Raw genomic sequence first — 55750 nt, 5'->3', positions numbered from 1 at the left:
CGGATGGTTCGACCCCGTCGTAAATGGCAAAAGCCAGGCCGGGCGGCAGTTCGCCGTACAGGCTGGCCATCACGTCGCTCATATGGAAGGATGCGTAGACCCAGCCGGCCAGGTGGGCGCGACGCTCGGCGACGCTGTCATGCGGCTGGCCCCGGGTATAGATAGGCAGGTACATGACGAAGCCGGGGCGCGCATCCGCCTCGCTATCCACGACCAGCCGGATCTTCCCGGAAATCGCCGGACTGCCTGAGTCACGCGCCGTCTCCATGGCACGCCGCCGCACGGGATCGGACCAGGCGTCGAAACCAAGAGGGCCGCGATTGCGGCCGACGTAAGGTTCGCGTTGAACGATGGGAACGTAGTTTTCACGCTGCCCGTCCGGTTGCACCGAGTAGTCGGCGAAGCCGAGCCGGCGCATGGCGACGACATGGCTTTCTTTATTCGCCGCCGGCACCCATTTACCTACGCCGATGGACTGGATCCCGGAATAATTGGCGTCAAGATTGAGCGCGCCGACGTAGTCGCGAAAACTATCGCGGTCCATCTCGCCGGCGACGGTGCACAAACTCTGCACACCGCGCAGCATCTGCTCGTAGGTCTCCATACGCAGCTCAACCCGGCTGACGGTCTCGCGCAGGGAAATATCGAACTGGGACAGCAACTCTTTTTGCGAGGCTTGCTGTTCATGATCCCAGACCGCCCAGGTAACGCCGAGTGCAGCGGCCAAGATAAGCAAGGGCAGCAGGATCGGACGCGGCCAGCTCACGGCGGCGCCTGGAAATCGACCATGGGGCCGGCGAAGGCGGGGCTGAAGTATTTCTCGAAGATACGGCGGACGCTGCCGTCTGCACGCATCTCGTTCACCAATGCGCGCCACTTATCCTGCTCGGCTGCCGTCAGCGCCTGGTTCGACATGATGAGTCCGTGCGGTATCGCGGGATCGTTGAATTCGATGACGGTGGTGATGTCGCGGATCTTCTTTTCCTCCAGGGCCGGATAATCGAAGGGCTCGATGATCATGCCCTGAATCCGGCCGAGGAGCAGCGTCTGATACAGCGGAGCCAGGCCATTGGCCTGGCTGACGCGGCTGGCGGCGGTCAGTTGGTCGACCAGGCGGTTGGCGGATTCGCTGTAACGGAAACTCCGGATGACGCCAAGCTGAAAGCGGTCGCTGTGTTCGAAGTCGGACAGTTTGCGCATGCCGGCATCCTTGCGCACCAGCAAATAGTATTTGTTGGTGAAGTACCAGGCAAAGCCCGCGAACCGGTTGCGCTCGGCATTGGCGATGCCGGACAGGCTGAAATCAAGCGCGCCGGACTCGATCAATTGCCAGATGCGGTCGCGCGACATCAGGCTGACGTTGACCTTGCAGCCGCTGCGGCGTATCAGTTCGTCGGCGAAATCCTTGTCGATGCCGGTATCGGTGTCGACCGAATAAAGCAGGCCGTGATCGTGCAATGCGAGCGTAAAGGGACGCGAGCAGTCGGGACCGGCTGCAACTGCGCTGCCAAGGCCGCACACTGAAAGCACCAAGCAAGCCAGGCATTGTCGGATCATAGTTTCGCCATGCGGTAAAAAATACAGGCCATTTCGTCAGCAGCCGTTTCGCAGTTATTTAATCAGTTCTCCCTCGAGATATCCGGCATCAGGATCTCTTCCGACGAAAAAAAAGCCCCCTGAATTTCTTCAAGGGGCTTTCGTTACATCATTTCTTCTTTTTGTTCACTGCATCTTTGAATGCTTTACCAGCTGTGAACTTGACGGTCTTGGCTGCAGCAATCTTGATTGCTTCGCCGGTGCGTGGATTGCGACCGACGCGCGCAGCGCGTTTGCCGGAAGAGAACGAACCAAATCCAATCAACTGAACAGTATTACCTTTAGTCACGGCCTTGATCACGTTGTCTACGACGGATTCCAAAGCGCGCTGTGCGGCGGCTTTCGAGATTTCGCAATCGGTGGCAATGGCGTCGATCAATTCGGTTTTGTTCATTTCGTTAAATCCTCAAAAAAAGTGGTGAGTTGCAAATTCTAGCACCGTATTTGCTTGGAATCGGCGATGTAGACTACCGCAAACGCGTGTTTGAGACAAATTGCTTTTAAAGTTCGTTTGCAGTCGGTCGTATCTTTAGCACAAAAACCAGGTTTTGCGATAGGAAAAGAGGAAATTCATGTTGAAAATATTGGGGAAGGCAGCGTCGATCAATGTCCGTAAAGTGCTTTGGACATGCGATGAACTGGGCCTGCCGTTCGAACGGGAAGACTGGGGCAGCGGCTTCCGCGCTACCGATACGGCCGATTACCTGGCCTTGAATCCGAACGCCATGGTGCCGGTAATCCGCGACGGCGATTTCGTGCTGTGGGAATCCAACGCCATCATCCGCTACCTGGCGGCGGCCTACGGCGACGGCGCATTGCTGCCGGCGGCGCCGCGCGAACGGGCCAAGGCCGAGCAGTGGATGGACTGGCAGGCGACCGAACTGAACAATGCCTGGCGCTATGCATTCGTGGCGCTGGTGAGGAAGAATCCGGCGTACTCCGACCCGGCCGCGCTGGCGGCATCAGTGGCAAGCTGGGCTAAACACATCGGCATCCTGGAGCAGCAACTGGCGGCAACCGGTGCCTATATTTTAGGCGATGCCTTCTCGCTGGCCGATGTGCCGCTCGGCCTGTCGGTCAATCGCTGGCTGATGACGCCTTTGCAGCATCCGGAATATCCGGCGGTGGCGGCCTATTTTGAACGCCTGAGCCAGCGGCCGGCTTTTCTGCGGCATGGCCGCAATGGCTTGGCTTGAGCGTTTTCCGGTGAAAAAACCAGGCGGCGTTGCTGTCTGCCGCCTCAAGCACCTGCTTGGGACCACCCTGCCGCGCCAGTTTGAGGTCGTAGCTAAGTTCGCTGTTGCGTGCCTCCGACATGCCGGCCGATGATACGCCAAGGCAGAAGAAGCAAGCGTCGTAAGCTTGCAATGCAGTGGTGTTTCTCATTATTGAGAAGTAAACTGCCTGGTGTAAAATTCAGTTATTCGTCTTCCTGAAGTACACCATGGCCACAGTCCAACGCCTTACCGATCGCAAACGCGAGGCCATCATCCAGGCCGCGATTGCGGAATTCCGCGCCCACGGTTTTGAAACCACTAGCATGGACAGGATCGCCGCGCGGGCGGAAGTTTCAAAGCGCACGGTGTACAACCATTTTCCCGGCAAGGAAGAATTGTTCGCCGAAATCCTGGCGCGCCTGTGGCAAGCCAGCGCGGAACAAGGCGCCCTGAGCTTTCGTCATGATAAGCCGCTGCGCGCGCAGTTGCGCGCGCTGATGCAAACCAAGATGGGCATGCTGAGCGACAGCAATTTCCTCGACCTGGCGCGGGTTGCGATTGCTGCCGCCATCCACTCGCCGGAGCGGACCCAGGACATCGTCGCCAAAATGGAGGAGCGGGAAGAAAGCGTCAGCGCATGGATCAGCGCAGCCCAGGCGGCTGGCAAGCTGAAACCGGCCGATCCCGCATTCGCGGCGCACCAGCTGCAAAGCCTGCTGAAAGCTTTTGCGTTCTGGCCGCAGGTTACGCTGGGCCAGCCGCCGTTACCGCCAGCGCAGCAACAGCAGGTGCTGGATTCGGCGGTGGATATGTTCCTGGCTTATTACGAAGTTGGCGGGGCCAAGCGATAAGACTTCGGGTTAGGAGACATCTCAGCGCGAAGAAATCGCAGGGATCGCGCGGGCATGGCCCGATAAAAAAATGGCCTGACATCTCTGCCAGGCCATTGTCCGGCAATCGCAATCAGAAATGCCGTTTGACGACTTCGCCGAATGCCTCTTCGGCTGAACTGCCTTTGAGCATCAGCTCGGTGATTTCGGCCGTATGCTCACCGATGCCATCCGGCAACGTCTGGCGATTATTACGGAAATAGTCATACCTGGCAGCGTCGATCAAATCCTTGGCTTTCATCGCTACCGCGCCGCCGCGGGTAGCGCCGCTACGGCTGACGACGCGGCCGCCGGCAGAGCTGACGCGCGTGACGCCAACCGAGCGGAAACCGCCGGCGGCGATGGCTGCCTTGATTTGTTCCAGGGTGAATACCGGGGTGGCGTTGGGGCCGACAAATTCATCTTCCTTGGGATGCAGCAGATGGCTATTGCTGTCGAATGCCATTTTCTTTTCGGCGCTGTTGGTAAGCTGGTAATACGGGCGCGGCCCCGGGCTGGTCAGTCCGAATTGCACGCGGTCGCCGTACACTTCCATCTTGCCCATGACATCTTTCAAATAAGCCGTTGTCAGGGAGTCCATCTTGCCGCTCCAGCGTTTGGTTCTTGTCGTCTTCAAAATGCGTTACTTCCAATAATGATGGCTGCATATTGCATAGTGCAATAACAGCCGTTTATGAATCAATTGCAGTACGCATTATCCCCCGACACGATTTACCTGGACCGGATCACGGTAAAATATAATGTTGTTCGCCGGTTATCCTTTCAAACAGCCGATGCCTGTCAGCGTCGCCTTGACGGCGTCGTCAAGCGCTGTGTGCGGCTCGCTGCCAAGCAATTTGAGCAGGCGGCGGTTATCCAGCCGCACCGGCTGCCGCCATAGATAGCTGACCTCGCGCAGCTCGCGCATGACCGGGACAAAGGGCGACGCCAGCGGCAACAGCCACCAGGGAAAGCTTTTTGCCTTGAGGCCCGGCTGCCCTGTGACGCGGCCGATGGCGGCGACCATTTGCGTGCCGTCCGCATCCCAGTGGCCGTTCATGTGGAAGGTATCGAAGTCGGCCAGCGCGTCTTCGCGCTCGATCAATTGCATCATGGTCTCGGCGACATCGGGCAGGTAAGCCCATTGGTGGCCGATGCCGCGTTGGCCGGGATAGCTGACCGCAGTGACCGGCCGGCCCCTCTTGAGCAGCCCTTGCGAGAACCAGGAATTGGCCAGGTGCGGCCCGAAGAAATCGCCGGCCCGCACCACCAGCGTACGCACTCCATCTTGGCTGGCAAGCTGCAGCCGCCGCTCCAGCTGCACCCGGATCGCACCCTTGCGGGTTTCCGGGTGCTGCGGCGAGGTCTCGCTCAAGGTCGGCAAGGCATCCGGGCCGTAGTTGTAGACGGTACCGGGCAAAACGATGCGGGCGCCAGAGACTCGCGCCGCGGCGATGCTGTTTTCTATCATCGGCATGACCAGTTGCGCCCAGTTGCGATACGCCGGCGGATTGACCGCATGCACGATGAGATCCACGCCGGCGGCGGCGGCGATCACGTCCTGCTCATGCATCGCATCGCCCTGCCGCCAGTCGATGCCAGGGTGACTGCCGAGCTTGCTGCCGCCATCGCTGGCCGCCATCCGATCCGCGCGCCGATGCAGGGCGCGCACCTGCCAGCCGCGCTGCATCAATGTTTTTGCCATGGCATTGCCGATGCCGCCTGTTACTCCTGATACCAGCGCTATTTTCTGTTTCATGGGGATTCCCTCCTTCGATTGACTAACGTGACGGAATCCAGCGTAACAGCGTCGCCCTTAGTTTAAAATTGGCGATCTCAACATAGCCACTATACATATTTGTATGACTACGCAAGAACCCGGATGGGATCTCTATCGCGCTTTCCTGGCTGTCATGGAGGAAGGTTCGCTGTCGGGCGGAGCCCGGCGCCTGGGGCTGACCCAGCCCACCGTCGGCCGTCAGATAGAGGCGCTGGAACAGGCATTAGGCGTCAAATTATTCACCCGCTCGCAAACCGGGCTGGCGGCCACCGACACCGCGCTGACCCTGCGCCCGTTTGCGGAAAACCTGCGCGCCACCGCCAACGCCCTGCGGCGCGCATCGGCCGACGCCAGCGTCAGCAGCCATGGCACAGTGCGCATTACGGTCTCGGATGTGGTCGGCGTGGAAGTCTTGCCGCCGATCCTGACCGCGCTGCGCGAGGCGCATCCCGCCATCAAGATTGAATTGGTGTTGTCGAACCGGACCCAGGATCTGTTGCAGCGCGACGCCGATATTGCGATCCGCATGGTGCAGCCCAGCCAGGCCGCCCTGATCGCGCGCCGGGTCGGCGCCATTCCGCTCGGCTTGTTCGCGCACCGGCGCTATCTGGAGCAGTGCGGCATGCCGGCCGGCATAGCCGAGCTCAAAAACCATGCGCTGATCGGCTTCGACCAGGAAACCAGTTACATCCGCAACATGCAAAAGCGCGGCCTGCCGCTGACGCGCGATATGTTCTCGCTATGCACCGACAACCAGCTGGCGCAACTGGCGGCGATACGCGCCGGCTACGGCATCGGCATGTGCCAGACGGCGCTGGCCAAACCCGATCCTGAGTTGCGGCCGGTGCTGCCGCAAGCGGTCACGGGTGAACTCGAAACCTGGATCGTGATGCATGAGGATTTGCGTTCCAGCGAGCGCTGCCGGATTGTGTTTGACGCCTTGGTTGCCGGCGTGTCGCGCTATATTGCAGAAGACAACTGACACTCCAGCCAGGCTCGCGAAGCCTGGCCGATTGCATGCGCGGCGTCCCGATGGATTCAGGAAATTGCGGCGTCGGCTTGCTGCTTGCCGTCTTCCCGGGTCACGGCGGAACGCAACATCGCCGATGCGGCGTCGAGACGGCAAGGTTTGCCGAACAGGCGGGCGGACACCAGTCCGCTTTGCAGGGCGCCCAGGATGGTCATGGCGTAGACCGACGGTGCGGCCGGCAGTTTCACGCCCTTTTCAGCAACTGCGCGCTCCAGCCGCTGGGTGATCCAGGTTTCGTGCATGGAGTAAAAACTCTGTATGGCGGCGAGTACATTTTGCGGCAGGCTGGTGGCTTCGGAAGCCAGCATGCCGCACAGGCAAACGCGGCCGGTGCCGAGATTCTTGCGCCACAAAGCCAGGTATTGCTCGATCTGCTCCTTGAGCGGCCCGTTGACGTCCATGCTGCGCATGATGTCGCCGATGTTCGTTGCATAGGCTTGCACTGCGGCCAGCGCCAGATCTTCCTTGGTCGGGAAATAATAGTGGATGCTGGAAGTCTTGACGCCGACCAGTTCGGCCAGGTCGCGATAACTGAAACCGTTGTAGCCGCGCGTTCCCAGCAGGACCAGCGTGTGCTCCAGTAATTGTTCGCGTACGGGGGAAACGGCCTTCATGATTTTTTTACCTATAGATAGGGACGCCAAAACAGGGCGAACGTGCTTCAGGCGGCTGCAAATACCGCCATGGCCGCCATGCTACGTCTTTAGCCAGCAATCGGCAATGTTCTGACGCTGGCGGCGCGGCAGGCAAAATCATCAAGACGCTTTGTTCATATGTTATCTACTGAAAGGTAGACAATCAAGCGATTTCATCACCGTGTCGGCAATTTGGTAATGATTTATTATTATAAGCAAATACTGTTTGACTACCTACCAGTAGATAACTATAGTGAGACTACAGTAGTTGCAGACACGTTGTTATAGGCTGTTTTGACCCAGTAACTGGATAGCTCAACGTGCCCGGACTGCAGATGACGGATGCATGGATTCGAAGGCGTCGATTGATAAAGGCGCTTTTTAATTTCCAATGTTATCTATCTAGTGATAGATAACATTACCCCCCCCCATCTACAGCCATGACGGTGCAGCAAAGATGCCGACCCGTCAGTACATGCGCTTGTGTGACCGCTGTATTTGGCACTTTGTCATTAACTTCAAAAGAAAGAAACCATCATGAAAACCCAACTGATCGCCGCCTTGGCACTCGCCGCAATTGTTTCGGCTCCTGTATTCGCTGCTGACAACGTCACCCCGCTCACCCGCGCTCAAGTCCAGTCGGAACTGGCAAGGGCTCGCGCTGCCGGTGAACTCGACTTCGCTGGCTCGAATTATCCGACGTCCCTGCCTGCCCGCGCAGCAAGCAATGTTCCCGGCAAGACCCGCGCTGAAGTGCAGGCAGAAGTGGCAAGAGCCCGCGCTGCCGGGGAACTCGATGTCGCTTATTCAGAATATCCGGTAGTGGCCGTCTCCAGCGCCCCGGGCAAGACCCGTGCTGAAGTCAAGGCGGAACTCGCCGCCGCACGCGCTTCCGGCCAGCTCGATTTTGCCGGTTCGCAATATCTGCTTGAAACAAATACCGGTAACTGATCGCCTGCGATCCGCTTTTGATCTGTCGACAAAACCCGCGCCTCATGATGAGTGCGCGGGTTTTTTATTGGGGGAGCTACGCCAGTTTACGAAAGAAATCGGATAGCTTGGGCAGATCCGAAAAGGCGACATTGAAACGAAACCACGGATGCTCGGGCTGCGACACATAAAAGAACTCTCCCGGCGCCAGCCAGATACCTTCTTTCAGGGCTTGATCGCCGATTTCCTTGGCGCTGAATGTCGTGCGCTGCATCCTGGCCCAATAAAACATGCCGCCGCGCAGCGGCCCGAACGGCAGCAAGCCGGCATCTTCCAGCCGGGCGCTGACCTGCGCCTGCGCGGTGAGCAAGGTGCTGGCCAGGCGCTCGACGTGGCGCCGGTGATGGCCTTCGGTCAGCGCGTTGTAGACCAGGCGTTCGGTAATTTCGGAATTGGTCAGCGTCAATACCATCTTGGTACGCGCAAACTCCTTGGCGAGATCGCTCTGGCAAGCGATGAAGCCCAGCCGCAGCGACGGCGCGATGGTTTTGGAGAAGCCGCTGACATAAATCACCCGCCGCAAGCCGTCCAGCGCGGCCAGCATCGGATCGGTGGCTTGCGCCAGCTCGCGGTACAGATCGTCTTCCACCACCCAGAAGCCGTGCCGCTCGGCCGCTTGCAATACCCGCATCGCACAGGCAGGGGTATAGGTGGTTCCGGTCGGATTTTGCAGGACCGGATTGGTGAAGAAAATCTTCGGCCGGTGCAGCAGCGCCAGCTCCTCCAACTGCTCGAGATCGACCCCGCTCACGGTGCGCCGCACGCCGACCACATGGATGTTGGCCAGCCGCAGCATGGCGATCAGGTTGCAATAACCGGGCTCTTCGATGAACACGGTATCGCCGGGCTTGACCAGAGTGCGCATGATCAAGTCCAGCGCCTGGGTTACGCCATGGGTGGTGATCACCTGGTCCGGACCGATATCGAGCGCCCAGTTGGCGAACGATTTGGCGATGGTTTGCCGCAGCGGGCCGTAGCCGAACGGATGGCCGTAGCCGACCTGCTGGGCGCCGGGCGAACGGATGATGCGCCGCTCGGCTGCATGCAAACCCTCGCCGTCCAGCATGCTGCTCGGCAGCCAGCCGCAGCCGGCCTTGATCGGCACCCGTTCGTCGGCAAACACTTCAGAAAACAGCCAGGCCGAATCGATCACCGGATTGAGGCGGATGGCCGGCATGTCGCTGCTTTCCGGCAGCTCGCGCTTGGCAATGAAGAAACCGGAACCGCGCCGCGCAATCAGCATGCCGTTGGCCACCAGGCGCTCATACGCTTCGACGATGGTCGAATTGCTCACGCCTTGTTCCAGCCCGAACTGACGGATCGACGGCAGGCGTTCGCCCGGCCGCAGCTTGCCGTTTTCGATCATGCGGCTCAAGCCGGCGACGATCTGCTCGACCAGGCCCAGCGCCGATTGCGGCTGCAACAGCGGGGGAAAGCGCGAAACCTGTGGTTCAGTCATGGCGTCTTCAAGTGTATTCAGTACAGTTTATCATTCACAACAATACACTTTCCACGATTTGTACGAAGTGTATCTAACAATCTGGATTGTAACTGCAATAATCGACGCCATGGTCAAACCCCGTTAACCCGCCCCGCGCCAACCACCACCATCGAAGCCACCATGAGCACACATCAATCGGATCAGGACCTGTCGGCATTCTGGATGCCATTCACCGCCAACCGGCAGTTCAAGGAAGCGCCGCGCATGTTCGTTTCGGCCAAGGGTATGTATTACCAGACCGACGACGGCCGCTCGATACTGGATGCCACCGCCGGCTTGTGGTGCGTCAACGCCGGCCATTGCCGCGATGAGATTACCGCCGCCGTGACGCGCCAGATCGGCACCATGGATTACGCGCCGTCGTTCCAGATGGGCCATCCGCTGGCGTTCGAGGCGGCACGCAAGGTGGCCGGACTGATGCCGGCCGGACTGGACCGTATCTTCTTCACCAACTCCGGCTCGGAAGCGGTCGACAGCGCACTCAAGATTGCACTGGCATACCACCGCGCACGCGGCGAAGGCCAGCGCACCCGTTTCATCGGCCGCGAACGCGGTTACCACGGCGTCGGGTTCGGCGGCATCTCGGTCGGCGGCATCTTGAATAACCGCAAGGCGTTCTCGGGCAACCTGATGCCTGGCGTCGACCATTTGCAGCACACGCTGAATATCGCCGAAGCCGGCTTCAGCCACGGCCAGCCGGCCTGGGGCGCGCATCTGGCGGATGAACTGGAACGCCTGGTCGCGCTGCACGACGCTTCGACCATCGCCGCCGTCATCGTCGAACCGCTGGCAGGATCGACCGGCGTGCTGATCCCGCCGCTGGGTTATCTGGAACGCTTGCGCGAACTGTGCAGCAAGCATGGCATCCTGCTGATTTTCGATGAAGTGATTACCGGTTTCGGCCGCCTCGGGGCGCCGACCGCCAGCGCCTATTTCGGCGTAACGCCGGACCTGATCACGCTCGCCAAGGGCATCAACAACGCCGCGATCCCGATGGGCGCGGTGGCCGTCAAACGCGAGCTCCACGATATGGTGCTGCAATCCGCCGCCGCCGGGGCGATCGAGCTGATGCACGGTTATACCTATTCGGCCCATCCGGTGGCCGCCGCCGCCGCCATCGCCGCCATCGATTTGTACCAGAGCGAGCAGCTGTTCGAGCGCGCGCGCGGGTTGTCGCCGCTGTTCGAGCAAGCCGCGCACGGCGTGGCCGGTGCGCCGCACGTCAAGGATATCCGCAATCTCGGCCTGGTAGCCGGCATCGAGCTGGAGCCGCGGCCGCAGGCGCCGGGCGCGCGCGCTTACGAAGTGTTCCGCAAATGCTATGAAAAGGGCGTGATGGTGCGCTACACCGGCGACATCCTGGCCTTCTCGCCGCCGCTGATCGTGCAGCCGGAAGAAATCGAACGCATGTTCAGCACGGTGCGTGAAGCACTCAACGAAACAAAATAACCGCAACCAGATAAGCGAGACAGATCATGAGCATTCCCCAAATCAATCATTTCATTGCCGGCGCATCGGCGCCCGGCCGCTCCGAGCGTTATTCCGACGTCTTCAATCCAGCCACCGGCGCAGTGGTCGCCCAGGTTGCGCTGGCATCCGTGCAGGAAGTCGATAAAGCCGTCGCCGCTGCGCGCGCGGCATTTCCGGACTGGTCCGAGACTTCGCCGTTGCGTCGCGCCCGTGTCATGTTCAAGTTCAAGGAACTGCTGGAGCAGAACCATGACAAGCTGGCAGCCTTGATTACGCACGAGCATGGCAAGGTGTTTTCCGACGCCAAAGGGGAAGTGGTGCGCGGCATCGAAGTGGTGGAATTTGCCTGCGGCATCCCGCACCTGCTGAAAACCAGCCACACCGACAATATCGGCGGCGGCATCGATAACTGGAACCTGCGCCAGCCGCTGGGCGTGGTGGCCGGCATCACGCCGTTCAATTTCCCGGTGATGGTGCCGATGTGGATGTTCCCGGTGGCGCTGGCATGCGGCAATTGCTTCATCCTGAAACCGTCCGAACGCGATCCGTCGGCCAGCCTGCTGATCGCCGACCTGCTCAAGCAGGCCGGTTTGCCGGACGGCGTATTCAACGTGGTCCAGGGCGACAAGCTGGCCGTGGATGCCTTGCTTGCGCATCCGGACGTGCAAGCCGTTTCCTTTGTCGGCTCGACCCCGATTGCGGAATACATCTACACCGAAGGCGCACGCCGCGGCAAACGCGTGCAAGCGCTGGGCGGCGCCAAGAACCATCTGGTGGTGATGCCGGATGCCGACCTGGACCAGGCGGTCGACGCCTTGATCGGCGCCGCCTACGGTTCCGCCGGCGAGCGCTGCATGGCGATTTCGGTGGCGGTGGCGGTGGGCGACATCGCCGACCGCCTGGTGCAGCGCCTGGCAGAACGCGCCGCTGCGCTGAAGATCGGCAACGGCGATCAGGCCGATTCCGAGATGGGGCCGCTGGTCACCGGCGTGCACAAGGCCAAGGTCGAGGCTTACATCGCCAAGGGTGTCGAAGAGGGCGCCAAGCTGCTGGTCGACGGCCGCGGCTTGAGCGTTACCGGCCATGAAAACGGTTTCTTCGTCGGCGGCACCTTGTTCGATCACGTCACACCGGAAATGACCATCTACAAGGAAGAAATCTTCGGCCCGGTGCTGGCGGTGGTGCGCGTGCCGGACCTGGCCAGCGCGGTGGAGCTGATCAATGCCCATGAATTCGGCAACGGCGTTTCCTGTTTTACCAGCGACGGCGGGGTCGCCCGCGCTTTCGCACGGCAGATCCAGGTCGGCATGGTCGGCATCAACGTGCCGATTCCGGTGCCGATGGCGTGGCATTCCTTCGGCGGCTGGAAGCGTTCGCTATTCGGCGATCACCATGCTTACGGCGAGGAAGGCATCCGTTTCTACACGCGCTACAAGAGCATCATGCAGCGCTGGCCGGACAGCATCGCCAAGGGCGCCGAGTTCACCATGCCTACTGCAAAGTAAGTAGCCAAGCAAGTCGGACTATCGTCGCCACCCGCCGCGTTACATGGCGGACGGCGACGATTCTAGTTTTCGCAAGGTTTAAGGGTAGAGCCGGAAGCGCTGTCTTCCACCAGAAATCCACACGCCTTGAGTTCCAGCCGCAAACGGTCGGCCTCCTGCCACTGCCGCATTTCGCGTGCGGCCTGGCGTTGCCTGGCCAGCGCCGCTACCGCTGCGGGTATTTCATAGCTGGCCGGCCGCCAGTCGGCCAAGCCCAGTCCCAACACCTGGTCCATCTCACGCAAGGTCGCTCTGCATATTGCAGCGTCGGTCTCGCTACGCACCAGCTCCCATACGACAGCCAATGCGCGCGGGAGATTTAAATCATTGTTGATTTCATCGCGAAAGCGCGTTAACCACGTGTGGTCGATCCGGCCCCCATCCGGCCAGCGATGGTAAGCCTCTCTCAAGCGCTGCAAGCCGGTTGCCGCGGCTTGCAAGCCATCCCAGCTGAATTCCAGCTGGCTGCGATAATGCGCCATCAGGCACAGATAGCGATACGCCAGGGGATCGTATCCTTGCTCGCTCAATGTCTGCAGGCGCAGGAAGCCGCCGCCGGACTTCGACATTTTTTCGCTGCCGGTCTGCAGGAAATAGCCATGCATCCAGAAATTCGCAAGGCGGGTGCCGTGGCATGCCTCGGTCTGCGCGATCTCATTGCTGTGATGGACGGCGATATGGTCTTCGCCGCCGCAATGGATATCGAACCAGGTGCCGAGATGGGCCGCCGACATCGCCGAGCACTCGATGTGCCAGCCGGGGAAACCGCGGCCCCAGGGGCTGTCCCATTCCATCTGGCGGCGGGAATCGGCGGGGCTGAATTTCCACAGGGCGAAATCGGTATTGCTGCGCTTCTCTCCCAAGGCCACGCGCGAACCGGCCTGCAGAGCGCCGCGGGCTAGCCTGGCCAGGTAGCCATAGTCGCTTTGGCGGCTGGTGTCGAAGTAGACGCCATCCTGGGTGCGATAGGTATACCCCTTCTGTTCCAGTTGGCGGATGAAGGCGATCTGCTCGGGCAGGTATTCGGTGGCGCGGCACCAGATGGCTGGCTCCAGCAGATTCAGGGCGCGGAAATCGGCCATGAACGCAGCGCTATAGAACGCCGCGATTTCCCAGGCGCTCTTGCCGCTGCGCCTGCTGCCTTTTTCCATCTTGTCCTCGCCGTCGTCGGCATCCGATACCAGGTGGCCGACGTCAGTGATATTCACCACATGCTGTACCTGATAGTGATTGAAGCTCAGCGTACGCCGCAGCAAATCTTCGAAAATATAGGTGCGCAGGTTGCCGATATGGGCGTAGTCGTAAACCGTCGGACCGCAGCAATACAAACCCACGCGCCCCGCCGTAATACTTTCAAAGCGCCGGACGCGCCGCTCCCAGCTATCGTACAGATGGAGTTCCATGCCGTTTTTTTTAAAAATTAGTTAGATAAGCCAGCGAAAACAGGTTGGCCATGAGTTGACCAATACAGGCCAGCGAACCGGAAGAAATCAGGCGCGCTGCATTGACAGCGTGCAGCAACAACACAGACAGTGCGTGCAGACGTGGCGGGGCGGGAGGATGAAGGATTGCGTAAGCATCGCTTATACTAACTTGCGGCGCTTGGCCCGGTCAACCCTCAACGCGAGGCCAGGCTGGAGCGCCAAAGTTAACTCTATCCGGAGCAATCCATGATGAAACAACGGAAACTGGGATCAGGCGGACTGACGGTATCGGCCATCGGCCTCGGCTGCATGGGCATGAGTACCGCATACGGCGCAGCGGATGAAGCGGAATCCATCGCCACCCTGGAGCGGGCGCTGGCATTGGGCATCAACTTTTTCGACACGGCGGAACAATACGGTCCCTACGAGAATGAAACCCTGCTGGGGCGCGTCTTCAAGGGCCGCCGGCATGAAGTGGTGCTGGCCACCAAATTCGGCTTCAAGATAGAGAATGGCGTCACCACCGGCATCACCAGCGAACCGGGCCACATACGACGGGCGGTGGAAGGATCGCTGCGCCGCCTCGCTACCGATTACATCGATTTGCTGTATCAGCACCGGGTCGATCCGGCCGTGCCGATTGAAGAAGTGGTGGGCGTCATGGCCGATCTGGTGCGTGAAGGCAAGGTCCGCTTTCTGGGCCTGTCCGAGGCCGGCGTGGCGAATATCCGCAAAGCCCACGCAGTGCATCCGATCAGCGTCCTGCAAAGCGAATATTCGCTATGGGAACGTAACCTGGAAGCCGATATTCTGCCGACCTTGCGCGAACTCGGTATCGGGCTGGTGCCATTCAGCCCGCTCGGGCGCGGCTTCCTGAGCGGCACTGCGCAACGGGCGGAAAGCTATCCGGCCTCCGATTTCCGCCATCTTGATCCGCGCATGCAGGGCGCCAATTTCGATGCCAATATGCGGGCGGCGAAAGTGGTCGGCGCGATCGCTGCCGCGAAAGGCGTCAGCAGCAGCCAGATCGCGCTCGCCTGGGTATTGCAGCAAGGCGACGACATCGTGCCGATTCCAGGCACCAAGCGCCGCGCCTACCTTGAGCAAAATGCCGGCGCCGTTGCAGTGACCTTAGACCAAGGCGAAACCACGCTGCTGGAAAATGCCCTGCGACAGGTGGCCGGCGAACGCTATAGCAAGGAACGCATGGCCTGGGTTGACCGTTGAGCAGTTACTGACAAGCCGCCATATTGCAGACATTGCGATCGGCGGCGGCGGACTTCAGATTGGTTTGGGCGGCGTTGCTGTTATTGCCCTTGAATTGATTATTACTGAAACTGGAGCGGCCGAAAGCAGCCAGCCCCATCATCTGATTGCCGCGCATCACATTGCTGCGCACCTTCAGATCGACGCCGAAGATGCCATCGCCGCCGTTCGCCTCAGCTACGCTGTTGCTGATGGAACCGCCAAAGAATACCGCGCCGCCGTGGCCGTTGCGGGCAAGCACTATGTGGTCGAGACTGACCGAATTGGTTTCCAGGTAGACGCCGTAATTCCCCATGCCCTGGATGATCCCGTTCTTGATTGCGATGCCGCTGCGATTAACCGCATGTACGCCATTGCCGACGCCGCTCGGCCAGCAAGGCGCCGGCAATTGCAAGCATCGGGTCGGTCCCTGGATGACGTGGCCGTTCAGATCCAGGGTAACGTTGTCGGCATTGATTTCGATCGCCGTGGTGTTGGCGTCAGCTACTTTCAAGTTGCCGGACAGGCGGTAATATCCCGCCTGTTCGATGACGACCAGGAAACCCGGCTTGTCGGTGCGGCCGGGATCGATCGCGGTCACCGGGCCGGCGGCCGCGCTGACGCCGGGAGCCAGTTGCAAGGCGAGCAGCGCCAGCCCTGCGAGCTGCGGCAAGATTCGATTGCGCACGACTGTATTACTCATGATACGGACCCGCCTTTCTGCACTGGCCTGGTTTCATTATTCCTGGCTCGCTGTCTCTGACTCGCTGGAGAAAATCGACAATTTCAATGGCCGTACCGCGCCCATCCAGATGGCATGGTCGCGATGATCCTGCAGATCGTCGCCGCTCAATGGATGGATAAACACCACCAGCCCCGCACGATGCAAGGCCAGCCACGGAATCAGGCCGCCAAACACGGCCGGTTCGAACGCCAGCTGGCAACTCCAGTCCGGATGCGGCCCTACCGGCCGTTGATGAACCCGGCCCATGCTTAACGTAAACCGCCGCGCCGCCTCCTCGCACAAGGCTTGCGCCTGCGCCAGGGTGCTTGCATCGAAATAGATGTGGGCGTGATAGCCGGTGATGCGCGGCTCGGGCGATGCGGTCATGCGGGAAGCTCCGGAGAGGTGATGCAAGAGTTTAAGAGTTGCGAACGGATATAGCCAGCAGTGAATTTTTTGTAATTAATGTTTCAGATCAAGAATACTCTTTTTCCAGAGCCGGCGACATCACATGGGAAAGTGACAAGCTGAACTTGTCTTTCCGATCATCATCGCCAGGCTATCATCCGAGGAAAATAATGCAGTCTCTGTACGGTGACGTACCTACTTTTTGCGTTAAGGTAGGTAATCTCTCCCCATCAAGCTAGATTCAAGAATTGCGCAGCAAATTATCCAATGAAACCACCAATCGCCCATGCAGCAGTCGCAACAGCTGAAGCAAGCGCCAACGATGCGCCTGAACATGTAGCTGCGGATGTGCCTGAGAATGTGACCGAGGATGGGCCGGATACAAACGCGGCAGCCGCCCCCCTGATGACCGGGCCGCTGGCGCCGCTTTCCCCTACCGGTTCGACCAATGTCCGCAGTCTTTGCCTGCGCACACTTACCGTATTGGCACTGGTATTTGCCCTGCAATGGGCGCGCAGTTTCCTGGTCCCGTTGCTGTTCGGCATTTTCATTGCCTACACCTTGAATCCTTTGGTGGCCTGGCTGGAGCGTATCCGTATCCCGCGTTTGGTCGGCACGTGCGTCGTGATGGCGACCTTGCTGCTTGGCCTGGGCCAGGTTGCCTATTCTTTACGCGGTGAATTCCAATCGATAGTCGAACGCCTGCCGGCCGCCGCCCATCAATTATCGCGCGCCATGGTCAGCATCCAAGCCAGGACACAGGGCGGAGAGGCCAGCACTATCCAGAAAATGCAGGCCGCAGCCAACGAAATCCAAACCGCCGCCGGCCAGGCCGCAGGCGTAAAGCCGGATAGTAAGCGCCAGGCCAGTCCGGCGCCGCCGGCGTTTCAATTGGGCGAATGGCTGTGGACCGGTTCGATGGGTGCGATGCTATTCATCGGACAGGTGGTGATGGTGATTTTCCTGGTCTTTTTTCTCTTGCTGTCCGGCGACACCTTCAAACGCAAGCTGGTCAAGCTGACCGGGCCGTCTTTGTCCAACAAAAAGATCGCCGTCAATATCCTGCTCGATATCAATACGTCGATCCAGAATTACATGTTCATGCTGCTGGTGACGAATGCCTTGCTGGCGACCATGATGTGGGTGGTATTTCGCTCGGTCGGGCTGGAAAACGCCGGCGCCTGGGCGGTGGCGGGCGGCTTCTTGCATATCATCCCGTACTTCGGCCCGCTGCTGATCGCCGTCGCCACCGGCTTGACCGCGTTCATGCAGTTTCAATCGTTTTCGATGATGTTGCTGGTGTCGGCGTCGACCCTGGTTATCGCCACCCTGATCGGCACCTTCGTGACCACCTGGATGACGGGCAGAATCGCCAAAATGAATGCGGCGGCGGTATTTATCGGACTGCTTTTCTGGGGATGGCTGTGGGGAATATGGGGCCTGCTGCTCGGCATCCCGATTATCGTCATCGTCAAAGTCATCGCCAAACGTGTCGACGGCATGCAGGCGGTGGCTGAACTGCTGGGCGACTAAGTGAAAATCTGCCGGCTGTCCGCCGCCGCAAAAAAATACGGCATCCTCGGAAAGATGCCGCATCGGTGTTGCATCTGCAGTGTTGCAGCTGCTGATTTACCGGTCTCGATTTAGAGCGAAATCTTCGAGATCTTCGCGCCTTGCAGCGACACGCCGGCAATCAATCCGCCATTGGTATTGATGAAGCCAATGATAGGCTGCTGCGCCGTATTGGTGTCTATGCTGCCGTTGGCGCCGATATTGGCCAGCGCCACGGTGGCGTCGGCGCCCACCGTCCAGCCATTGCTGTTGCGGAATTTATCCAGCGCATCCTGCGTCATGAATAACAAGATGATTGCTTTCGATTGCGCTCCGGCCTGGAAACCGATCGAACCGGCAGTGGTGCTGTAATAACCCTCGGTACGGCCGCCGACGCGCAGTGCGCCCTTGCCGTATTCAGCGCCGAGCACAAAACTGGCTTCCAGCACTGCCGGGAATACCAGCACGCCCTTGGCCCGGGCTACCAGCTCGCGCGAGGCGGGTGCGGTCTGATACAGTTTGGATAAAGTGGCATCTACGCCCGCATTGACATCGTTGCGGCTGGTTTGAGAACTTGCTTCGTGACCCGGCATGGTTGTGGAGCAACCGGCAAATGTGAGGCTGGCCATGGCGACCGCGATGGCTGCCAGTCCCTTGGAAGGGAAAGAGGATTTTTTTTGCATTTTTTTCTCCATCAATAATAATAGTAATATTAACTAAGCAACGTTATAACCGCGTTGCAAGCACGCTATAACCGTTGTATTGCATGGCAAAGATGTGTATCAACCAGCATTTTGACTGAGCTTCCTTCCATAACCTCCCAGCTCCTGATGCGACTCCCTGACCAGGCGATATTTATGGTGCGGCGCATCTTTCTCCGCGTGCATGATGAAACTGTAGGCGGCATGTAAGATTGCATCTGTACGTTAGCACACATTCGAACAACTATTCACTGCTTACCTGACCACCGTGCCCCTGGCCCATGACTCTTGACCGCAGCAAGCTTTGACTACAGCGAGGAACCCGTAATGAGCGGCGCCGACAACAACCCCACCAGCAAGCCCACCCCACAGCCCACGCTATACCTGGACGACCTGAAAGTCGGCGACCGCTTCAGCAGCGCCGAACATGTGCTGGACGAACAGCAAATCCTGGCATTTGCCCGGCAATTCGATCCCCAGCCTTTCCATTTGAGCGACGCCGCCGCCAAGAACACCATGTTTGGCGGACTGGCGGCCAGCGGCTGGCATACCGCCGCTATCACCATGCGCCTGCTGGTCACCAGCGGCATGCCGCTGCAAGACGGCCTCATCGGCGCGGGCGGCGAAATCAGCTGGCCGCAGCCGACCCGCGCCAGCGACATCTTGCATGTGGAAAGCGAGATCATCGAAATTACACCTTCCCGCTCGCGCCCGGAGCGCGGCATCGTGAAACTGCGCAGCGAGACGCGCAACCAGCGCGGAGAAGTGCTGCAGCTGTTCGTATCCAAACTGGTGGTATGGCGCAAGCCGGCATGAATGCTGCCTCCCGCCTACAATAAAATTTTTGAACGAGCATCAAGATGATACATATTCGTGAAATCGACCACCTCGTATTGCGCGTGACCGACCTTGAGCGGATGCTGCATTTTTACTGCGATGCACTCGGATGCAGCATAGACCGGAGAGTAGACAGCATTGGCCTGGTGCAACTTCGGGCCGGCAGCGCAATGCTCGACCTGGTGCCGGTCGCCGGCAAGCTCGGCAGCGCGGGCGGCGCGGCGCCGGGCAAGGAAGGCCGCAACCTGGATCATTTCTGCTTGCGCGTCGAACCTTTCGACGAAGCAGCAATTCGCGCCCACCTCGCCGCCAACGGCGTGGCAGCCGGCGAGCTTGCTTCAAGAAACGGCGCGGAAGGGGAAGGCCCCTCGATCTACGTCACCGATCCGGAAGGCAATGTGGTCGAACTCAAGGGGCCGCCATATGCCTGAGCGCCAGGCTTGATGCGCCTCACCTTTGCTTGCCAGCTTAATTGCCGGCTAAAACAACGAAAAAACACCGGCTTTCCGAAATAGCGGGATGCTGGTTATAATCAACGGCAAAGGTGAAGAAAATGAATTCCCATATTCTGACTCTCGATATCGCGGGCAATCCGTTCGACTGGATTTCGCCACAAGATGCTGTGCTCTATTATGCGAGCGGGAAGGTGGCTTGGGAACTCGGCGACGACGACAACGACATCGTTTTTCGCGGCGGCTACTCCCGCACCGGCGTGCAGTCGCGCATCGCCGTCAAACCTATCATCGCCATCGCCGGCAGCGCCATCATGGCGCGCATGCTGCACCTGGAACTGCCGCTGGGCCATCACAACGATCTGCTGTTCAAACGCGACCGCTACACTTGCGCCTACTGCGGCGGCCACTTCCCGCACAACGAACTATCGCGCGATCACATCCATGCGCGTTCCCACGGCGGCAAGGATACCTGGATGAACTGCGTCACCGCCTGCAAGGAGTGCAACCAGGAAAAGGGCAACAAGCCGCTGGAAAGTTTTCGCCCGCTTCTGTATGTGCCCTATGTGCCTTGCCGTGCGGAGCACTATCTGCTCAGCGGCAGAAATGTCCTGGCCGACCAGCATGACTACCTGGCCGCCCGGCTGCCCAGGCACAGCCGGCTGCGCGAGTTGAACTAAGGCCTGCCAATACCCGACTTCCGGCAAAGGATTTAAATCGCCTGAAATCGGCCTTAAACAGCGAATAATCGATGAAATATGCCGTTTTTCAGCTAATACCATCCTTTTTACATTCACTTTGGCAGCCACAGCGGCGCTGATTCCGGCGCCGGAAAATTGTTAACAGGCCCTAGGTCTTGTCAGCGTAATTCTCGGGAAAGAAATGCCGCTCGATAAGCTCGATCAAAATGTGCAATACCTTGATGTGCAGCTCTTGCACGCGATCGGCGAATGTACCGCCCGGAGTGCAGATATAGACGCTGCTCAACGACGCCAGCAACTCACTCTGCTTACCCGACAGCACAATCACATGCATCCCGAGATCGCGCGCGGTTTGCGCCGCGCGCACGATGTTCTTGCTGGTGCCGCTGGTGCTCAGCGCGACCAGGCAATCGCCGCCGCGTCCATGTCCTTCGAGATAGCGCGAAAACACCTGTTCATAACCATGGTCGTTGCCGACGCAGGTGAGATGCCCGGCATCGCTGATCGCCGTCGCACCCAGCGCCGCCCGATCCAGCCGGTAGCGGCCGGTCAGCTCTTCGGCGAAGTGCATGGCGTCGCACATGGAGCCGCCGTTGCCGCACGAGTACACGCGGCCCTTGCGTTCAAATACATCGATCAGCAAGTCGGCCGCCTGTTCGATGGATTGCAAAGCGGCGTCGTTGGCCAGCAAGCCATTCAGCGCTTGCTGCGCTTCGACCAGGCTGGCGTTGATGTGTTGCTTCAAGTGTGACTTCGGGGCTTGCTTCAATCGGCACTCCAGTCCGGTAATTAGCGATTCGTACTGCGCGTGACGCCGGTATCGATCACGCCATAAGGGGTAATGGTGGTCCCGCTTTCGCCGCCAGGCGATGTTACATGGCCGCAAGCCGCCAGCAGCAGGCTTGCGATCAAAGGGAAGAACAGGCGCATAGTTGTCTCATACATTGAATGGCAACTCTGACAGACAGGCTGCGGAGCGAAACGTTCCGGCCCAGATTATCCCGCTTAGCAACTTCAAACGCCAGCCCTGCATGATCAGGCAATCGAACGCACCACGCCGCCATCCACGCGCAGCGCGGCACCGGTGGTGGCCGAGGCTTGCACAGAAGCGAGGTAGACCACCATATTGGCGACTTCCTCTACCGTGGCAAGACGCTGGATCAGCGAGCTCGGACGGTGCTCGGTCAGGAAATCGCGCTCCAGCGCTTCGGCCGCAACCCCTTTGTCGCGCGCCAGCGAGGCGAAAAAGTCGCCGACACCCTCGGAGCGGGTCGGTCCCGGCAACACCGCATTGACTGTGACGCCGCTGCCGGCCATGGTTTCCGCCAGGCCGCGCGAAACCGCCAGCAGGGCGGTCTTGGTCATCCCGTAATGCACCATTTCCTTGGGAATCTGCAGTCCCGATTCGCTCGACAGAAACAACACCCGGCCCCAGCCGCGCTTAGCCATGGCGGGCGCATAGTGGCGCGACAAGCGGACTGCGCTCATCACATTGACGTCGAAGAAGCGCTGCCATTCTTCATCGCTGATATCGAAGAAGGGCTTGGCTTCGAAGATGCCGAGATTGTTCACCAGGATGTCGGTATCCGGCACTTGCCTGAACAACAAGGCCGCGCCTTCTTGCGTGCCGAGGTCGGCCGCGATGCCTTGCAAGCGGGCGGTGGGGAATTTGTCGTGGATCTGCGCCAGCGCCTGGTCGACGCGCTGCTGGGTGCGGCCGTTCACTACTACCGTTGCGCCCGCTTGCGCCAGGCCGAGCGCAATCGCCAGGCCGATGCCGGCGGTCGAGCCGCTCACTATTGCATGTTTGTCGCTTAGATCGATTTTCATGGAATTCTCTCTAATGGTTAAGCAAAAGCCAAAAAGCCGGAACGGCCCGCGCGTAACGCTGCCGGCACATTGGCATCATAGAGGAAATCGGGAATCGATATTTTTCGCTGCCATCCCCTCCCTCGAAGCGGCCCTAGTTGGCCTTCTCTGCCAGAGGGCGCACGTACTGCAGCAGGCTGACCAGCATTTTTCCCGGCTCTTCCCATGGAATCATGTGCGCCGAGTGCTCGAACCAGACACCCTGCTTGTAGGGCGCATGCAGCTTGCCCAGCCAGGCGGCGGCGGGCGCGGTCGGGGTGGTGTAGTCGTGGCGTCCCATGAACATCACGACAGGTATCGGGAAGCTATGGATATTCGTAAAATCGACACTGACGAATTCGGGCAGGATTTTACCCAAGGTGAACAGGCTGCCCTCGTCGATGGCGCGGCTGTCGGCCTCGTCATACTCTGGCGATAGCAGCGGCGCGTCGAAATAATAGTTGGATGCATGACGGAATGCACTCAGGCCGCCGTAAAACTGAGGCCATTTCCTGGCGATGATGATGCGCTCGCGGGTGATGGGCTGGTCGCCCGGGTACGGCGCTATCGATTCCATCTCTTTCAGTGCGGCCGTGTTGTTCTGCGCTTTCGCTTGCTCAAGCGCGTATTCAAAGCTGATGCTTTCGTTTTCCCTGGTGCTGATGACCTGTCCGATGCCGACGTAGGCGTAGAACAGATCCGGCCGCTTCAGCGCGGCGCTCATGGCGACGATGGTGCCCCAGCTATGCCCCATCAGGATGATTTTCTTTTTGTGATAGCGCTGCTTGATGTATTCGGCTACTTCTATCGCATCGTCGACGTAACGGGCGATATGTATGCTGTCGCCAATGTCCTTCGGATCGGTGCCGCCATAGGTCTTGCCGGCGCCGCGCTGGTCCCAGTTAACCACGGTGAAATATTCTTCCATAGGCCGCTGGAACTGCCAGATGGTGGGGGTCAAAGGGGAGGCCGGCCCGCCGTGAACGAACAGGACGATGGGGTTGGCTTGATCCTGGCCCCTGACGTTCAGCCATTGGTCTATGCCGCCGATGCTGGTTTTATAGGACTCTTGTATGCCGGATGGGGCGACGATGCGCTCCAGATCGCGTACGACTTCTTGTGCTTTCCTGTAGTTTGCCGTGTCGGCGGACTGTTGCGCATGGACCTGGGTGGACGTCAGAGCGAGGATAAGGCAGCCTAGCCATACAATTTTCATGCGGTTCCTCCTGATAAAAGGTGGATGCAAGAGTAGCGGCAGTATGGCGGCAAATCAACATTCGTCCCGACAGACGGTAGCGCCGGCGGCGCCGTTCAACTGTGCAACGTAAGGGCTAGGGCGATGAACCTTGGGCGCAATCGACAATCAAGCCCATCAGTTCGTCAAATTCGTCCGGTCGCTCTTCGCTCAACAATGGAAACAGGCGCTGATGGTCGGCCCCGGCCACTACCCGCAGCTGGCGCGAACCGGCTTTGCGCGCCGCCAGCAGCAGCCGCTCCGGTATTTCCGGGGGGATCACGGCGTCGTGTTCGGCGGCAATGATCAGCAGATTACCCTTGAATTCCGACAGGATCGCGCAGGCATCGCTGTCGGCCCAGCTGCGGCCGCGCCGGATGATCTCCGAGAACTGCGGCCCGAACGGCACATCGTAAGCGGCAGGTTCATACACGCCCGGCACAATCAGAATCAAGGCGCCTACCTCATGCGTTTGCGTCAGCTTGATGGCGTTGTAAGCCCCCATGCTGCTGCCGAATATCACCAGCGGCTGTGATAGCGGGTGCAGCAAATTCTGCGCCGCGATCACCGCCTCGGCCTGGCGCGTGCGGCTGCTCAGCGAAGAGTATTGCAGCAAGCCGCCGGTATCGCCGTGGCCGATGCAATCGAAAGAAGTGCTCGCCACGCCGCGCGCCTGCAATGCCGGCCGCAATCCCGAGCGGCTGGCGGTGGCGCGCGAACTGCCGCCGGCGCCATGCAGTATCAAAGCATGGCAAGACGACGCGCCGGCCTGAAAATCGGCTTTCAGCGTGAAATTTTCATAGGCGACGTCGAAGGCTTCTATTGCCGGCATGATTAACGCATATTGCCGGTGTGGCCCAGCGAATAACGGCCGGGTTGCGGCCAGACGGTGAGACCGTGCGGTTCCGCGCCGACCGCGATCGATTTGACGGCGCCGCTGGTGGTGTCGATGGCATATACCACATCGTCAAAGCGGCCGGACAGCCACAACATCTTGCCATCCGCGCTGACGTTGCCCATGTCGGGACTGCCGCCGCCCGGGATCGGCCAGTTGGCCACCACCTGGCGCGTGGCGAAGTCGATCACCGAGACGCTGCCTTTGCCATGGCGCGCGCCATGGATCTTGTTCGAACCGCGATTGGCGACGTACAGCTTGCTGCCGTCGCGGCTCGGGTACAGGCCGTGGGTGCCGGTGCCGGTCTTGATGAAGCCGACCTTGGTGAAATTGTCGCCATCGATCACGAACACGCCGTCAGCCATCATGTCGGCGACAAAGAACACCTTGCCGTCCGGTGCAATGCGGATGTCCTGCGGCATGCCCTTCTTGTCGAGTTGCAGGTAGCCGACCACTTTGCGGTTGACCAGGTCGATCTTCGCCAGGCGGCCGCCGAACTCGCAGGTGAAGAGGGCGTATTTACCGTCGATAGAAAAATCGGCGTGGTTGATGCCTTTGCATTCCGGCACCGCCAGGCTCGACTTCAGGGCCATCGTATGCGGATCGCGGAAATCCAGCTGGGCGTGGGCTTCCACCACCACGATGGCTTCCTTGCCGTCGGGCGTGAAATACATATTGTAGGGATCGTCCACCGGCAGCTCCTTGCCCGGCTTCGCGGTCTTCGGATCGACCGGGGTCAGGCTGCCGTCGGGCCGGCCTTCGGCATTGTTGGCTACCCACAGGGTTTGCAGATCCCATGCCGGGACCACGTGCTGCGGGCTGAAACCGACGCGGAATTTCTCGACCACCTTGAACGTCGCCGGGTCAATCACGTAGACGTCGTTCGAACGCAGATTCGGCACATAAATCCGCGGCAAAGCGCCGGCCACCGCCGGGCTGAAACGACCGGCGCCGGCTTCGCTGTACAGATTAGCCGGATTGAGTACCGGCGGCATGCCCGGCACCGTGGTAATTGCGGGGGCGGGCGCAGCGGCGGCGCTGCCGGCGATGCATAAGGCAGCCAATGCAACGCTGACGGAGGATGCGAGGCGCGACAGGCGGCGAAGTTGAAAAGCCATGAGAGATTCCTTGATTAAATATGAGGCAACTGAGGTGGTAACCGAGTAGGTCGTAACTGTAAACAAATAGCGGAAAAAATCTAGCGGGCGGCGGTAGCCGTCTTCAGGGCATTGACGGTCTGCGTCACGATCGCATCGATGCCCAGCTGGCCAAGCTCCGCCGTCGAACGGCGCGGATCGCCGCCATAGACGCCGTCGGCCTGCCCGAGTTTCGGACCGTTGCGCAGGCTGTCCTGGCGCACCATCTGCGGCGCCACGGCGAGCTGCAATGAAGTATCCGCCAGCCCGGCGTGGGTGCCGATCTCGTCATCGCGATAACCGCGTTTGCGCAGGATTTGCGCGTAGCCGTCCGAGCTGCTGGCGTAATATTCCGGCGGCAGGATGGCCCGCGCCGGCGAGCCGGACCAGGCCTTGTTGAGCTGCGCCACCACCTTCTTGATATCGTTCTGATAACCGCCGTGATCGCCTAGAAAGACGATGTTCTTGAAGCCGTGCACCTTGAAACTGTTGGCGGCGGATTCCAGCGTCTTTTCAAAGACATCGTCCGGCACCGTGATGGTGCCGGGAAAACGCATGTGCGATGTGGCCGGAGCGTAACCGCCTTCCGGCACGTAGGCGATCACCGGCGCCACCAGCGCATTACCCAAGCCTTCGGCAATCCGCTGCGACAAGATCTTCACGCGGACGTTGTGCTTGCCCAGCGCGACGTCGGGGCCGCTTTGCTCGGTGGCGCCGATGGGAATGATGATGGTGGTCTTGCCGGCCGCGATCTGGGCCCGCAGCTCGGTCCAGGTCAGGTCTTCAAGGACGACGGTTTTCGGCGTTTGCGCGAAGGTAAGCTGTGCGGCGGTGAGGAAAATGGCGGCAACCAAAGTGCGTCGTAATGACAAAAGCATGAAAAATCCTCATGGAGAATGCAGGTCAGGTGTGTGCGGATGATGCCGGCGCGGACGCTGGCAGCCGGCATATGACGCCGGATCGGCACACAGGTTCCTGGCTAATTCTACTCCGTTGAGTATGAGGATATTTTGAAAATGACTTATATGGCCCTGCTTGTCACTGGTAATTATTCCAGCGCATGCTGCGTTCGTCAGTCGCTTCCTTGATCAGGTGGCGCGCCCGCACCGGATCGCGTCCGCCATGCCGGTCGCTGCTCTCCAGGCTCATGGCCAGCGCCTGTATCGCTACCGGAAAATCGCCCGCGGCCGAGCGTTCCAGCCATTCCCGGGCCAAGCGCGGGTCCTGTTCCACCCCTTCACCTGCGGCATAAGCATTCGACAGCAGGAACATCGCCTGCGCATTGCCCTGCACGCTAGCCTCCAGCAGCCATTTAGCCGAGCGCTTGAGATCGCGTGGCACGCCTTCGCCATATTTCGCCATGCGGGCCAGCATGAAACCGGCTTTTGCATTGCCTGCTACGGCCGCTCGCTCATACCAGTTCCAGGCTTGGCCGTAGTCAAGCTGGAAACCCAGCCCGCCTTGATAGAAAGCCTGCCCCAGCTGAAACTGCGCTTCGACATCATTTGCGGCTGCCGCGTTCTGCAGCCATGCGCCGGCTTGTGCGGATTGCTCAGGCATCGACGCCAGCGCCAACGCCAGTTCGCGCTGCGCCACCGGCCGGCCGGCGACGGCCCAGGCGCGCAGCTGGGCAATCGCGCTTTGCTGGCGGCCGTGCAGGGCCAGCAAACCCACCGATTCGATGCGGGCATTGTCCGGCCCCGTATCCTGGGTCTGCCTGCATGCACCCAAGGCAGCCGCAGCCAGCAAGAGCGCCATCACCTGCAATTTTTTATTACTCATCACTTGCTCAGGTCGATAGCGTATTTGGCAAACCCGCTGGCATCCAGCGCGCCTTCCGCTTTCACCTGGCTCAAGCCCAGCGCTTGCGCCACCGGCAGCTTGCCCGGCGCCGAACGCAGGATGACCGGGCCTTGGGTGGTCACCTTGACGAAACTCCAGCTTTGCCCGCTGCCGTTTGCCGCGCTGGTGACCTTGCCCTGCTTTTTCAGATAAGCGCTGACCACCGCCTGGTTGGCGTCGGGCGACTTGATGATGGTCTTGCTGCCGTCTATGCCCGGCACATTGCCTCCGCCGCCGGCACGGTAGTCATTGGTGGCGACGATGAAATCGTCGGTATCAGCCACCGCCTTGCCGGCATAGGTCAGGTTGCTGACGCGGCTGCCGACCGGTTTGGTGACATCGATCTGATATTGCATCGCATTGTTTTCGGCATAGAACACGTCGTAGTTGAAGATCGTCGAGTAGGACGGCACCAGGTCTTGCTCGGCGGTGCTGGCCGGATCGATCGTGGCGAACTGCTTCGCTGCGGTTTCCAGCCATTTTTTCAGGTCGGAACCCTTGATCTTGACCGCTTGCAGGTTGTTGTTGCCATATAAGTACAGATCGCCCGGATTCCGTACTTGCAAGCCGAACGGCGCAGCCGACGAAGCACCGGGAGCGACATCGGTAAAGTCGGTCGGACCGTTGCGGCCGGCTTTGAACGGCGCGCTGCAGGAAATGACCGGGATCGCCTTGTAGCCGGCCAGCACCGGATCGGTCGAATTGGCGAGGAAGTTCTTCACATAGTCGATCTGCGCCTGGTTGACGATCTGGATCGCGCTGACATCGCCCACCAGCGAAAAGTACGCCGACATCTCGAAATCGGTGGTGGTGCCCAGCGGCTGCGTGGCGTAGGACAGCGTGGCCTGGTGTTCGGTGGCGACCAGCGGCGCAATCGACGGCTCGGCAGCGATGATGGTCTTGCCGTCGGTATATTTGAAGCCGCGCGCCTCAACATTGGTCTGGTCTTTCTGCACCACCCATTTACCGCCCTGGTATTTCAGCACCATCTTGATGATGCCGAGACGCCGCCCCCAGCTTTGCGCCATCACTGCCGGAATGCCGTTGACCAGGCCTTTGCTGGTATCCACCAGGGTGCTCGGCAAGGCCGACAACGAAGCATCGATGGCTGGCGCGCCGGCTTCACGCGCTTGCGGGAAGATCAGGTGGGCGTGGCCCAGCATCAGCGCGTCGATGCCGGTACCGGCAAGATACAAACTGCCGTTTTCCATCTTGGGGCTGTAAGGCGCAGCATCCAGCCCGCCGTGCGACAGGGCCACCACCAGGTCGGCGCCCTTGCTGCGCATCTCCGGCACATACTTGAGCGCCGTTTCCTGCACGCCGTTGACCATCACCTTGCCGGCCAGGTTCTTCTGGTCCCAATCCATGATCTGCGGCGGCACAAAGCTGATGATGCCGACATTCAGCGCGACATTCATGGTGCTGCCGTCAGGCTTGGTGGCGCCGAACTGCTTGGCGATCAGCGCATACGGATTGAAAATCGGCTTGCCCGACGCCACGCCGACCACGTTGGACAACACCAGCGGGAAATTCGGCGCGCCGCAGTTGCTGCCTTTCTGCACGCCCGGAACGCCGAAGTCGGTATTGGTGATCTGGCTCAGGAAATCGAGACCGTAGTTGAATTCATGATTGCCCATGCCGGCGCCGTCGTACTGCAAGGCATTCATCACCTTATGCACCGCCAGCGTGCCGCTGCAGGTAAGCGGCGCGGCAACCGCCTGGTAATCGCCGAGCAGCGTGCCCTGGATCACATCGCCATCGTCCAGCAAGAGATTATTGGGATTTTCCTGGCGCGCGCCCTTGATCAGGGTTGCGGTGCGTTCAAGGCCGAGGCTGGTGTCGGCCTTCAAGCCGTAGTAGTCGTAGCTGAGGACGTTCTGGTGGATGTCGGTGGTTTCCAGCAATGCCAGCTTCAGCACCGTCCCCTCCGGGATGACGACTTCAAGATTGCTGCCGCCATTGCTGCTGCAAGCGGTAACGGCGGCGGAAACGGCCAGCGCGGCCAGGACGGTCAACGCGGTCAAACGCATCTTTTTATGCATGGTAACTTTCGGAAATATTTACGGGGCTGGTCTTGATAAGAAGCTGGCGCCACTGACACGCACTTTTTGGGGGCGTTCCGGGCGGAGATTATATTTTGGAAATATTTCCCGTTCATTACATTGCGTTACATTCGGGTCGGACTTGTACATTTGCAGGGTTCCAGGATCTCGGCATGACGAATCAGAGCAGTTTGCTTAAACTAATAGCCCGATAAAGCGTCCATTCATTTCTGGTCAGTTTTTTTGATTGCCTGGAAAGCATGATGTGTACCAAGGCAAAATGCATGCAAAGGAGGAATTCGTCGGTTATCGATAGTTATTTCAAATCGAAACACAAAATTAAATCAATTATACAAATGAACCAACCTGGTTTATCGTTGCTACCTAGACTTCTCAACCCAGCTTCTCAACCCAGTACTTAGTAAGGAAAACACTATGTCTCTGATCAATACCCAAGTTAAGCCGTTCTCGGCAACTGCCCTGCACAACGGCAAATTCGTTCCAGTCACTCAGGACACCCTGAAGGGCAAATGGTCGGTATTCGTTTTCTACCCAGCCGACTTCACTTTCGTCTGCCCGACCGAACTGGAAGACCTGGCCGACAACTACGCTGAATTCCAAAAACTGGGCGTGGAAATCTACGGCATCTCGACCGACACCCATTTCGCTCACAAGGCATGGCACGACACATCGGACGCGATCAAGAAAGTGAACTACCCGCTGATCGGCGATCCGACTGCAACGCTGTCGCGCAACTTTGAAGTGCTGATCGAAGAAGAAGGCCTGGCGCTGCGCGGCACCTTCGTGATCAATCCGGAAGGCCTGATCAAGCTGTACGAAATCCACGACAACGGCATCGGCCGCGACGCTTCGGAATTGCTGCGCAAAGTCAAGGCAGCGCAATACGTGGCTTCGCACCCAGGCGAAGTTTGCCCAGCCAAGTGGAAAGAAGGCGAAGCAACCCTGACGCCATCGCTGGACCTGGTCGGCAAGATCTGATTTAGCTGCACGTGTTTTACGGTTCGAGTCTGAAACCCGGCTCGAACCGGCACTACCCCTATTCCAATCGTCACAAACAACGTGACACACGCAAGGAACCGCCATGCTTGATGCAAATCTCAAAACCCAATTGAAAAGCTATTTGGAAAAAATCGTGCAACCGATTGAGATCGTTGCGTCGCTGGATAACGGTGACAAGTCGCGTGAACTGCAATCGCTGTTGCAGGAAATCGCGACGCTGTCGGAACGCATCACGCTGATCGAGCGCAGCGACGACAACGAACGCAAGCCCTCGTTCTCCATCAATCGCCCAGGCGTCGATAGCGGCATCCGTTTTGCCGCCATTCCGATGGGCCACGAATTCACTTCGCTGGTGCTGGCCTTGCTGCAAGTCGGCGGCCATCCGGTGAAGCTGGACGAAGCCGTGATCGAACAGATCCGCAACCTGGATGGCGATTACGTATTCGAAACCTATATCTCCCTGTCTTGCCAGAACTGCCCTGAGGTAGTGCAGGCGCTGAACGTGATGGCGCTGATCAATCCGCGCATCCGTCAAGTCACCATCGACGGCGCCCTGTTCCAGGATGAAGTGGAACAACGCGAAATCATGGCGGTGCCGACCACCTACCTGAACGGTGCAGTGTTCGGCCAGGGCCGCACCAGCGTCGAAGAAATCCTCGCCAAGCTGGATACCGGCGCCGGCGCCCGCAAGGCGGTCGAACTGAGCGCCAAGGAAGCCTACGATGTGCTGATCGTCGGCGGCGGTCCTGCCGGCGCGGCAGCTGCGATCTATGCAGCGCGCAAGGGCATCCGCACCGGCGTGGTGTCGGAACGCTTCGGCGGCCAGGTGCTGGATACGCTGGCGATTGAAAACTTCGTTTCGGTAAAAGAAACCGAGGGACCGAAGTTCGCCACCGCGCTGGAACAGCACGTCAAGACCTATGAAGTCGACATCATGAACGTGCAACTGGCGTCGGCCCTGGTTCCAGGCAAGCTGATCGAAATCAAGCTGGCCAACGGCGGTTCGCTGAAAAGCAAGACCGTGGTGCTGGCCACCGGCGCCCGCTGGCGCGAAATCAACGTGCCGGGCGAACGCGAATACCGTAACCACGGCGTCGCCTACTGCCCGCACTGCGACGGCCCGCTGTTCAAAGGCAAGCGCGTGGCGGTGATCGGCGGCGGCAATTCCGGCGTGGAAGCGGCGATCGACCTGGCCGGTTTGGTGAGCCACGTCACCTTGATCGAATTCGGCGACGAGTTGCGCGCGGATGCAGTGCTGCAACGCAAGCTGCACAGCCTGGCCAACGTGACCGTGATCACCTCGGCGCAAACCACCGAAATCACCGGCGACAGCAAGAAGGTCAACGGCCTGGTGTACCAGGACCGCAAGACCGGCGCCGCGCATACCGTCGAACTCGAAGGCGTGTTCGTGCAAATCGGCCTGGTGCCGAATACCGAATGGCTGAAAGGCACGCTGGCCTTGTCGCGCCATGGCGAGATCGAAGTCGACGCCAAGGGCCAGACCTCGATCCCGGGCGTATTCGCCGCCGGCGACGTCACCACCGTGCCGTTCAAGCAGATCGTGATTGCGGTGGGCGAGGGCGCCAAGGCTTCCTTGAGCGCATTCGATTATCTGATCCGCAGTTCGGACTCGGATGAAGAAGATGTCGCCAGCGAAGCCGAGGCTGTTGCTGCCTAAGTAAGCAACTTAAGTAAGCAACTTGCCATGAAGTTCTGCGCCAGCCCGATCCGCGGCTGGCGCAACCGCGACCTGCCGCGATTCCCCCCTTATTTGTTTGAAACGCAACGCGACAGCGATGCCGCGTGCTTTCCCCTGCGCGCCGTCTATGTAAACTGGCCGAAAGCATCGCGGTGCTAATATTGTCGGTCTCAGCGCCTGTTCGCGCTTGTTCCGTCATTGCGCTCTCAAGAGGATTCCATGAATACCCCGACACTTAAGCAAATTCCCGCCACGCTGATTCCCGGCGACGGCATCGGCCCTGAAGTGGTCGAGGCCACGGTCCAGGTGTTGGCCGCTCTGGGATCTCCTTTCTCCTGGGATATACAACAAGCAGGCGTGGCCGGCGTCAACAGCAGCGGCGACCCGCTGCCGGAAGCCACCCTGGCCAGCATCCGCAAGACCAGGCTCGCCCTCAAAGGCCCGCTGACCACGCCGATAGGCGAAGGCTTCCGTTCCTCCAACGTCCGTCTGCGCGAAGAATTCCAGCTATATGCCAATGTGCGGCCAGTAAGAACGATTGTTCCGGGCCGCTATGAAGACATCGACGTCGTCCTGATCCGGGAAAACATCGGCGGCTTCTATGTGGCGCACGAATACTATATTCCGGTCGGCGACGATCCGCGCGCCGTTGCCGTCTCCACCGGCATCAACACGCGCGAAGCCTGCCGGAAGATTGCGCGCTTCGCCTTTGAATACGCGGTAAAGAACGGCCGCAAGAAAATCACCGTGGTGCACAAGGCCAACATCCTCAAGGCGCTGACCGGCATCTTTCTCGAAGCCGCCCGCGAAGTAGCGCGCGAGTATGAAGGCAAAGTGCAGATGAACGACATGATCGTCGACGCCTGCGCGATGCAGCTGGTGCTCAACCCCTGGCAGTTCGACATGCTCCTGTGCACCAATCTGTTCGGCGATATCCTGTCGGATCAGCTGGCAGGCCTGGTGGGCGGCCTCGGCATGGCGCCCGGCGCGAATATCGGCGATGACGTCGCGATCTTCGAAGCGGTGCACGGCTCGGCGCCGGATATTGCCGGCAAGGGCATCGCCAATCCGATCTCGTTGCTGCTGGCAGCGGGGCAGATGCTGGACCATGTCGGCCACGATGACATGGCCCTGCGACTGCGCACCGCGATCACCGACACGTTGAACAAGGACAAAATTGCTACCGGCGATCTGAAGGGTAAGGCATCCACTCAAGAGTTTACCGATGCGATTGTGCGCAGGTTGCAGAGCGCCTGAAAAAGATTCAAACCGGTCTACGGTACCCGGGCATCCAGTTCGGGATGCATCTCTACGCTTTCCTGGGCAGTCGGCTCATCGCGCACACCGATAAAGACCGCTGGCACGTTGCTGCGATTCACCGCAACGTGCGGAATGCCGGCCGGGATATAGAGATAATCCCCGGGATACGCCTTCTCCTGCTGCTCCAGTGCATTACCTGTCCATAACTCAACTACATCTCCGCTCAGCATATAGAAAGCCGACTCGTGGTATGGATGAATATGCGCCCTGGTCCGGCCTTCGGGCGGAATCGTTACCATCCCGAGAAACAGGACCTGCGATCCGACCGTCTCTTTGCTGATGCCCGGGATGTATTCCGATCCCTGCTTGCTCACATAACTGGCAGCCCCGGAAACGACGCATCCGAACTTGTGCTTCAACGCAGTTTTCATTTTCCTGTCTCCCGGAAAGATGCATTACGCCAGCCCATGCCAGCACATACTCGCGCCTTGGACGGCATCAAACCTCGCTGCATGGGATGTTCTGTTCAGGCCATCGAATACAAAGTCGCCGCGCCCCACGCGATCAACAGGACGCCGGCGCCACGGCCGATCCAGTGACCGGCGGGCGCAAGTTTTTCGATCAGGATAAACAGGGCGATGCCGCCGATCCAGGTAAAGTTCATCACGCCGCCGACGAACAGCAGCAGCATCAGCAGCCAGCAGCAACCGACACAGTAAGCACCGTGCCGGAAACCCATCACAAACGCCCCGCGCACCCCGGCCCGCCAATGCGTCGTCAGGAAATCGATCGGCGAACGGCAGTGGCGCAGGCAAACCTGCTTTAGCGGCGTCCATTGGTACAGGCCGGCGGTGATCAACACCGCTGCCGCCAGGAAGGTGCTGGTGCTTGCCATCATCGGCGACAGCAACGCACTTTGCTCCAGCACATACTGCAGCGCGGCAGCCGCCAGGCTGAACGTAGCCCAGACCGCGACGTAGCCCAGCATGAAGCCGCCGGATGCGGTCACCAGCTCGCCGCTTGCGGCTTTGCTGCGCGCGATAATGGAATAGAGCAGTATCATCGGCGCGGCGCTTGGCAACATCATGGCCGCCATCATGACCGCCCACATCGCGAACACAAGGACTGCATGGCCGAGCGTCCACGGCCCCATGCTCATCGGCATCAGCATGTCGCCCATCGCCTGCACCATCCCGGCGCCGGTCAGCAGGTAGGTCCAGGACAGGATGACGACGACCAGCAGTCCGGCCACGACCAGGACACGATCATGTCGCAGCACTCTTTGCAGCACTCCTTGCATGAATGTGCTATCGGCCATTCAAGCCGCCACGCCGTCCGGTGTCTGCACCACGTTCGCCAGCGTACTGTGGCTGCCCGTAGTCTCGAACTTGATGGCGCCGTTGCTGCGGATATTGGCCGACGCCACCTCGCCCTCGTGATGCTCGAAACCCTCCGGCATCACAATCCGGATCCGGTGCGGCGCACCGGTCACCGGGTTCTTGATCGGCTCCACCTCGGTTTCCAGCACGCCGGGGATGACCAGGCGCGCGGTCCTGGCAGCCTTGTCGAACTCAAACGTGACGGGAGCGAAAATGGGGTCGTGCATCGTCGTCACGATCAGGCTGAAGATATGGAACAAGGTCCCTTCCGCCGAGTTCTGCCCCGACATGATGCCGAACAATGCCTCGCGCTGGGCCGGGCTGGCGCGCTCTTCAATGATAGGCTGCAGTTGCCCGTTTCCTTCATGCAATGCGCCCGGGAACGACACCACCACGAAGAAGCTCAAGCCATCCAGATTGGTGGTGCCGAAATGGCCCTTGGTGATACGCATGCCTGCGAGGCCCTTGCAGCTGCCCTGCGTCGGCCTGGCGTTGAAATCGCAAGGGCATCCGAATGCGCAGTTGCAGTTCTTGATCCATTCGCCTTCGAGGCGCCAGTCAGCTTGTGCCATGTTATTCTCCTGTCAGTGTTTGTGAACGCATCGGTGTTCGACGCGATCGACATGCGAGCCTGAAGCAGGTCAGCAGATCCTTTGAATGCTTACAATCGAGACATGTTGTGCTTCAGCATTGAGACGTTGCGCGCACGTAAGATGGCGCGTAAATTCATTGTCAAAAAATGTGTTTTCATTGAGTGAAGATTAGTGCACGTCTTGACCTATTACAAATGGTTTTGACCTGTTCTTGCGACCCTCGCCAGGCTGCACGGAAACACATCGGCTGACGCGCTGCAAGCAGTATCCGGTTCCCCGTTTATAGTTGAAAATCCATGCCATGAAGCAGCATCACACAGCCATCCTGCAAGCCGTCAATCTCACTTTTCATTACCCCGAGCAAAAATTATTCAGCAACTGGTCAGCCGACATTCCTGCAGGCATCACGCTGGTGCGCGGCGGCGATGGACGCGGCAAGAGCAGTTTGTTGCGGCTGCTGGCCGGCGACCTGCCGGCCCAGGCGGGGGAATTGCAGATCAACGATGTGCGCTTGCATGAGCAGTCCGATGCTTATCGGCGCCAGGTATTTTGGGTGGACCCGCGTTCGGAAGCATTCGACCAGATGACGGCGCACGAGTATTTTGCATCGCTGCATGCCGCATATCCCGGGTTTGACGATGGGCTGTTGCCGGCGCTCACTGAAGGATTGTCGCTGACGCCGCATCTGGACAAGCAGCTATATAAATTATCCACAGGAAGCAAACGAAAAGTCTGGCTGGCCGCGGCGTTCGCTGCCGGCGCCACGCTCAATTTGCTGGACGATCCGTTTGCCGGGCTGGATAAGGCATCGATCAATTTCGTTGTGAAGATGCTGAATCAGGTTGCCGGCAATCCGGGGCAGGCTTGGGTGATTGCGCTTTATGAAGCGCCGGAGGGAGTGCCGCTGGCGGCGGTGGTGGAACTGGGAGATTGAGAGGTCGTCTGCCAAGCAAACGATGCCTGGCATACATATTTATTGCCAGGTAACTCGGCGCAAATCTCATCTGGAAGCGATGGGGAAAATCCATTGTATTTCCATTGGTTAGTGCTAAAAAAACGACTATCCCTTGGATTTATACTGGTTTTAGAGGTTCATCAAATCTTTCCGGCTGAAGATACTGTAAGAATTTGAATGGCTTCAATAATTTGCCGGCTGTCGACTATTATTTATCATCCATTCTGAAAATTATGCTGGGGGTTGGTGCTGCAATTTGTCATGTATAGAAAAATCGCTTTTTTATACATGTAAGTGTTGATGCATATAGAAAATGGCGTTTTCTCTATGCCCCTTTTGCCACGGATGCTTGCTTCCATCGAGTTTGTGACGTACGGTTTCGTTGTACATGTACGTCAAACAGATATGGAGTGGGTATGGAAACGAAACTTACGCTTCGGCTCGATGACGAGTTGATCAAACATGCGAAGGCGCGTGCAGAAAGGTCGGGTAAGTCCCTCTCTAAGATGGTTGGTGATTTTTTCGCGCTCCTGGATGACCTGGAGCCAACTAGCGGCCAGCAGCCAGCCAAGGATTTGGGTCCGGTCGATAATCTCCCGCCTGTTACAAGATCCCTCGTAGGAATCTTGACGTCAGGCCATGAGGTTGACGACAAGCGGGATTACCGTGCGCACTTAGAGGAAAAATATCGGTGAAGATCCTCTATGATACGAACGTCATCCTTGATGTGCTGCTGAATCGGCAGCCGCATGCAGCCCTGTCTGCGCCACTCGTGGCAAAAGTTGAAACCGGGAGAATAAGCGGCGCTCTTTGTGCGACCACTGTGACCACGGTGTTCTATTTCGTAGAAAAACAACTAGGGGCTGCAGTGGCTCAGGCCAGCATCAAGAAGCTGCTCAGCATCTTTGAAGTGGCCGCAGTTACCCGCTCTGTGCTGGATGCTGCACTAAATGACGGATTTACCGATTTTGAAAACGCAGTGCTTCATCAAGCGGCAATCAGCGTTGGTGCGCAAGGCATCGTCACAAGAAACGGGCCGGACTTCAAAAAATCGACTATCACTGTGTATTCGCCGGCCGAGCTGGAAGCTGCCTTAATCACCTGATCAAATCGTGCGGCATCCAGTTATTCAAGCTGCCAAGCGATTCAGGATATCGACAACGAGCTGCGCAACGCGTCCGACTCTGAGGGCACTATTCATCACCTTATGTTGTCGAGCGAGGCTTTCAAGCCGTCGCGTCGTTGTCCGGCCAACTCTTTTCGCTGTCGGAAGCACTGGTACGCACCAGATGGGTTTCGTCAGGAGTAGATGCGGGGCCTTTCGGTATATTTCATGACTATTTAAATTCATACCGAAAACGTATATAAATCAATATATTAGAAATTTCAATTGCAGAGCGCGCTTACGGTTTGGCAGAACACCATGCGTGTTGCCCCTAAGCGCCGCCGCGCACCCTCAGCTTCTCTTCCAAGTCGCCAAGACTCGCCAACAGATTCGCCTTGCCTGATATAAGCTGTTGGTTTTAAACAGATTTCTATTTAAAAAAACTTAGTCCAAGATTCGCCAAATGATTCGCCAAATGCGCGGGAGGCTGACGAAATCGCAGAGCGTCTGCGCCAGCTGCCGCACGCTCAATAAGCCAGCGCCTGGCTCAGCGCGGCGCAGACCGCGGCTCCTCAATAAGCATCCGATGCCTGTCCGACACCCGCCGGATGACGCCAGTATTGCAATCCCGGCTGTATGGCGATAGCCGGGGTTGCTTGAACGCGGTAATAAATCTCCCCGACCACTTCGGCGGCACCGCGCATCAATAAGGGGCTGAATCCCGCTTGGCCGGCATTGAGCCGGTTGATCAGGCGATCATTGTTCACGTAATCCTTATTGATTTTCGCGTAAGAAACGCCCACGCCAAGCACATCCGCAGAACGTTGCGGGAACACCCCGGGGTAGCGGATTCCGGTGGAGTAGCTTTGCTTGACTATCGTGGCTGCGGTCACGTCACCGACGTGTGTCACAGATAACGTGAGGCATCCATACGGTCATGCAGAATACGAACTACGGCGATACCGTAGTTCGTGATGCGAAATTAGATCATGTGACGCTCGACACTTTGGCGGCGGGAGTAAGCCGATATTCAGCCATGTGTCGCTAACATCCGCTGCTTGAACGCAGCGGCGTCGAACGGCCTTGGTTCACCGCTGGCCTCGCCTTCGATCAGATCGGCACGTATGGCCTCGATATGGGCGCCGCGTTCCTGTTCGCGCCGGATGAGGTCACGGATATACTCGCTGTCATTGGTATAGCCGCCAGCTGCAATCCGGGACTTAATCCAGCCGTCTTGCGCATCGGTCAAAGTGATCGTCTTACGTATGGTTCCCATGTCATGCTTGCCCAACCTCAAAATTTGTCTGGCCTGAAAGAAGGAGAGTGACCGAAGCCACCCGCCAAACCTATTTACCGATCTGTTTTATACCGCCTCTATGGTGTCCATATGTGTTCACAAACGGCCGTTTATGAACACTGATGTAAAAGAATTATTTGCGCCGTTCATAAAAATGCCGCCACTTGGGCGGCATGCTGTTTTAAAAATTAGCCGTCATTTTCAAGCCAAGCACATAAGCATCCGATGCTTGCCCGACACCCGCCGGATGACGCCAGTATTGCAACCCCGGCTGTATGGCGATAGCCGGGGTTGCTTGAACGCGGTAATAAATCTCCCCAACCACTTCGGCTGCGTCGCGCATCAATAAGGGGCTGAATCCCGCCTGGCCGGCGTTGAGCCGGTTGATCAGACGATCGTTATTCACGTAATCCTTATTGATTTTTGTGTAAGAAACGCCAGCCCCAAGCACATCCGCAGAACGCTGCGGGAACACACCGGGGTAGCGGATTCCTGTGGAGTAGCTCTGCTTGACTATCGCGCTGCGGTCCCCGATGCCACCGGTGAAAAACAGATGCATGCCGTTATCGGCCGCCGCGCCGCGCCGCGTTACCTGCTGGGTAAAGTTCCAGTAAGCATACTGTTGACGCCGGTAGGTTTTGGCGCCCAGATCAGGATAGAGCGCCTGCGGGCTGTCATTGGAGGCCAAATACAAATCCCGGCTGCGGGCATTACTGGTGGTCAAGCCGAACTGATAAATACCGGGCAATGTGCCGTTCGCAAAGACCGGACGATAGTCCAGTTCCAGCGGCACAATCACGCCCTGGGTGCCGGAGGTGAACAAGGAAAACGCCTGATTTCGGTCTTGTCGTTTTGGATTTTGATCGTACACAGCGGTTTTGATTATCCACTGCGGAGCAAGGCGGTATTGCATGCTCACGCCCCACTGCGCCACGTTCCAGTTATACCAGATGCCCGAGCCGCCGGATTTGCCGCCGCATAACTGCAGGGTCTGGAAATCGCACGGCGTGGCGTCGTCGAAATCCCAGATTTTATTGATCAGGCCGGCGCGGATTTTCAGGTGCCGATCCAGAAATGACTGGCGATACGACAGCAAGCCTAGCCGCCAGATAGAGCCGCGCCCATGGCTTTCCTGGGTTGAATTCACAAACGGCGCCTGTGGATCGTAGAGATCGCGATACGTCAGGTTGTTGTCATGATTGCGATTGACGGCCAAGGCTTCAATCGCGCCATCGTCGATACCGGCTATTTTCTGTAAATCGGCAGTGAATTTAAAATGGAACTGATCAATCATCTGCGTCGAGCGCCGATCGGTATAACCGCCGTGCGCCAGGTAAGCGGTTTGATTCAGGTAACCGATTTCGAATTGATAGCCCTTGGCCTGCATGCGCTGCCGCCAGTCTGGCGCCGCCTCAACTAGCGATTCATCTAGCGGCAAACCCTCGGCCGAGGCGAGGCCGGCGCCGGTTAATACGATGCTGCTGCCAATGGCGCGCAGGCTGGATAGAACGTTAAACTTTTTCATGAATTGTCTCCTGAGGATGGTGGCGTTGCATCCGCGTCTTATTGTTTTGACGCGGTAAAAAGCAAGGCCACCTTATGCAAAACCGGCATCGTTAAAATTCCACTGTGGCCTTGATCTCCAGACGCACCGGGTTCTTACCAAGGAAGGGGATATTTCCCATCAGCGCCTGTACCAGCGCTTCTTGAATCGGCGCGCTCGGGCAATAACCTAAAATCACCGTCGGGCATTGCGCCACTTCCTGGGCCTGGTAAGGATTGCCGAGTGAAATAAACACGGTGGGAATGTCATGCCAAAAGCGTTGCATGGCATGGTGCAATCCCGGCTGCAGGTTTTGCCAGTCAATCCCGATATACGCTTTGCACAAGGCGGCTTCATCGGCGGTGGTGACCAGCACCAGATCAAACAAGGCAGGACTGATCTGCATGCCCGTGGTAAATGGCGTGACCGCAAACCCCTGCGCTTGCAACAGCGATGCGATCTGCAGTGTTGCGCCGGCCCCTAATATCGTGTCGCGCCGTTGCGGTTGAATCAGCAAGACGCGCGGGTACTTTTGGGGCGACAGGGGCAGGATTTGCGCATCGTCGCGCAGCAGCGTGAGACAGCCTTGAGCGATATCGCGCGCTGTTTCTGCGTGGGCGGCAGCATCGAACGGCACCGCTTCCACGCGCGTTTCCGCCAAGCCCAGCGCGGCTTTCAGCGCCAGGATGCGCAGCACTGCGGCGTCCAGGCGCTGCTGGCTCAAACGCCCCTCTCGCAAGGCGGTTTTCAGGTGATTGAAATCGGCTTCCACATCTTCCGGGAACAATAAAATATCGCAGTCGTTTTCTATGCATGCCGCCACCAGGTCGGCCCGCTTGGCCTGGGAAGTCATGCCTGCCATGGTCGAGGCATCCGACACGATCACCCCGGCAAAGCCGAGTTGCTCACGCAGTAAATCTAGATTCAATTTGGCCGACAAACTCGCGGGGGCGCCGCTGGCGTCGACGCTGGGCAGGCTGATGTGCGCGCTCATCACCGACAACACGCCGCCATCGATCATGCGCCGGTAGATGGCGCCATAGGTTTCTTGCCAGCGCTCGAAGGACAGCGGATTTTCGCTCAGCAGCAGATGCTGGTCGGTATCGCCCATGCCGTCGCCCGGCCAATGTTTGGCGCAGGCCGCCATGCCGTGTTGCTGCATCGATGCGATATAGCGCGCGCCCAACTCCGCCACCTGCTCCGGATCGCTGCCGAAGGAACGGGTGCAGACGATCGGATTGCGCGGATGGATGCTGAGATCGACTATCGGGCTGAACGACCAGTTATAGCCGGCATTACGCCCTTCCAGCGCGGCAATGCGCGCCGCATCGGCAAGCAGCCGGGTATTGTGCGTCGCCGCCAGCGCCAGCTGATTCGATAACATGGCGCCCTGGCCGATGGCGCCGTTTTCGACATATTCCAGATCGCCCGGCATCAGCAAGGGCAGCTTGCTCCGTGCTTGCAGATACCTTGCCGATTGCTGTAAGGCCGCCAGCGGCCCCTGATGCATGCGGAACACGCCGCCGACCGGAACCCGCAGTACGGCGTCCAGACTGGCCTGCTCCAGATCAGGCAGCAGCGGCAGCAAGGTCTGGCCGATTTTTTCATCGTTGCTGAGTGCAGCAAAAGTCGCTTGCACCCATTGCCGGCGCGCTTCATTCAAGTGAAACGGTGAGTGCGCCAGAGAATTGAACAGTAGGGAGGAATTCATCATAGTCCTTTCAGTAGTTTCTTTAACAGAAGTGAGAAGTGAAACCGCTGCTATGCAGAGGCCAGGGTTTGGCGGCGTTGCTGCAAACCCTGTTTGATGTGCGCAAGCTTTTCGGCATCGAGCGTATAAGTGAAATGCATTAAAGCGGCGATGCTCAGAAAAATGAAGGCGGGCACCAGACTGAGCAACAGCGTGATGCCATGACTGGCTGCGGCGGTTTGCACCTGATTGGAGACATAGCCGAAATACCCCAGCAACCAGCCTGATAGGGCGCCGCCGATCCCCATGCCGATTTTGGCGGCGCAGGTGCCGCTGGCAAAAATCAATCCGGTCGTCCGCACCTGGTAATGCCACTCGCCGTAATCGGCCACATCGGCCAAGATGGAGAAGTACAGCGCCGCGACGACACTGGTCGTGGCGGTAACCGATAGATATTCCAGAAACAAGAATTCCAGGCTGGCGACGGGCGTAAAGTAAAACAACATTAGTCCTGCCGCACACAGCACGCAAGCGACAATAAAACTGGTCAATTTACCAACATATTGCGCAAAAAAAGTCGCCGAAGCAGCGCCGGCAATACCTGCCGCACTGCCGGCGGCTAAAAACAAGGTGGCCAAATCATTGCCATCCCAATCCGACCAGCCCAGCAGCAGCAATACGGCGTTGCCACCGATGGCGGCAGGCGGCACGACATAGTGAAAGTAATACATGACCGCACCGGTCTGGATGATGATGGCGACGAACATCAGAATGGCGGCAATCGTCATGACCCGCCACGGCACGCTCTTGAACATCAGCGCAACATCCTGCAAAACAGTGGAATGCTGCTGCGGCAAGGGGACGATGCGTTCGCGGGTGTTCACAAAGGTCAGCATGAACAACAGCAAGGCCAATGCCGCGAAAATGATCACCGTCATGCGGTAGCCATGCGCCGGATCGCCGTTGGCAAAGTAATTCACCAGCGGCAAGGTGCAGCCGTTGATGACCAATCCGCCCACCTGCGCCAAGGCGATGCGGAAGGAGGATAGATCGTTGCGCTCCTTGGGATCGTCCGTCATCACGCCGGACAGGGCCGAATAGGGAATATTGATGGCGGTGTAGGCGATCATCAGCGCGTTATAGGTGATCCACGCATAGATGATGCGCCCGCGTTCGTCCAGATCGGGCGTGGAAAACGCCAGGATGAAAAATACCGAAAACGGCAAGGCCATCCACAGGATGTACGGACGAAAACTGCCGAATCTGCTGCGGGTGCGATCGGCAATGGCGCCCATGGAAAAATCCAGAAATCCGTCCAGCACGCGGGAAAACAAAAACAGCATCCCGACCTGCGCGGCCGGAATCTTAAAAATATCGGTATAGAAAAACATCATGAAACTGAGGATGGTGGTGAACACCAGGTTGGATGCGGCGTCGCCTAATCCGTAGCTGATTTTTTCACGCAATGAAATAGCCATTTTGTCTCCTTTTTTTTGGGTAGGTGGGGCTGAAAAAATACACATAGGGCACTCTCGATCTATTGACGAAGACCATCTGTTCCCGCTCGCCAGCGGCGGCCGGTACACGCCAATTCGCCATTTCGCCAGCGCGCAGCATGAGCGTCGCTTATCCGTCATACCCGGCATCGATCACCAACTCGCTGCCGCTGACAAAACGGCCCGCGTCCGAGACCAGATACAAGATCCCCGCCGCCACGTCCGTGGCCGAACCGCGGTTGGTCAGCATCCGCAATTCGGCGGTATCGCTCAGCGCCTGCGTCAGGTCGCCCTGTTTGCGCCTGGCCGCAGCCAAGGCGGCCGGCCGCGTTACGCTGGGATAAATGGAATTGATGCGTATGTTGTGCGCGGCATAGTGCATCGCATTCATGTTTGCCATGCGCAGCACCGCCTTGGCGACATGGTCGGCCGCCTCCTGCCGCTTGTCGTCCAGGCGGCACAACGACAGTACGTTGACAATAGAGCCGCCGCCGACCCGCTCCATCGCGGCTCTCACATGCTTGCTGCACAAGATGCTGCCGTTGACATTGGCCTGCATCGCCTTTTCCCATTGCTTCAGCGCCAGTCCCTGCGCAGACGCATTGCCGGCTTCGATGCCGGCGCTGTTGATCAGAATATCGATACGGCCGAAATAAGCCTCGACTGCCTCCATCGTCCGCCGCACCGCATCGTTGTCGCTGACATCGAGTTGCCAGAAGCGGGCCCGGTCCAGAGCGCCGCCAAGCATGCCGGCGACGGCGCGTCCTTCCTGCGCGCGCACATCCAGAATCGCCAACCGGGCGCCGGCAGCGGACAGCGCAGCGGCGATATGCAGCGCCATGCCACGCGCCGCGCCGGTGATCACTGCTACCTTGTTTTTAAGGGAAAAATAGGGGGCGAGCGGATGCATGTCAGCTCACCCATTTCGCGGTTTCGGCCTGTGCCGCCAGCGTAGCGATCATATGGACGAAGACCATCTGTTCCCGCTCGCCAGCGGCGCACGCCATTTCGCCAGCCCGCATCATCAGCGTCACTGGCGCGATGCAGTTGTCGATCACCTGCGCCCGGGTCTCTGCCGAAAGAGGTTCGTCGCACAATGCATCCAGGCGATCGGCAATGGTGTCGGCGAGATCTTGAGGATCTGGTAAGGCGAATAGCGGCATTTCGTATTCCTTATCGCGTGTTTGGGCCACGATGGAGGCGTTCATTGGTCCGGGCGCCGCCAAGACCTTGTCTACCTCGCTCTTGTTCCATAACCAAAGTTGTATATAGCTGTCAGCCGTCCAAAAGCTCCGCTACGGTGACACTCAATGCATTAGCCAAAGCCTCTATGGCTAACAGAGATGGGTTGCGACGTCCTCTTTCGATGCCGCTAATGTATGTGCGATCAAAGCCACACAAATCGGCAAATCCATCCTGAGAAAGACCCCGATCTTTTCTTAGCTTTCGTATTCGTTCACCGAAGTGTATTGATAAAGGTTTCACATATGCATTGGGCCATTTTTTTGGCTGACCGTGAACGGACTAATCGTCACATATTCATCACATGTATTCTGGTAAGACAAATAGAGGCATTTCGTGCTCCTTATCGCTTTGTGTGTTCAGGTCAGGGGGAGACGCAATCACTAATCGGTGAGCTGATTCATGTTGGCTTGACCTCCTTTATTGATTCATTTTTCTGCAAATATTCCTTGTGCGTAGATATATTATAAACATATACGTAGAACGTTGTTATAAGAAACGTCCAATGTTGATTAACTAGCCGAATCAACTTGGGAGGAATACATGCAAGATGTTCGGCGGCTAATCGGCGAGAGGGTTCAGATACTGCGTAAGCGAAAGGAGTTGTCTCAGGAGGAACTGGCTGGACGGGTTGGGATAGATACGAATTCGCTCAGCCGACTGGAGCGCGGCGCTCACTATCCGTCGCTGGAGACTTTGGACAAGATTCGCGCAGAGCTGGGCGTCAATTTAGCGAACTTCTTTGACTTTGATGACCAACCATCGGCAGAAGGGTTGAGGGATTTCTTATTGCGGGCGGCAAACAAAGCAGACTATCCGACGCTGATAAAAATGGCGGCGGCAGTTCGTGTCATTTTGGACGAGCAAACTCCAGCATAGTCATTCGCGGCGTCGCTTCTGAATTACCCGTCCGGATAACGCGCTACAAGTCGCAGCCACCGCGACGGTCAGCCAACCTCTTTCAGTGCTTCGATCGCAGACCAGGTGCAAGGCACGCGCCGTATCTCCGTTGGCACTGAAGATGCCCAGTGCATCATTTTTTTAAGTCTGAATCCCTTTAGATCGTTCAAGCCAATCTAATGGCGCACAATAAATTGTGCGATTCATCATCATTTCTTGATACTTACCGGCAAATGTTGCATAAATTCAATTGCCTTAAGATAATATATTGGAAATTATCAAGAATGAAAAATGACCGTGGCGTTCGAACTCGAAAAACTTTATAGCCGTCGCAGAGATATCCACGAAAAATTCGGCGGACAGCAGCAAGGCGGAATCGCGACGCCGGCGAACGCGCCTTTTATCTTTCTTTTTACGAGCGAAGCTGGCGAACAGCACGGCTACCATGACGGCTACGACGAGAACGGCTTATTCATCTATACGGGTGAAGGGCAGGTTGGTCCCATGCAATTCCACCGGGGAAATCGCGCGGTCCGCGACCATATCAAAGATGGGAAAGAACTGCTCTTCTTTGCCTCCACAAAGAAAAGTGGAATCTATCGATTTAAAGGAATGTTTTTGTGCGCAGGATGCGACGACAAAAAAATCGGACCTGATAGAAATGGCAATCCGAGGAAATTAATACAATTTCACTTAACTCCTTCGTCGGTGCTAGCGGCACATCTCCAAGATGAATCAAGTGAAATGGTAACGCATGAAAATATCAGTCTAGACGAGATGAGAAAGCGTGCTTACGCCGCCGTTGAAAACAAAGTGTTCACTGCGCCGGCGGTCTCAAAAAAGAATTTATACAAGCGAAGCGAAGACGTCAAAGCCTACGTCTTAGCACGTGCTAAAGGTATGTGCGAATCATGCGGGAAGGCGGCGCCATTCTTAAATAAAGACGGGAAGTCGTATTTGGAAGCACATCACATTCGTCAATTATCAGATGACGGATTAGACATTCCTTCCTGGATGGCAGCAATCTGTCCAAACTGCCATCGTGAGATTCATCATGGACGGGACGGTGCAATGAAAAATCAAATCCTGCTGGCCCAAATCAATAGCTTTGAAAATTCGCCAGTTTGTTGACGTAGCCGCTCAATACCCAAAGGTAGGTTTAACGCATGGGCAATATAATCGAGGCTGTAGGCACGCACAATCCATGGATCATCGTCGTCGCGTTAATCATAGTATTGGCTCCGGTCATCAAAAATTGGGCCGATATGAGAACAGGTTCGCACACGGTAAAAAAAGACAGGCAGTCGGCCTTGTTTGCCGCAATGAACAGTTACCTAATCTCTGCGCCAGGATACGCCCCGGAATTCTTGAATTATCAACTTGAGCAAACATTTTGGTTTTACTACAAAAAACAATTAGCTCATCATGAGATAAAAAAACTTGTATCTGCAACAGATCCGAGCGATTCGATCAGGGAGTATCTGCTCACTAGGCCATATTTAAAACTAGAGATAAAAAATGGAGCGCTAGGGAAATTCCGCTTTCGGAAAAAACAAAAAAGATATCGTTTGAAAATTTTTCACTGGAAGCTAAGGTTGTACAAAACAAGATGGCTTCTTTTTCTCCTTTATTTCGTTTTTGCGTTCTTCGGCTCAATTTTATTGATCGCTCTGACGTCTTTTGTTATTAAGACTCATGACTCCGTGGATTTGAAGTTTATTTTCTTCTTTTTCTTAGGAAGCTGTTCAATACTGGCTTCGATTGTATCTTTGTTGTTAGAAGAGAGATTTGGCTCGGCTAGGCAATTTTTGGTCAGAAAATCTCCCCCTCCGTTGAAGGTGCTGAATCTTCCGACTCTTGACGGGGCCGTAGAATAGTGGCTTGTCACAACAAGAAAGATTTTGGATGACAGTAGTTTCCCTCGAAGGTCGCTGTACTAAAAATATTTGAGGATCAGATTGATATTTACATTCGCACACGATAACGAAAAAAAACATGTACCACTCGTTATTAAAGAAAGTCTAGTCTCACCTTCGGCTAGCTGCTTCACCGTCGTCGTGGGGAAAAATGGGGTTGGCAAAAGCAGATTGCTATCAGCATTAGCAACCGAGACAACTAAGGCTGCGCAGCGGCATTTCTTTTCTGCGAATTCCTACCATCCATTTAGAAGAGTTATCGCCGTCTCAACAAGCCCGTTCGACATTTTTCCTCTTTCTAGAAAATTTTCTGGTGACAGTAATTCAGAAGATAAATATTCGTATGTCGGAATGAGAAGTAGATTGCCATTTGGCAATACATCATCGATTGGACTTATTGCCTCGGCCGCGCGAGGGCTACTTAGCAAGTACTTAGAAGATCACGATAATCTACGCCTTATCTCGGTCTTTGAGCTTCTCGGATTTTCATCCGACCTAGATTTAATTTTTAAACTGAGTTCGAAGTTTGAGGGTCACCGCTCACCTAGCTATTTCGAGCGTACAGAGAAAGAGGACGGACTTAGTGAAGAGATGCTACTGGAAGTGGAACTAACGTTAAAAGAACTGCAAAAACTCACCGATCATAACGAAAATTTCGTTCTAAAATTTTCGTTAGAAACAACCAGTTATTCGATCAAAGAGCGTAAATATTACGATCGCCGATTCATGAAAAAAATATTATTTTTGCTTGACAAAAATATTATTAGACTCATTGATGTCAGATTAAATAAACACGAGCATGGCAGCATATCATTACGCAGAGCTAGTTCGGGTGAACAGTGCATGCTTGTATCAATGTTGGGAATAGCAAGCTATATATCGGATGACTCACTGATATTAATTGATGAGCCAGAGATTAGTCTGCATCCAGAATGGCAAGAAAAATACTTTGAAATTCTTCATAGCGCTTTCTCACACTACAAGCGGTGTCAATTTGTAATTGCCACACATTCACCTCAAATTGTGGCTAGTCTCCCTTCGAAAAATTGTTTCATACTATCTCTTTCAGAAAATGAAATTTACGATTCTAGACATTATCAAAACAAATCGTCTGACTTTCAACTAGCAGAATTATTTGGTGCACCTGGCAGTAACAATGAATATTTGGGGCGCTTAGCTATGAATTTGTTTCTGCGAGTAAGCAAGAGCAAAACCTTCAGTACAGACGATCAGAAAATGTTGAGAAAGCTAAAAAATCTAAGTAAATCATTACCATCTGGCACTGCAATTACTGAGTTAATTTTCTCGCTCTCAGAGATGGAGAAGTATGAATGGCAATGATAGATTACCCCATCAGGTACTCCGCGACGACCAAAGCCATCATTGAAGCCAAGCAAAAGGATGCTGAATTTCAGCATCAGAATTGGAGTGATGATGATTTAACGTCAGTGCGACACGATATACGACATTACTATCGCGAGATACAACGCGGAACCTGTGCGTATTGTAGAGGGCCACTTTCACTTGCAACCGCAGCGAATTGCCACGTAGAGCATATTGCGCCAAAATCACTCTACAAAGAACATATTTTTCAGCCTAAAAATTTATGCGCAATTTGCGCAGATTGCAACACAATAAAGCGTGCTCAGGAAGTCATAGCAGATGTTCCTGACACAGTTGATTCCCCCCAATATCGTCGAACATATCCCCGTTCCAGCAGCGCGTTTAAGATAGTGCACCCTCATTTCGATGTTTGGGAAGAGCACATCCTGCAATTTGGTAAAGCATACGTTGATAGATCTAAAAAGGGTTGTTTTACAATTAGTGCTTGCAAATTAAATAGATTTTTTCACAACAATGGCTGGGAAGAAGAATACATGAATGATCAGAAGATTAATCAACTTATGAATGACTATCTTCAATCAGACAGTAAAGTTAAAGCAGCAAGGATACTGACTCAACTGCGGGGCTTGCTATTCGCTCTCTAATTGCTCGCACAGCGGAAATATTAATATATCTATCCGCTAATAGAATCTATGCTATTTGTTTAAATGAATGAATCGCCTTTTATTTTTTCACAGTACGTCGTGGACGCTGACGAGAATGCCAAGCAAATCCTCCGAGCCAAATCCCTAACATTGCGCGGAGGTGCGCAGATAATCGCAATGGTTGTGAAGGACCCGGAGGTAAATGCAAGTGCCCATCAAACTGCGAAAGACCAATTTCTTATTCGTTTGAATGATGGACTATTAAGGGGATGTTTTGAGCTCTTTAACACAACCGCGCGTCAATTCTATCGGCGCAACTCAACTCATTTCGACGTAACGGAAGAGCTTTTCGTTCGCACAGTATGCGGCTCTGCGTCGGAAATGATCTTCTGGCATGAATTTGCGCACATAGTCCGTGGACATATCGGTTACCTGAGGGGACAAGGCCTGCTACCTGCTTTTGACATAACAGAAAGCGGCTCCAACTCGGCAAGCGATGTAGCAGCCATATCTGATTCATTCAGCACATGGCAGTTCATTGAGCTCGACGCGGATATTTATGGTGCCCAGTTCTTAATGGCTCGTTTGGTCGCGATTCTGGCGGCTAAGCGCAATCGCATTGCTCCATCAACGCTCCTGAGAGCCTTTGCCCTCGGGACGCGAGGCATGTATGAAGTGTTGTATCAAAATGGATATGTGATTCACGATGATGCACCGGAAGCAACACATCCTCATCCCTTGTCGAGGGCTTACGTCGCTTTTACACATGGACTTGCTGGAGCCTCTCGCTTAGGTATTTCCGAGCGGGTGGCCAATGAATGGTACAAGGCATCTCAGGCGGCGCTTTTTGAGTATGAGCTTGTAGACCTGGGGTTCGCCGTCGACGGAATTGTGCTGGAGGCTTTCACGGCCAGCAGACTGCGGAAATGGCATGAAACTGAGAGTGTGTTGGTGCCATATCAACTGCTTCAGGCTTCGAAGCAAACTGTCTGGTGGCGAAACCTCTGGTAGATCGCAAGTAGGCTCCCGTCGGTATCCAAAAAAGAAAAGCCAACCGTGTGAACTGACCCCGTAAAGTTGTACGGTTTATTTTTTGCTAAGCTACTAAGCGCAAGTGACCTGATCCCGCAAATCCTTCAGCAGCCAGTAGATGTCTTGGGGCGTGTCGGCGTCAATGACCAGCTTTCGTTCGGAAGCGCCGACAGCATTACGCAATTGCTGCTGCTCGGACGGGGAGAGTGCCACTGCTTGTATCAAACGTGTGATGAATTCTTGCGTCGGTGGCCCTTTTAATCCCACTTCGAGTGCCGAGATATAACTCTGCTCGTAGCCGACGAGCTTCGCCAAGTCCGCTTGGCGGATTTCAAGCCGAAGACGCAGCTCATGCAGGAAATGGGAAAAGGGACTCATCGTTTCTGGATATTTTTTGATTTATATCCAGAAGCCTAAATGCGGAAAATATCCTTGTCAATCAATGAGTTACTTGTGCTACATATCGATAAGTCAAGGTGCTATATCTCGATTGTTTGATCTGCACATGTCGCGAAAATTTTGGATTTTTGCCGACAAACCACAAGCAGCGATCCCGACACGTGGCGCCAGGCATTTGAGCGCGAGTGATCCGGGCAAAGTCTCCATGCGACTCAATGATCGGAACGGCCCATCAACTGTCTGTCACTCGCTTCGTATGCTTTATTTCAACTTTGATCTGAATCAATCGTGCGAACGAAAAGTTTTGATTGACTAAAGTGCCTTCTTTAATCTGCCTTACTAAAAATCCGTGATTTTCCAAGTGACAACACTGTATAGTTGGCAGGTCGATTCGGTGGCCGATTCCTATGGCGTCACAAGCCTCAGTCGTGAGCGATGCGTCGAAGTGTCTTGAAAAATGAACTGCTGGATTTCAATGCCGATTCGCAAATCCGCTAGCCAATTATGAAGAATTCTTGCTCAAATTATGCATATTGAAAAGCCCGTACTTGGTCAAATTACTCAAGGCACCATATTTACTGCCGCATCGGCCGAAAACTATCAACTCGCTCCCGTTTGGGGATTATGTATTACAGCAAGATGTGATATGGCCCATGAGAATAAGATTCGCGTATTTAATTATGTTCCAATCGTTCGTTATGAAGATTGGTTACGAGAAGACGGAGCGCGAGTGCTGATTGATAGAATTGGAGCGGAGGTGCTGAACGCTGCAAGGAATTTTTTGACCACACAGAACAAATCAGAAAGTGTGCTCGATTCATATTCACCAACTCAGATAGCAGAGTTGCTTTTTCCTGATGGTGGAAAATTTCACGAAATTGCACGGAAACTGGATATCGTAAGCCATGCTCGAAATTCTCTTCCACTTGATTCGAAAACGTTGTGTGAGCTGGTTGCCGTAAGTCACAAGACGGCGGAGAGGCTAGTGAAGGAATTATGGGCGAATCAATTAGCTGGATACTATTTTTTTGATAATATCGGTAGTACTGAACATGAATCGAAATATGGTTATGTAGTTATGCTTCGCGAAATTCATCACATTCCAAGAAATGTTGCCACCGACATAGCAAATGGCTCGATGACCGAAGAGTCGACGATTCATGGACATGGCCCCATACACCTGAATGCACGCGTGTTTGATTTTGCATATACGACTGGTGTAATAAGGTCACCTTGGATTGAACATTTTTTGCAACAATTTTCGCTCATGTTTTCGCGAATAGGGCTGCCCGACCCAACATTGGCGTCATTAAAAATTTTAAATGAGGCAGTCATTCATGTCGCTTGAAAATATGAGATATATCGTTATTGACCGTATTGCAGTTGGAGAGTTGGTTGGTGATCGAAGCTTTCAGTCGACTGACTTTCCAAACGGACAAGCGCTTGCATTCCTCATTTTAGGGAAATCTGTCGATTTTCCGATAAACAAGAGGGTTGCTCAGGTGATGATAAAGCAAGGTCTTTATTTACTCTCAAGAAAGGAAGAGTCGCATGATGTTTTGGTCATTGATCTTCAAGAGGCCCCTCTGTTTGATAAACGGTCCGACTCTGAGGCACTACTTCTTTTTCAAAAGGTAATTCGGTTTGCAATTAAGCGATGGGAAAAGATGAGCTTCACGTGGGCGGAACGCGTGTTGCCGAACAGTACAAAAGGGTTGTTGTTCCCGTTTGCCAATTCGGCTCAAGTTCCGTTTCGGATCACATTTGAATTGGCTCCAGACCAACGCAGGCGAGAAAAAAGGGCCAAGGGTGAAGAACTTCTGGTTTACAAGTGTGGGAACGAGGAGGGTGGTGGGGCGGCCGAAGAGGCAGGCACAACGAATTTCAAGAAAGCAATCGAAGCTTTGCCTGAAGCACAGGCAGCATGCCTGAAGCTGAAAGATACACATGCGAATGAAATTTCTACTGTTATTGGGGTGACGAGGCTTGATGGAAATCAAGATTTCCCACAGGTTGGGGATGCAAGTTTTGAAGAGTGGATGCCGCTTCTAACTAGAGCACAACGCGACTTTATTGAAGCGGACGTCGTTGCCCCACATCGCATTGAAGGGCCTGCTGGCACTGGAAAAACACTTAGTCTAGTATTGAAATGTATCGCAACACTCCGGAAGGCGCACCAGGGATCTGGAGCCCACAGCGCGTTATTCATCGCGCATAGCGATGCAACGCGTCGAAACATCGCAGGGCTATTCCAACCTGAATTTGATAAAGGTATTATCAGCGCCGATGGCGTGATGTCCCTTCAAAGCGTCAAGGTAACGACCCTGCAAGCATATTGTGCGGAAGTGCTAAATACTGAAATTTCTGAATCGGAATTCCTGGATCGTGACGCTTTTGAATCTAAGCAGGCGCAACTGCTCTACACTCTGGAAGCCCTTGACGAAGCAATTGAGACTCATCTGCCAACTCATCGGTCATTTATGACGGCAGAATTTATAGAGTTCATTGAGCGGGAGGACAGGTGGGTTGTAGCGGAAATGCTCCAACACGAGGTGAGCGTTAAAATTAAAGGGCGCGCAGACGAAGACGAGACAAAATATCGGAAATTGCCACGTCTTGCCTATGGTCTACCAGTTAAAAACGATGGTGATAAAGTATTTGCTTTCTTGGCTTTCAAAGGGTACCGCAAGCGCTTAGAGCGTGCTGGGCAATTTGATACTGACGACATCATCCTAAGTGCCTTGGGGCAACTAAACACTCCTATTTGGCGACGCCGCAGGTCGCGTGAGGCTTTTGATAGTATTTATATTGACGAGACGCATCTATTTAACGTCAATGAATTATCGGTTTTTCATAAACTCACGAAATCGGAGAGTTTTTTTCCTATTGTCTATTCTGCGGATGTCAGCCAATCATTAGGTGATCGTGGATGGGACAATGAAACATTCGATGAGGCAATGGGGGTATCGGAAGGCAAGCAAGGAGAGGGTTCGTCTACCGTATTTAGTTCGATTTTTCGATGTTCACCTGATATTGTCAGCCTCGCCTTCTCTGTAACATCCTCTGGCGCAACGCTATTTACGAATTTTCACGACCCTGTCGCAGCCGCAAGCAGCGCCTTTACTTATGAAGAGGAAAAAAAATGCGCCCTGCCACATTATTGGATGTTGGGTACAGACGAACAAATGTTGAAAAAGGCCTTCGCACGAGCGGATGAACTTTCAAGCGAACTTGGGTGTGCAAAGGCTGATGTCGCAATTGTTGTATTCAGCGACGGGTTGTTCGCTGAGGCTGAAAAATTGGTCAAGGCAACGAACAAACCCGTTGAGACAATCAAACGTCGCGGTGATTCTGATGTTGTCAAACGTGCTAGACAAGGTGGGCGGTTCATTTTGACCACGGCCGATTATGTGGGTGGCCTGGAGTTTTCGGCTGTGATTTTGGTTGGGGTAGACCAAGACCGCGTACCGCCGAAACCCTCTGAGTCTCAACCCGAAAGTTTAAACTTTCTGAGCTATGCTTCTCATCAACGCCTATATGTTGCAATCACCCGAGCGCGCTATCGCGTGGAGATAATGGGACTAGAGACCCGTGGTACCAGCTCATTGCTTGCTACGGCTCTTGCGAATAAACTTATAGCTAAGTCGTAAGAGACTAGTCAATCAAAATGTGATTATCGGAAACTGGCGCCAATTATGTATAAATGACGTCGCAAATTTTGAAACCACCATATGGTCGTTAGTTACTGGGACTAGGCAGTCGCTGGAATTGTGCAAGTCATAGATTCCGATTGAGAAAAAGCCAACCTAGTGAGCCTGTCAGATTTTCTGTGTGAACGGGGTTATGAAATAATACCGAAAGGGAAATTCCATGACTGACGTAATGACCACAAAGAAACCGAAGAAGCAGAAAGCACCTAGCCTCATCCCAGTCGAGCTGATCGACCAGTTGCTGGCCCAAGTGCAGAACAAGGACGCCGAGTCGATCCTTGGCGAATCTGGCCTGGCTGGGCAGCTCAAGAAGATGCTGGCCGAACGTATGTTGACGGCGGAGTTGAGCCATCATCTGGCCAGCGAAGGCGAGGCGAGCCAGAACCACCGCAATGGCAGCAGCCCGAAGAAAGTGCTCACGCCAGGCGGCGCACTGCACCTGGACATTCCCCGTGACCGGCTGGCGAGCTTCGAACCCAAGCTGGTCGCCAAGCACCAACGACGTATGCCAGGCTTTGACGACCACGTCATCAGCATGTACGCACGCGGCATGAGCGTGCGCGAGATCCAGGGCCATCTGCTGGAGCTGTATGGCACGCAGGTGTCGCCGGACCTGATTTCCACCATCACCGACGAAGTCCTCGACGAGGTCACACAGTGGCAGCAACGGCCGCTGGAACCGATGTACCCCATCGTCTATTTCGACGCACTGCGGCTGAAGATCCGGGATGAAGGCACGGTCAAGAACAAGGCCGTGTACCTGGCGCTGGGTATCCGGGCCGATGGCAAGAAGGAAGTGCTGGGGTTGTGGATCGAGCAAACCGAGGGCGCCAAATTCTGGCTGAAGGTCTTTA

59 protein-coding genes and 1 pseudogene (1 of these 60 cut by a window edge) are annotated in these 55750 nt (G+C 56.3%); 27 read left to right on the top strand and 33 right to left on the bottom strand.

Annotated elements, in window-relative coordinates; all coding sequences use genetic code 11:
* From BLV81_RS21165 to BLV81_RS21155, 3 genes are all read right to left on the bottom strand, one after another.
* A protein-coding gene (locus BLV81_RS21165) for a bifunctional diguanylate cyclase/phosphodiesterase (RefSeq protein ID WP_092359894.1) crosses the window boundary here: on the bottom strand, nt 1–766 show its beginning. Its footprint begins 2372 nt before the window's first position; 766 of the gene's 3138 nt are visible here — the first part of the coding sequence; it begins with the start codon at nt 764–766; its stop codon lies off the left edge, out of view.
* Nucleotides 763–1557 (bottom strand): substrate-binding periplasmic protein, encoded by a 795-nt coding sequence (locus tag BLV81_RS21160; protein WP_092359893.1) that lies wholly within the window; start codon nt 1555–1557, stop codon nt 763–765. The genes BLV81_RS21165 and BLV81_RS21160 overlap by 4 nt, the downstream gene beginning before the upstream one ends.
* Before the next feature lie 148 nt (nt 1558–1705).
* Nucleotides 1706–1990 (bottom strand): HU family DNA-binding protein, encoded by a 285-nt coding sequence (locus BLV81_RS21155; protein ID WP_092359892.1) that lies wholly within the window; start codon nt 1988–1990, stop codon nt 1706–1708.
* Nucleotides 1991–2168: 178 nt separating this feature from the next.
* Between BLV81_RS21155 and BLV81_RS21150 the strand changes: the two genes are divergently transcribed.
* A complete protein-coding gene (locus BLV81_RS21150) occupies nt 2169–2792 on the top strand; it encodes a glutathione S-transferase family protein (protein ID WP_092359891.1) in 624 nt (207 codons plus the stop codon).
* A 73-nt stretch (nt 2793–2865) separates the two neighbouring features.
* Here the strand turns inward: BLV81_RS21150 and BLV81_RS24305 are convergent.
* A pseudogene (locus BLV81_RS24305) lies at nt 2866–2967 on the bottom strand (epimerase); the annotation flags it as partial.
* A 73-nt stretch (nt 2968–3040) separates the two neighbouring features.
* Here BLV81_RS24305 and BLV81_RS21145 point away from each other — a divergent pair.
* Nucleotides 3041–3664: a TetR/AcrR family transcriptional regulator gene (locus BLV81_RS21145; RefSeq protein WP_092359890.1), complete on the top strand. Its 624-nt coding sequence runs from the start codon at nt 3041–3043 to the stop codon at nt 3662–3664.
* Between the two features lie 112 nt (nt 3665–3776).
* Here the strand turns inward: BLV81_RS21145 and BLV81_RS21140 are convergent, their stop codons facing one another.
* Complete coding sequence (locus BLV81_RS21140; RefSeq protein WP_255365403.1) at nt 3777–4283, bottom strand: hypothetical protein; 507 nt, start codon at nt 4281–4283, stop codon at nt 3777–3779.
* A gap of 174 nt (nt 4284–4457) precedes the next feature.
* Nucleotides 4458–5441 carry an SDR family NAD(P)-dependent oxidoreductase gene (locus BLV81_RS21135; RefSeq protein ID WP_092359888.1) on the bottom strand — a complete coding sequence of 328 codons (984 nt, stop codon included), beginning with the start codon at nt 5439–5441 and terminating at the stop codon, nt 4458–4460.
* 103 nt (nt 5442–5544) lie between these two features.
* Here BLV81_RS21135 and BLV81_RS21130 point away from each other — a divergent pair, with 103 nt between their 5' ends.
* Nucleotides 5545–6444 (top strand): LysR family transcriptional regulator, encoded by a 900-nt coding sequence (locus tag BLV81_RS21130; protein WP_092359887.1) that lies wholly within the window; start codon nt 5545–5547, stop codon nt 6442–6444.
* Nucleotides 6445–6500: 56 nt separating this feature from the next.
* Here the strand turns inward: BLV81_RS21130 and BLV81_RS21125 are convergent, their stop codons facing one another.
* Nucleotides 6501–7106, bottom strand: coding sequence for a TetR/AcrR family transcriptional regulator (locus BLV81_RS21125; protein WP_092359886.1), 606 nt, complete (start codon nt 7104–7106; stop codon nt 6501–6503).
* Nucleotides 7107–7664: 558 nt separating this feature from the next.
* On the opposite strand from BLV81_RS21125, the gene BLV81_RS21120 reads away from it, so the two are divergent.
* Nucleotides 7665–8078, top strand: a complete 414-nt coding sequence (locus tag BLV81_RS21120; RefSeq protein ID WP_092359885.1) for a DUF4148 domain-containing protein — start codon at nt 7665–7667, stop codon at nt 8076–8078.
* A gap of 76 nt (nt 8079–8154) precedes the next feature.
* Here BLV81_RS21120 and BLV81_RS21115 read toward each other — a convergent pair whose 3' ends face one another.
* On the bottom strand, nt 8155–9576 hold the full coding sequence (locus tag BLV81_RS21115) for an aminotransferase-like domain-containing protein (protein WP_092359884.1): 1422 nt from the start codon (nt 9574–9576) through the stop codon (nt 8155–8157).
* A 162-nt stretch (nt 9577–9738) separates the two neighbouring features.
* On the opposite strand from BLV81_RS21115, the gene BLV81_RS21110 reads away from it, so the two are divergent.
* Nucleotides 9739–11067: an omega-aminotransferase AptA gene (locus BLV81_RS21110; RefSeq protein WP_092359883.1), complete on the top strand. Its 1329-nt coding sequence runs from the start codon at nt 9739–9741 to the stop codon at nt 11065–11067.
* 26 nt (nt 11068–11093) lie between these two features.
* Nucleotides 11094–12593 (top strand): CoA-acylating methylmalonate-semialdehyde dehydrogenase, encoded by a 1500-nt coding sequence (locus BLV81_RS21105; protein ID WP_092359882.1) that lies wholly within the window; start codon nt 11094–11096, stop codon nt 12591–12593.
* Nucleotides 12594–12655: 62 nt separating this feature from the next.
* Here the strand turns inward: BLV81_RS21105 and cysS are convergent, their stop codons facing one another.
* Entirely contained in the window at nt 12656–14035 is a 1380-nt protein-coding gene (gene cysS, locus BLV81_RS21100; RefSeq protein WP_092359881.1) for a cysteine--tRNA ligase, read from the bottom strand.
* Between the two features lie 267 nt (nt 14036–14302).
* On the opposite strand from cysS, the gene BLV81_RS21095 reads away from it, so the two are divergent.
* Nucleotides 14303–15283: an aldo/keto reductase gene (locus BLV81_RS21095; protein WP_092359880.1), complete on the top strand. Its 981-nt coding sequence runs from the start codon at nt 14303–14305 to the stop codon at nt 15281–15283.
* Nucleotides 15284–15287: 4 nt separating this feature from the next.
* Here the strand turns inward: BLV81_RS21095 and BLV81_RS21090 are convergent, their stop codons facing one another.
* Together BLV81_RS21090 and BLV81_RS21085 are read right to left on the bottom strand one after the other, a co-directional pair.
* Nucleotides 15288–16004: a right-handed parallel beta-helix repeat-containing protein gene (locus BLV81_RS21090; RefSeq protein ID WP_092359879.1), complete on the bottom strand. Its 717-nt coding sequence runs from the start codon at nt 16002–16004 to the stop codon at nt 15288–15290.
* 36 nt (nt 16005–16040) lie between these two features.
* Nucleotides 16041–16412 (bottom strand): DOPA 4,5-dioxygenase family protein, encoded by a 372-nt coding sequence (locus BLV81_RS21085; protein ID WP_092359878.1) that lies wholly within the window; start codon nt 16410–16412, stop codon nt 16041–16043.
* A 288-nt stretch (nt 16413–16700) separates the two neighbouring features.
* On the opposite strand from BLV81_RS21085, the gene BLV81_RS21080 reads away from it, so the two are divergent.
* A complete protein-coding gene (locus BLV81_RS21080) occupies nt 16701–17966 on the top strand; it encodes an AI-2E family transporter (RefSeq protein WP_255365402.1) in 1266 nt (421 codons plus the stop codon).
* A 110-nt stretch (nt 17967–18076) separates the two neighbouring features.
* Here the strand turns inward: BLV81_RS21080 and BLV81_RS21075 are convergent, their stop codons facing one another.
* Nucleotides 18077–18667 (bottom strand): BPSL1445 family SYLF domain-containing lipoprotein, encoded by a 591-nt coding sequence (locus BLV81_RS21075; RefSeq protein ID WP_092359877.1) that lies wholly within the window; start codon nt 18665–18667, stop codon nt 18077–18079.
* A 345-nt stretch (nt 18668–19012) separates the two neighbouring features.
* Between BLV81_RS21075 and BLV81_RS21070 the strand changes: the two genes are divergently transcribed.
* The 3 genes from BLV81_RS21070 to BLV81_RS21060 all read left to right on the top strand — a co-directional run bounded on the left by BLV81_RS21070 (nt 19013) and on the right by BLV81_RS21060 (nt 20654).
* Complete coding sequence (locus BLV81_RS21070) at nt 19013–19501, top strand: MaoC family dehydratase (RefSeq protein WP_092359876.1); 489 nt, start codon at nt 19013–19015, stop codon at nt 19499–19501.
* 44 nt (nt 19502–19545) lie between these two features.
* A complete protein-coding gene (locus BLV81_RS21065; protein WP_092359875.1) occupies nt 19546–19953 on the top strand; it encodes a VOC family protein in 408 nt (135 codons plus the stop codon).
* Nucleotides 19954–20075: 122 nt separating this feature from the next.
* On the top strand, nt 20076–20654 hold the full coding sequence (locus BLV81_RS21060) for an HNH endonuclease (protein WP_176992924.1): 579 nt from the start codon (nt 20076–20078) through the stop codon (nt 20652–20654).
* Between the two features lie 169 nt (nt 20655–20823).
* Here BLV81_RS21060 and BLV81_RS21055 read toward each other — a convergent pair whose 3' ends face one another.
* The 9 genes from BLV81_RS21055 to BLV81_RS21020 all read right to left on the bottom strand — a co-directional run bounded on the left by BLV81_RS21055 (nt 20824) and on the right by BLV81_RS21020 (nt 29660).
* Nucleotides 20824–21420 carry an SIS domain-containing protein gene (locus BLV81_RS21055; protein ID WP_092359873.1) on the bottom strand — a complete coding sequence of 199 codons (597 nt, stop codon included), beginning with the start codon at nt 21418–21420 and terminating at the stop codon, nt 20824–20826.
* A 44-nt stretch (nt 21421–21464) separates the two neighbouring features.
* Nucleotides 21465–21605: a hypothetical protein gene (locus BLV81_RS24005; RefSeq protein ID WP_176992923.1), complete on the bottom strand. Its 141-nt coding sequence runs from the start codon at nt 21603–21605 to the stop codon at nt 21465–21467.
* Between the two features lie 105 nt (nt 21606–21710).
* The gene (locus tag BLV81_RS21050) at nt 21711–22505 is read right to left on the bottom strand and encodes an SDR family NAD(P)-dependent oxidoreductase (protein WP_092359872.1); all 795 of its coding nucleotides are present in this window, start codon (nt 22503–22505) and stop codon (nt 21711–21713) included.
* 133 nt (nt 22506–22638) lie between these two features.
* Nucleotides 22639–23739, bottom strand: a complete 1101-nt coding sequence (locus tag BLV81_RS21045; protein ID WP_092359871.1) for an alpha/beta hydrolase — start codon at nt 23737–23739, stop codon at nt 22639–22641.
* 115 nt (nt 23740–23854) lie between these two features.
* Nucleotides 23855–24589 (bottom strand): alpha/beta hydrolase, encoded by a 735-nt coding sequence (locus BLV81_RS21040; protein ID WP_092359870.1) that lies wholly within the window; start codon nt 24587–24589, stop codon nt 23855–23857.
* 2 nt (nt 24590–24591) lie between these two features.
* Complete coding sequence (locus BLV81_RS21035; protein WP_092359869.1) at nt 24592–25770, bottom strand: YncE family protein; 1179 nt, start codon at nt 25768–25770, stop codon at nt 24592–24594.
* An 80-nt stretch (nt 25771–25850) separates the two neighbouring features.
* Nucleotides 25851–26666 carry a creatininase family protein gene (locus tag BLV81_RS21030; protein ID WP_092359868.1) on the bottom strand — a complete coding sequence of 272 codons (816 nt, stop codon included), beginning with the start codon at nt 26664–26666 and terminating at the stop codon, nt 25851–25853.
* Nucleotides 26667–26826: 160 nt separating this feature from the next.
* Entirely contained in the window at nt 26827–27570 is a 744-nt protein-coding gene (locus tag BLV81_RS21025) for a tetratricopeptide repeat protein (RefSeq protein ID WP_092359867.1), read from the bottom strand.
* On the bottom strand, nt 27570–29660 hold the full coding sequence (locus tag BLV81_RS21020) for a bifunctional 2',3'-cyclic-nucleotide 2'-phosphodiesterase/3'-nucleotidase (protein ID WP_092359898.1): 2091 nt from the start codon (nt 29658–29660) through the stop codon (nt 27570–27572). The genes BLV81_RS21025 and BLV81_RS21020 overlap by 1 nt, the downstream gene beginning before the upstream one ends.
* 447 nt (nt 29661–30107) lie before the next feature.
* On the opposite strand from BLV81_RS21020, the gene ahpC reads away from it, so the two are divergent.
* From ahpC to BLV81_RS21005, 4 genes are all read left to right on the top strand, one after another.
* The gene (gene ahpC / locus BLV81_RS21015; protein WP_092359866.1) at nt 30108–30671 is read left to right on the top strand and encodes an alkyl hydroperoxide reductase subunit C; all 564 of its coding nucleotides are present in this window, start codon (nt 30108–30110) and stop codon (nt 30669–30671) included.
* Nucleotides 30672–30774: 103 nt separating this feature from the next.
* Entirely contained in the window at nt 30775–32370 is a 1596-nt protein-coding gene (gene ahpF, locus BLV81_RS21010) for an alkyl hydroperoxide reductase subunit F (protein ID WP_092359865.1), read from the top strand.
* 27 nt (nt 32371–32397) lie between these two features.
* Nucleotides 32398–32550 (top strand): hypothetical protein, encoded by a 153-nt coding sequence (locus tag BLV81_RS24000; protein WP_176992922.1) that lies wholly within the window; start codon nt 32398–32400, stop codon nt 32548–32550.
* A 60-nt stretch (nt 32551–32610) separates the two neighbouring features.
* Entirely contained in the window at nt 32611–33648 is a 1038-nt protein-coding gene (locus BLV81_RS21005) for an isocitrate/isopropylmalate dehydrogenase family protein (protein WP_092359864.1), read from the top strand.
* Nucleotides 33649–33665: 17 nt separating this feature from the next.
* Here the strand turns inward: BLV81_RS21005 and BLV81_RS21000 are convergent, their stop codons facing one another.
* From BLV81_RS21000 to BLV81_RS20990, 3 genes are all read right to left on the bottom strand, one after another.
* Entirely contained in the window at nt 33666–34082 is a 417-nt protein-coding gene (locus BLV81_RS21000; protein WP_092359863.1) for a cupin domain-containing protein, read from the bottom strand.
* A 95-nt stretch (nt 34083–34177) separates the two neighbouring features.
* Entirely contained in the window at nt 34178–34969 is a 792-nt protein-coding gene (locus BLV81_RS20995; RefSeq protein WP_255365401.1) for a DUF2182 domain-containing protein, read from the bottom strand.
* The gene (locus BLV81_RS20990; RefSeq protein WP_092359862.1) at nt 34970–35602 is read right to left on the bottom strand and encodes a DUF1326 domain-containing protein; all 633 of its coding nucleotides are present in this window, start codon (nt 35600–35602) and stop codon (nt 34970–34972) included.
* 322 nt (nt 35603–35924) lie between these two features.
* Here BLV81_RS20990 and BLV81_RS20985 point away from each other — a divergent pair, with 322 nt between their 5' ends.
* The 3 genes from BLV81_RS20985 (at nt 35925) to BLV81_RS20975 (ending at nt 37683) form a co-directional block, all read left to right on the top strand.
* Nucleotides 35925–36557: an ABC transporter ATP-binding protein gene (locus BLV81_RS20985; protein WP_092359861.1), complete on the top strand. Its 633-nt coding sequence runs from the start codon at nt 35925–35927 to the stop codon at nt 36555–36557.
* 437 nt (nt 36558–36994) lie between these two features.
* The gene (locus BLV81_RS20980; RefSeq protein ID WP_092359860.1) at nt 36995–37273 is read left to right on the top strand and encodes a DUF6364 family protein; all 279 of its coding nucleotides are present in this window, start codon (nt 36995–36997) and stop codon (nt 37271–37273) included.
* Nucleotides 37270–37683: a PIN domain-containing protein gene (locus BLV81_RS20975; protein WP_092359859.1), complete on the top strand. Its 414-nt coding sequence runs from the start codon at nt 37270–37272 to the stop codon at nt 37681–37683. The genes BLV81_RS20980 and BLV81_RS20975 overlap by 4 nt, the downstream gene beginning before the upstream one ends.
* A gap of 572 nt (nt 37684–38255) precedes the next feature.
* Here BLV81_RS20975 and BLV81_RS20970 read toward each other — a convergent pair.
* From BLV81_RS20970 to BLV81_RS20930, 8 genes are all read right to left on the bottom strand, one after another.
* Entirely contained in the window at nt 38256–38594 is a 339-nt protein-coding gene (locus BLV81_RS20970) for a carbohydrate porin (RefSeq protein WP_092359858.1), read from the bottom strand.
* Between the two features lie 119 nt (nt 38595–38713).
* Nucleotides 38714–38959 carry a type II toxin-antitoxin system ParD family antitoxin gene (locus BLV81_RS20960; protein ID WP_092359857.1) on the bottom strand — a complete coding sequence of 82 codons (246 nt, stop codon included), beginning with the start codon at nt 38957–38959 and terminating at the stop codon, nt 38714–38716.
* Nucleotides 38960–39161: 202 nt separating this feature from the next.
* On the bottom strand, nt 39162–40505 hold the full coding sequence (locus tag BLV81_RS20955) for a carbohydrate porin (RefSeq protein ID WP_092359856.1): 1344 nt from the start codon (nt 40503–40505) through the stop codon (nt 39162–39164).
* A 91-nt stretch (nt 40506–40596) separates the two neighbouring features.
* On the bottom strand, nt 40597–42237 hold the full coding sequence (locus BLV81_RS20950; protein ID WP_092359855.1) for a glycoside hydrolase family 3 protein: 1641 nt from the start codon (nt 42235–42237) through the stop codon (nt 40597–40599).
* 47 nt (nt 42238–42284) lie between these two features.
* The gene (locus tag BLV81_RS20945; RefSeq protein WP_176992921.1) at nt 42285–43691 is read right to left on the bottom strand and encodes an MFS transporter; all 1407 of its coding nucleotides are present in this window, start codon (nt 43689–43691) and stop codon (nt 42285–42287) included.
* A 148-nt stretch (nt 43692–43839) separates the two neighbouring features.
* Nucleotides 43840–44619, bottom strand: a complete 780-nt coding sequence (locus BLV81_RS20940; protein ID WP_092359896.1) for an SDR family NAD(P)-dependent oxidoreductase — start codon at nt 44617–44619, stop codon at nt 43840–43842.
* 1 nt (nt 44620) lies between these two features.
* Nucleotides 44621–44917, bottom strand: coding sequence for a hypothetical protein (locus BLV81_RS20935; RefSeq protein ID WP_092359853.1), 297 nt, complete (start codon nt 44915–44917; stop codon nt 44621–44623).
* 67 nt (nt 44918–44984) lie between these two features.
* Nucleotides 44985–45194 (bottom strand): helix-turn-helix domain-containing protein, encoded by a 210-nt coding sequence (locus tag BLV81_RS20930; RefSeq protein WP_092359852.1) that lies wholly within the window; start codon nt 45192–45194, stop codon nt 44985–44987.
* Nucleotides 45195–45494: 300 nt separating this feature from the next.
* Here BLV81_RS20930 and BLV81_RS20925 point away from each other — a divergent pair, with 300 nt between their 5' ends.
* The 6 genes from BLV81_RS20925 to BLV81_RS20900 all read left to right on the top strand — a co-directional run bounded on the left by BLV81_RS20925 (nt 45495) and on the right by BLV81_RS20900 (nt 50766).
* Nucleotides 45495–45830, top strand: coding sequence for a helix-turn-helix domain-containing protein (locus BLV81_RS20925; protein WP_092359851.1), 336 nt, complete (start codon nt 45495–45497; stop codon nt 45828–45830).
* 312 nt (nt 45831–46142) lie between these two features.
* Complete coding sequence (locus BLV81_RS20920; protein ID WP_092359850.1) at nt 46143–46982, top strand: SRA domain-containing endonuclease; 840 nt, start codon at nt 46143–46145, stop codon at nt 46980–46982.
* Between the two features lie 35 nt (nt 46983–47017).
* On the top strand, nt 47018–47728 hold the full coding sequence (locus tag BLV81_RS20915) for a hypothetical protein (RefSeq protein ID WP_092359849.1): 711 nt from the start codon (nt 47018–47020) through the stop codon (nt 47726–47728).
* Between the two features lie 81 nt (nt 47729–47809).
* A complete protein-coding gene (locus tag BLV81_RS20910) occupies nt 47810–49108 on the top strand; it encodes an AAA family ATPase (protein ID WP_176992920.1) in 1299 nt (432 codons plus the stop codon).
* On the top strand, nt 49099–49755 hold the full coding sequence (locus tag BLV81_RS20905; RefSeq protein ID WP_092359847.1) for an HNH endonuclease: 657 nt from the start codon (nt 49099–49101) through the stop codon (nt 49753–49755). Before BLV81_RS20910 ends, BLV81_RS20905 begins: the two co-directional genes overlap by 10 nt.
* A 63-nt stretch (nt 49756–49818) precedes the next feature.
* On the top strand, nt 49819–50766 hold the full coding sequence (locus tag BLV81_RS20900; protein ID WP_092359846.1) for a hypothetical protein: 948 nt from the start codon (nt 49819–49821) through the stop codon (nt 50764–50766).
* A gap of 93 nt (nt 50767–50859) precedes the next feature.
* On the opposite strand, the gene BLV81_RS20895 is transcribed toward BLV81_RS20900, so the two are convergent.
* Nucleotides 50860–51165, bottom strand: a complete 306-nt coding sequence (locus BLV81_RS20895; protein WP_092359845.1) for a helix-turn-helix domain-containing protein — start codon at nt 51163–51165, stop codon at nt 50860–50862.
* A 547-nt stretch (nt 51166–51712) separates the two neighbouring features.
* Between BLV81_RS20895 and BLV81_RS20890 the strand changes: the two genes are divergently transcribed.
* The 3 genes from BLV81_RS20890 to BLV81_RS20880 form a co-directional block, all read left to right on the top strand.
* Nucleotides 51713–52534 (top strand): hypothetical protein, encoded by an 822-nt coding sequence (locus BLV81_RS20890; RefSeq protein ID WP_143036403.1) that lies wholly within the window; start codon nt 51713–51715, stop codon nt 52532–52534.
* Entirely contained in the window at nt 52524–54836 is a 2313-nt protein-coding gene (locus BLV81_RS20885) for a UvrD-helicase domain-containing protein (protein ID WP_092359843.1), read from the top strand. The genes BLV81_RS20890 and BLV81_RS20885 overlap by 11 nt, the downstream gene beginning before the upstream one ends.
* Nucleotides 54837–55068: 232 nt before the next feature.
* A partial coding sequence (locus BLV81_RS20880) for an IS256 family transposase (RefSeq protein ID WP_255365406.1) occupies nt 55069–55750 on the top strand: 682 nt, incomplete at its 3' end.

The sequence above is a fragment of the Collimonas sp. OK242 genome (assembly GCF_900107095.1).
In the GTDB taxonomy this organism is placed as follows: Bacteria; Pseudomonadota; Gammaproteobacteria; order Burkholderiales; family Burkholderiaceae_D; genus Collimonas.
Note: the sequence above shows the minus strand (reverse complement) of the source record. Positions and strands in the feature narration are given on the sequence as shown.

Excerpts from the sequence above, each read along its gene's own strand:
- BLV81_RS21120 (WP_092359885.1), top strand. The coding sequence starts at position 7,665 with ATGAAAACCCAACTGATCGCCGCCTTGGCACTCGCCGCAATTGTTTCG.
- BLV81_RS20920 (WP_092359850.1), top strand. The coding sequence starts at position 46,143 with ATGACCGTGGCGTTCGAACTCGAAAAACTTTATAGCCGTCGCAGAGAT.
- BLV81_RS20960 (WP_092359857.1), bottom strand. The coding sequence starts at position 38,959 with ATGGGAACCATACGTAAGACGATCACTTTGACCGATGCGCAAGACGGC.
- BLV81_RS20940 (WP_092359896.1), bottom strand. The coding sequence starts at position 44,619 with ATGCATCCGCTCGCCCCCTATTTTTCCCTTAAAAACAAGGTAGCAGTG.
- BLV81_RS20900 (WP_092359846.1), top strand. The coding sequence starts at position 49,819 with ATGAATGAATCGCCTTTTATTTTTTCACAGTACGTCGTGGACGCTGAC.
- BLV81_RS20890 (WP_143036403.1), top strand. The coding sequence starts at position 51,713 with ATGCATATTGAAAAGCCCGTACTTGGTCAAATTACTCAAGGCACCATA.
- BLV81_RS21000 (WP_092359863.1), bottom strand. The coding sequence starts at position 34,082 with ATGAAAACTGCGTTGAAGCACAAGTTCGGATGCGTCGTTTCCGGGGCT.
- BLV81_RS20990 (WP_092359862.1), bottom strand. The coding sequence starts at position 35,602 with ATGGCACAAGCTGACTGGCGCCTCGAAGGCGAATGGATCAAGAACTGC.
- BLV81_RS21130 (WP_092359887.1), top strand. The coding sequence starts at position 5,545 with ATGACTACGCAAGAACCCGGATGGGATCTCTATCGCGCTTTCCTGGCT.
- BLV81_RS20915 (WP_092359849.1), top strand. The coding sequence starts at position 47,018 with ATGGGCAATATAATCGAGGCTGTAGGCACGCACAATCCATGGATCATC.
- BLV81_RS20995 (WP_255365401.1), bottom strand. The coding sequence starts at position 34,969 with ATGGCCGATAGCACATTCATGCAAGGAGTGCTGCAAAGAGTGCTGCGA.
- BLV81_RS24000 (WP_176992922.1), top strand. The coding sequence starts at position 32,398 with ATGAAGTTCTGCGCCAGCCCGATCCGCGGCTGGCGCAACCGCGACCTG.
- BLV81_RS20980 (WP_092359860.1), top strand. The coding sequence starts at position 36,995 with ATGGAAACGAAACTTACGCTTCGGCTCGATGACGAGTTGATCAAACAT.
- BLV81_RS21135 (WP_092359888.1), bottom strand. The coding sequence starts at position 5,441 with ATGAAACAGAAAATAGCGCTGGTATCAGGAGTAACAGGCGGCATCGGC.
- BLV81_RS20885 (WP_092359843.1), top strand. The coding sequence starts at position 52,524 with ATGTCGCTTGAAAATATGAGATATATCGTTATTGACCGTATTGCAGTT.
- BLV81_RS21035 (WP_092359869.1), bottom strand. The coding sequence starts at position 25,770 with ATGGCTTTTCAACTTCGCCGCCTGTCGCGCCTCGCATCCTCCGTCAGC.
- ahpF (WP_092359865.1), top strand. The coding sequence starts at position 30,775 with ATGCTTGATGCAAATCTCAAAACCCAATTGAAAAGCTATTTGGAAAAA.
- BLV81_RS21105 (WP_092359882.1), top strand. The coding sequence starts at position 11,094 with ATGAGCATTCCCCAAATCAATCATTTCATTGCCGGCGCATCGGCGCCC.
- BLV81_RS21125 (WP_092359886.1), bottom strand. The coding sequence starts at position 7,106 with ATGAAGGCCGTTTCCCCCGTACGCGAACAATTACTGGAGCACACGCTG.
- BLV81_RS21060 (WP_176992924.1), top strand. The coding sequence starts at position 20,076 with ATGAATTCCCATATTCTGACTCTCGATATCGCGGGCAATCCGTTCGAC.
- BLV81_RS21045 (WP_092359871.1), bottom strand. The coding sequence starts at position 23,739 with ATGAAAATTGTATGGCTAGGCTGCCTTATCCTCGCTCTGACGTCCACC.
- BLV81_RS21150 (WP_092359891.1), top strand. The coding sequence starts at position 2,169 with ATGTTGAAAATATTGGGGAAGGCAGCGTCGATCAATGTCCGTAAAGTG.
- BLV81_RS21145 (WP_092359890.1), top strand. The coding sequence starts at position 3,041 with ATGGCCACAGTCCAACGCCTTACCGATCGCAAACGCGAGGCCATCATC.
- BLV81_RS21030 (WP_092359868.1), bottom strand. The coding sequence starts at position 26,666 with ATGCTTTTGTCATTACGACGCACTTTGGTTGCCGCCATTTTCCTCACC.
- BLV81_RS20905 (WP_092359847.1), top strand. The coding sequence starts at position 49,099 with ATGGCAATGATAGATTACCCCATCAGGTACTCCGCGACGACCAAAGCC.
- BLV81_RS21085 (WP_092359878.1), bottom strand. The coding sequence starts at position 16,412 with ATGACCGCATCGCCCGAGCCGCGCATCACCGGCTATCACGCCCACATC.
- BLV81_RS20945 (WP_176992921.1), bottom strand. The coding sequence starts at position 43,691 with ATGGCTATTTCATTGCGTGAAAAAATCAGCTACGGATTAGGCGACGCC.
- BLV81_RS21095 (WP_092359880.1), top strand. The coding sequence starts at position 14,303 with ATGATGAAACAACGGAAACTGGGATCAGGCGGACTGACGGTATCGGCC.
- BLV81_RS21090 (WP_092359879.1), bottom strand. The coding sequence starts at position 16,004 with ATGAGTAATACAGTCGTGCGCAATCGAATCTTGCCGCAGCTCGCAGGG.
- BLV81_RS21160 (WP_092359893.1), bottom strand. The coding sequence starts at position 1,557 with ATGATCCGACAATGCCTGGCTTGCTTGGTGCTTTCAGTGTGCGGCCTT.
- BLV81_RS21140 (WP_255365403.1), bottom strand. The coding sequence starts at position 4,283 with ATGGACTCCCTGACAACGGCTTATTTGAAAGATGTCATGGGCAAGATG.
- BLV81_RS21050 (WP_092359872.1), bottom strand. The coding sequence starts at position 22,505 with ATGAAAATCGATCTAAGCGACAAACATGCAATAGTGAGCGGCTCGACC.
- BLV81_RS20895 (WP_092359845.1), bottom strand. The coding sequence starts at position 51,165 with ATGAGTCCCTTTTCCCATTTCCTGCATGAGCTGCGTCTTCGGCTTGAA.
- BLV81_RS21005 (WP_092359864.1), top strand. The coding sequence starts at position 32,611 with ATGAATACCCCGACACTTAAGCAAATTCCCGCCACGCTGATTCCCGGC.
- BLV81_RS21020 (WP_092359898.1), bottom strand. The coding sequence starts at position 29,660 with ATGCGTTTGACCGCGTTGACCGTCCTGGCCGCGCTGGCCGTTTCCGCC.
- BLV81_RS24005 (WP_176992923.1), bottom strand. The coding sequence starts at position 21,605 with ATGCGCCTGTTCTTCCCTTTGATCGCAAGCCTGCTGCTGGCGGCTTGC.
- BLV81_RS21065 (WP_092359875.1), top strand. The coding sequence starts at position 19,546 with ATGATACATATTCGTGAAATCGACCACCTCGTATTGCGCGTGACCGAC.
- BLV81_RS20935 (WP_092359853.1), bottom strand. The coding sequence starts at position 44,917 with ATGAACGCCTCCATCGTGGCCCAAACACGCGATAAGGAATACGAAATG.
- BLV81_RS20950 (WP_092359855.1), bottom strand. The coding sequence starts at position 42,237 with ATGATGAATTCCTCCCTACTGTTCAATTCTCTGGCGCACTCACCGTTT.
- BLV81_RS21070 (WP_092359876.1), top strand. The coding sequence starts at position 19,013 with ATGAGCGGCGCCGACAACAACCCCACCAGCAAGCCCACCCCACAGCCC.
- BLV81_RS21115 (WP_092359884.1), bottom strand. The coding sequence starts at position 9,576 with ATGACTGAACCACAGGTTTCGCGCTTTCCCCCGCTGTTGCAGCCGCAA.
- BLV81_RS20955 (WP_092359856.1), bottom strand. The coding sequence starts at position 40,505 with ATGAAAAAGTTTAACGTTCTATCCAGCCTGCGCGCCATTGGCAGCAGC.
- BLV81_RS20985 (WP_092359861.1), top strand. The coding sequence starts at position 35,925 with ATGAAGCAGCATCACACAGCCATCCTGCAAGCCGTCAATCTCACTTTT.
- BLV81_RS21110 (WP_092359883.1), top strand. The coding sequence starts at position 9,739 with ATGAGCACACATCAATCGGATCAGGACCTGTCGGCATTCTGGATGCCA.
- BLV81_RS21155 (WP_092359892.1), bottom strand. The coding sequence starts at position 1,990 with ATGAACAAAACCGAATTGATCGACGCCATTGCCACCGATTGCGAAATC.
- BLV81_RS21080 (WP_255365402.1), top strand. The coding sequence starts at position 16,701 with ATGAAACCACCAATCGCCCATGCAGCAGTCGCAACAGCTGAAGCAAGC.
- BLV81_RS20925 (WP_092359851.1), top strand. The coding sequence starts at position 45,495 with ATGCAAGATGTTCGGCGGCTAATCGGCGAGAGGGTTCAGATACTGCGT.
- BLV81_RS21025 (WP_092359867.1), bottom strand. The coding sequence starts at position 27,570 with ATGAGTAATAAAAAATTGCAGGTGATGGCGCTCTTGCTGGCTGCGGCT.
- ahpC (WP_092359866.1), top strand. The coding sequence starts at position 30,108 with ATGTCTCTGATCAATACCCAAGTTAAGCCGTTCTCGGCAACTGCCCTG.
- BLV81_RS21040 (WP_092359870.1), bottom strand. The coding sequence starts at position 24,589 with ATGCCGGCAATAGAAGCCTTCGACGTCGCCTATGAAAATTTCACGCTG.
- BLV81_RS21075 (WP_092359877.1), bottom strand. The coding sequence starts at position 18,667 with ATGCAAAAAAAATCCTCTTTCCCTTCCAAGGGACTGGCAGCCATCGCG.
- cysS (WP_092359881.1), bottom strand. The coding sequence starts at position 14,035 with ATGGAACTCCATCTGTACGATAGCTGGGAGCGGCGCGTCCGGCGCTTT.